Consider the following 55,551-nt stretch of genomic DNA (forward strand, 5'->3'; position numbering starts at 1 on the left):
TCGCGCGAGTAGCGGCGCATCTGGTCGGCGATGTGGACGATGGCGGCGTCGCCGACATCATGGCCGTGGTTGTCATTGATCGATTTGAAGCGATCGATGTCCAGCGCCAGGATCGCGAACGGGATGCCCTGTACCTGCAGGGCATCCAGCGCCTGCTGCAGGCCGCGGCGGTTGAGCAGGCCGGTCAGCGGATCGGTGCGGCTGGCGCGGTTGAGCGTGCCGATGCGGTCCTGCAGCGCATTGAAGCTGTGCAGTACCGCCTGCTTCAGCTGGGCGACCTCGAAGTACCAGGCGCGGATGCCGCTGACGTGGTTGATCGCGTTGCCGGTGTCTTCGCCGCCCTGCACGTTGCGTGCGAGCTGCCACAGCGGCATCGAGATGCGACGGGCGAACCACCAGGTGATCAGCAGCGACAGCAGGCCCAGCGGGATTGCGTTCCAGATGACCGCGGTCATCAACCGCGACAGCGGCTGCAGCGTGGCCTCGGTCGGGCGCTGGGCGATGATGCCCCAGCCGGTGGCTGCCACCGGCGCGTAGCCGGCCAGCATCGACACGCCCAGGTTGTTGCGCACCTGCTGCGCGCCGCGCTCGCCACGTACCACGGCCTTCACTGCGGGGTTGCCGACCACGTAGTCGCCCACCCGCTTGCCATCGGCGTGGTACAGCAGGCGGCCATGACGGTCGACCACGTACAGGTAGGAACCATCACGGTAGTAGTGCTTGCCCAGCAGCGTGTGCAGTGCGCTGCGCTGGCGCAGGTACAGGGTGCCGCTGACGTAACCACGGTAGTGGCCCTGGCGATCGAAGATCGGGTGCGACAGCGAGACCAGCAGCTTGCCGGTGGCCGACTGGTACGGATCGCTGATCATCGGCTGGCGCGCGGCCAGCGCGGCGTTGTTGCCGACGCTGTGCAGCACTTCGCCCTGCAGCTGCAGGGTCTGCGGCGAGGTGGCGATCACCAGGCCGTCGGCGTCCACCACCAGCGAAGAGTTGAAGCTGTTGGTCTGCAGCTGCAGGCGGCTGGCTTCGTCCTGGGCCTGAGCCGGATCGAGGTTGCCCTGGCCGAGCCGGGTGGCGGCGTAGGCCAGTTCCTGCTGGGCAGCCAGCAGGAAGTTCTGGGTCGTCTCGGCCAGCTTGGTGGCGTAGACGCGGTTGGCTTCCAGGGTGTTGCCGACCAGCTGGTCGCGCTGCACCCGGTAGCTGGCCAGCAGGGTGTTGGCCAGCGCGATGATGGCACTGAGCAGGGCCAGGGCGAGGATCAGCTTGCCCAGGTTGAGGCGGGGAGACAGCGTTCGCATGCGTCGACGGATCCGGCAGGAGGCTGGACCCGACCGGTTCTCCGGAAGGGGCGACAGCGGGAATCGGTGGCCCGGCCCTCGGGGCCGGGCAGGGCATCGGGCGGATTATCGCCAAAACCGGACGGCGGTGAAGTGAAGTGGGTCGCCCTGCAGGCAAAAAAAAACCTGCCGCACACGGCGGCAGGTTTCTTCAGGCGCAGCGTCGGGCTCAGCGCTTCATCGAACCGAAGAACTCGTCGTTGGACTTGGTGTTCTTCATCTTGTCCAGCAGGAATTCCATCGCGGCCATTTCATCCATCGGATGCAGCAGCTTGCGCAGGATCCAGATCTTCTGCAGCAGTTCCGGTTCGATCAGCAGGTCTTCGCGGCGGGTGCCCGAACGGTTGATGTCGATGGCCGGGAACACGCGCTTTTCAGCGATACGACGGCTCAGGTGCACTTCGCTGTTGCCGGTGCCCTTGAACTCTTCGTAGATCACCTCGTCCATCTTCGAGCCGGTGTCGACCAGCGCGGTGGCGATGATGGTCAGGCTGCCGCCTTCCTCCACGTTGCGCGCGGCACCGAAGAAGCGCTTCGGGCGGTGCAGTGCATTGGCGTCCACGCCACCGGTCAGCACCTTGCCCGAGCTCGGCACCACGTTGTTGTAGGCACGGGCCAGGCGGGTGATCGAGTCGAGCAGGATCACCACGTCCTTCTTGTGCTCGACCAGGCGCTTGGCGCGTTCGATGACCATTTCGGCCACCTGCACGTGGCGCGCGGCCGGTTCGTCGAAGGTCGAGCTGATGACCTCGCCGCGCACGGTGCGCTGCATTTCGGTCACTTCTTCCGGGCGCTCGTCGATCAGCAGCACGATCAGGTGCACGTCCGGATGGTTGGTGGTGATGGCCGTGGCGACCTGCTGCATCATCATCGTCTTGCCCGCCTTCGGCTGGGACACGATGAGCGAGCGCTGGCCCTTGCCCTGCGGGGCCATCAGGTCGAGGATGCGGCCGGTGATGTCTTCCGACGAACCGTTGCCACGCTCCAGGGTGAAGCGGCGGCGCGGGAACAGCGCGGTCAGGTTCTCGAACAGCACCTTGTTCTTCGATGCTTCGATCGGCTCACCGTTGATGGTGTCGACGATGTTCAGCGCGAAGTAGCGTTCGCCGTCCTTCGGGAAGCGGATGCGGCCGGAGATATGGTCGCCGGTGCGCAGGTTGAAGCGGCGGATCTGGCTGGGCGAGATGTAGGTGTCGTCCGGGCCGGCCAGGTAGCTGGCTTCGGCCGCGCGCAGGAAGCCGAAGCCGTCCGGCAGGATTTCCAGCACGCCGTCGGCGGCGACGCCGTCACCATGGCGGGTCAGCACCTTCAGCAGGGCGAAGATCACATCCTGCTTGCGGGCGCGGGCCACGCCTTCGGAGATCTGCAGCTGCTCGGCGATCTCCAGCAGCTTCTGCGCCGGCATGCGCTTGAGGTCGCTCAGCGAATAGACCGGGAAGCCTTCCGGAACGTTGGCATGCGGGCGCGGCACGAAGGGCTGCTGCTCGCCGCCGTCGTTGGGCATGCCGTCGTCGCGGAAGCGGTTGTTGTTGTTGCGGTCGCGGTCGCGGCGGTTGCGGAAGCGGTCACGGCGGTTGCCCTGGCCTTGCCCCTGGCCCTGCTGGCCGTTCTGGTTGTACGGGTTCTGGCTCTGGTTCTGGCCACCCCCCTGGTGGTTCTGCTGCCGCGGCTGGCCGGATTCGCGACCCTCACCACCTTCGCCACCGCCACTGCTGGCAGGGGCCTCGGCGGCGGGCGCGCTCGGCGCGGGTGCTGCGGCCGGCGCCGGTGCCTCGGGCGCGGCGGCCAGCGGCAGGGTCGGCTGCGCCGGAGCGGCGCTGGTTTCGGCGGCTGCCGGGGCGGCGGCCTTGCTCACGCGGGGCTTGCGCACGCGCTTTTCGGCGGGCGCATCGGCGCTGCCGGTTTCGGAAGTGTTATCGGACAAGAGCGTTATTCCTCGCTTGAAGGTGCGAGCGCCCGGCTGGGGCGGCGAACGTTGGGAATGGGTCTGGAAGAAACTGCGTCCAGAGGGTGCGGCACGCGAACGCGGCCGGATGTGCCGACACTATCATCGGCCTGCGGCGCCGTGCAAGGGCCGCCGGGAACAGCATTCATCATGGACGCGGGGCGCCCGCCGGCAGCCGCGGGCGGCGGCTGCCGGAAAACAGCAGGATCAGGCCAGGGCCTTGTCCAGCAGGCCGGCCAGCTGGGCCTTGCCCACCGCACCGATCTGCTCGCCGACCTTCTCGCCGTCCTTGAACACGACCAGGTACGGGATCGAACGCACGTGGTACTTGGCGGCCAGCGCACGGTTGTGGTCGACGTTGACCTTGGCGATCTTGGCGCGGCCCTGGTAGGCGTCGGCCAGTTCGTCCAGCGCCGGGGCGATCATCTTGCACGGGCCACACCATTCGGCCCAGAAATCGACCAGCACCGGTTCCTTGGAATTCAGCACTGCGCTATCAAAGTCGGCGTCGCCGACATGTACAACCTTGTCGCTCATCTTGGTTTCTCGTCTTGGATTGCACCCGGCCATGCCGGAGGTGGGTGAACTGGGCCATGCCCGGTGGCGCGACCCTCGTCGTTGCCTCGCGGCGCACTGCCGCGGTGCGTTCGGCGGGATGCCTGGACGCTCACGGCCGGCAGTGTACCCCTATCGCAGGGCGGGGACAGGCGCCGGCTGGAACCCAGCGTATCGTGATCGCTTCGAAGCTCGGTATGTGTCGGATTTCACTGTCTTCCCGAAGATGGGGGTGGCAGCGGGCGACACCAGCGGGCCCGGCCGGGTCGTTCAAGGCCCGTGTGGCTGGATGAAGATCGAGCGTCTCTTCGGTTCCTGAGACAGGGCACTCCGGTTTGCTGGCCCGAGTGCGTTAAACTGGGCCATTGTGCGGCGCGCGGACCGGGTGGTCCCAGCCTGCCAACCCGCCGCAGGGGCCGCAGTTTGCGACGGTGCCCCTAGACGATGAAGTGCCAGCCGCCCCACGGGCCGGCGGCCATACCAAGACGGACTCATGAGCGACAAACCGCTGACCGATTTGACCTTTTCCTCCTTCGAGCTGCATCCGGCCCTGCAGGCCGGCCTTGAAGGAGCCGGATTCACCCGCTGCACCCCGATCCAGGCGCTGACCCTGCCGGTCGCGCTGCCTGGCGGTGATGTTGCCGGCCAGGCCCAGACCGGCACCGGCAAGACCCTGGCCTTCCTGGTCGCTGTCGTGAACCGCCTTCTGACGCGTCCGGCGCTGGCCGACCGCAAGCCGGAAGATCCGCGCGCCCTGATCCTCGCCCCGACCCGCGAACTGGCCATCCAGATCCACAAGGATGCGGTGAAGTTCGGTTCCGACCTGGGCCTGCGCTTCGCCCTGGTCTACGGCGGCGTGGATTACGACAAGCAGCGCGAACTGCTGCAGCAGGGCGTGGACGTGATCATCGCCACCCCGGGCCGCCTGATCGACTACGTCAAGCAGCACAAGGTGGTCTCGCTGCACGCCTGCGAGATCTGCGTGCTGGACGAAGCCGACCGCATGTTCGACCTGGGCTTCATCAAGGACATCCGCTTCCTGCTGCGCCGCATGCCCGAGCGCACCACCCGCCAGACCCTGCTGTTCAGTGCCACCCTCAGCCATCGCGTGCTGGAGCTGGCCTACGAGCACATGAACGAACCGCAGAAGCTGGTGGTCGAAGCCGAGACCATCACCGCTGCCCGCGTGCGCCAGCGCATCTACTTCCCGGCCGACGACGAGAAGATCCCGCTGCTGCTGGGCCTGCTGTCGCGCAGCGAAGGCGCGCGCACCATGGTCTTCGTCAACACCAAGGTGTTCGTCGAGCGCGTCGCCCGTTCGCTGGAGAAGGCCGGCTACCGTGTCGGCGTGCTGTCCGGTGATGTGCCGCAGAAGAAGCGCGAGAGCCTGCTCAACCGCTTCCAGAAGGGCCAGCTGGAAATCCTGGTGGCCACCGACGTGGCTGCGCGCGGCCTGCACATCGACGGCATCAAGTACGTCTACAACTACGACCTGCCGTTCGATGCCGAAGACTACGTGCACCGCATCGGTCGCACCGCGCGCCTGGGTGAAGAGGGCGACGCGATCAGCTTCGCCTGCGAGCGCTACGCCATGGGCCTGCCGGACATCGAGGCCTACATCGAGCAGAAGATTCCGTCCGAGCCGGTCACCAAGGAACTGCTGACGCCGCTGCCGCGCCCGGAACGCCCGGCACCGGCTGCAGGCGAGGAAGGCGAGGACAACGAAAGCGTCGGCCAGATCTTCCGCGAAGCGCGCGAAGCCCGTGCCGCCGAGGAAGAGCGTCGGGGCGGTGGCCGTAGTGGCGGCCGTTCCGGCGGTGGTGGTGGCCGTGGTGGCCGTGACGGTGAGCGCAGCGGCGAACGCCGTTCGCGTGGCCCGCGCAAGCCGCGCGTGGAAGGCGAGCAGGGCGCTGCCGCCCCGGCCGCCGGCGCCGAAGGCGCCACCGCCCAGGTTCCGCGCCCGCCGCGCCCGCCGCGTGCCGAAGGCGCACCGGAAGGTGCGGTGGACGGCGAGCACAAGCCGCGCAAGCGCCGTCGTCGTCGCCACGGCCGTCCGGTCGAGGGTGCCGAGGGCGTGCAGGCCAATGCCGGCAATGGCGCCAGCCCGGTCACCCCGGTGCAGGTGGTGGCCAAGCCGGTGCGTACCGCCGCAGATACCGGCGATTCGTTCCTGACCCGCATCGGCCGCAAGATCCGCCGGATGCTGTCGGGCAACTAAGCCGGTGGCACCCGACCGTTGGTCGGGTGGCCTTGAGGTGTGCCGACCAACGGTCGGCACCCACCAGGCCGGACGGTTTTCGCCGGGCATGGCCCGGCGCTACCGATCCGTCGCGCGGCTCCTGCATAATCGGGGCATGAGTGTCCTGCGCTTCGACAATGTCAGCAAACAGTACGCCGGTGGCCACGAAGCACTGATCGATGTCAGCTTCGAGGTCGCGCCGGGCGAGATGCTGTTCGTCACCGGCCATTCCGGTGCGGGCAAAAGCACCCTGCTCAAGTTGATCCACCTCGACGAGCGGCCCAGCCGCGGCGCGGTGGTGTTCGACGAGCGCAACCTGCTGAAGGTGCGCGGCGGCGACGTGCCCCGCCACCGTCGCGCGGTCGGTGCGGTCTACCAGGACCATCGCCTGCTGATGGACCGCTCCATCGCCGAGAACGTGGCGCTGCCGCTGATCCTGCGCGGCACCCGCCGTGGCGACATCGGCAAGCGCGTGCGTTCGGTGCTGGAACGGATGGGCCTGGGCCATCGCGAGAAGGCACTGCCCTCGCAGCTGTCCGCCGGCGAGCAGCAGCGCGTCGGCATCGCCCGCGCCATCGTCGGCGAACCCAAGCTGCTGGTGGCCGACGAGCCGACCGGCAACCTCGACCCGACCCTGGCGGCGGAGATCATGGCCCTGTTTGCCGAGCTGCCCTCGCGCGGCACCAGCGTGCTGGTGGTCAGCCACGACCTGCCGCTGCTGCGCCGCATGCGCAAGCGCGTGCTGATCCTCGACCACGGCCGGCTGGTGGATGACATCTCGCCGCAGGACCTGGCGGAGTAACGCATGGCCAAGAACGAAAACAGCGAAGCCGCCGCCCCCTCGCGCGTGGGCGTCTGGTTCCAGCACCACGCGCACAGCGTGGTGTTCAGCCTCGGCCGTGCCTTCCGCAAGCCGTGGGCGACCCTGCTGACGGTGATGGTCATGGCGCTGGCGCTGGCCCTGCCGCTGGGCCTGTCGATCGCGCTGGACAACCTCAAGCAGTTCGCCGGCAGCGTGCAGCAGTCGCGCGACATCAACGTATTCCTGAAGGGCAATGTCGATGGCCCCGGCGCGCTGCGCCTGGCCGGCCAGCTGCGCGATCGCGATGACGTGGCCGAAGTGAACGTGCGCACGCCCGAACAGGGTCTGCAGGAACTGCGCGATGCCGGCCTTGGCGAGGCGATCGACGCACTCAATGACAACCCGCTGCCCTCGCTGCTGGTGATCACCCCCGGCCAGGGCAAGGACGACGCACGCCTGGCACGCGCGCTGGAGAGCCTGCCCGAGGCCGACCTGGTGCAGCACGATGCACTGTGGCGCCAGCGCCTGGATGCCTGGCTGGCGTTCGGTGCACGGCTGGTGCAGGTGCTGTCGGTACTGCTCGGTGTCGGCGCCGCGCTGGTGGTTGGCAACACCGTGCGCCTGGACATCCAGGCCCGCCGCGAAGAGATCGGCGTGCTGCAGCTGCTCGGCGCCAGTGATGGCTTCATCCGCCGTCCGTTCCTGTACCTGGGCGCGTGGTACGGCCTGGGGGCCGGTGCGGTGGCACTGGCCCTGATCGGTGCCGCCGGTGCCGCGCTGCGCGTGCCGCTGGCCGAACTCTCCCGCAGCTATGGCAGCCCGTTCGTGCTGCACGGCCTGGATCTGCTGCATGGCGGCCTGGTCCTGCTCGGCACGCTGCTGCTCGGCTGGCTGGGCGCGTGGCTGGTGACCGGCCACTTCCTGCGCCAGACCCGCCCGACCGACACCTGAGACCGGCATGCAACCGCAAGCGCTGAAGCACCTTGATGGGCCCGCCACGCGGGTGATGGTGGTCGATGGCTCGAAGCTGGTGCGCAAGCTGATCGCCGACGTGCTGAAGCGCGACCTGCCGGGCGTGGAGGTGATCGGCTGCGACAGCATCGAAGACGCGCAGCAGGCGCTGGCGCAGGGCCCGGTGGACCTGGTGACCACCTCGTTGACCCTGCGCGATGGCGACGGCCTGGCACTGGCACGGATGGTGCGCGAAGCGGCCGGCCAGGCCTATGTGCCGGTCATCGTGGTGTCCGGCGACGCCCAGCAGCACCTGGAGCAGCGTCGCTTCACCGAGTACGTCACCGACTATTTCGACAAATCGCTCGGCCATGAAGCGCTGGCGACCTTCATCCGCGGCTACGTGCAGCCGCAGACCATTCCCGGCGCGACCATCCTCTACATCGAGGACAGCCGCGTGGTGGCCGAAGCCACCAAGCGCATGCTGGAGCGCCAGCAGTTGAACGTGCTGCACGTGGTCAGCGCCGAAGAGGCGTTCACCCTGCTCACCGCCGAGTCGCTGGGCCGCAGCCGCCACCGCATCGACCTGGTGCTGACCGACGTCACCCTGAAGGGCGAGCTGAGCGGCCGCGATGTGGTGCAGCGCGTGCGCGTGGACTTCGGCTACGGCAAGCGCCGCCTGCCGGTGCTGGTGATGACCGGCGACGGCAACCCGCACAACCAGACCGGGCTGCTGCAGTCCGGCGCCAACGACCTGGTGCTCAAGCCGATCGAAGAACGGCTGCTGGTCACCAAGGTGCTGTTCCAGCTGCGTCTGGCCCGGTTGAACGATGGACCCCTGATTCGATGAAGTGGCGCAATGATTGATGAAGTAGCGGACACCCCGACGATCCAGCTGGAACCGAGCTGGAAGCAGCATGTCGGTGATTACCTGTTGCAGCCGCAGATGCGCGAGCTGTCCGGCTTCCTGCGCCAGCGCAAGGCGAGTGGTGCCGCGGTGTTCCCGCCCGGCCCGCAGATCTTCGCGGCGTTCGATGCCACGCCGTTCGAGCAGGTGAAGGTGGTGATCCTCGGCCAGGACCCGTACCACGGGCGGGGCCAGGCGCATGGCCTGAGTTTCTCGGTGGCGCCGGGCGTACCTGTGCCACCGTCGCTGCTGAACATCTACAAGGAGATCGAGAGCGATCTCGGTCTCCCGCGCCCGGACCACGGCTGCCTGATGCCGTGGGCACAACGTGGCGTGCTGCTGCTCAATGCCGTGCTGACCGTGGAAGAGGGCAAGGCCGGTGCGCACCAGGGCCGTGGCTGGGAGGGCTTCACCGACCACGTGGTGGACGTGCTCAACAGCGAACGCGAAGGCCTGGTGTTCATGCTCTGGGGTGCCTATGCGCAGCAGAAGGGCAAGGTCATCGATACCCGTCGCCATCGCGTGCTGAAGTCGCCGCACCCGTCGCCGTTGTCGGCCCACCGTGGCTTCCTTGGGTGCCGCCATTTTTCGATGGCCAACGAGTACCTGCAGCGCCGCGGCCAGGCCCCGATCGACTGGTCGCTGCCGCCGCGTTCGGCGCTCTGAGCGGGCCGGGCAGGGGCCCGGCGCCGCCAGCGATGGATCAGTGGCCCGCTGCTGGTGCGGGATCCGCGCGCCGGTAGTAGGCACGCGCGCCTTCGGCGATCACGCTCAACGCCTGCACGCTGCCATCGCCGCCGCGATGGAACAGCAGTTCCGCCCCCGCACTGCCTGCCAGGAAGCGGACGGGCGTCAGCGCCTGCAGAGCGACCGGTGCATCACGCCCGGGCAGGCGCAACTGCAGTCCAGCATCGATCGCCTGCACGTCCAGGGTCGTGACGTCGAACCAATCGGCCAGGCCGCTGCGCAGATCCATGGGCAGGGTGTCATCGAGTACGAAGCGGCCGCTGAAGCGCGGATAGCCCTCCGCCAGCAATGCAGGATCCAGCGTGCGGATGACCGGCTTGGCGTTGTGGCCGAGCGCATCGGACAGGGCATTGCGGATCTCCCCACGCAGCGCGGGGCCGTTGTCGCCATTGGTCAGGATGACGAATCCATCGCCGCTCTCCGGGTAGCCTTCGATGCCGGCGTGATAGCTGTCATTGCTGCCATTGTGGAAGAAGCGGCGACTGGCACCGGTGCCGGCCAGCTCCGGTCCCAGGCCACGACCGGCCGGCGCCACCTCGCTGACCATCTGCAGGGCCAATGACTGCGGCAGCCATCCATCCTTCGTGCGGATGCTGCGCAGCAGGGCCGCGACGAACAGGCCCATGTCGTTGGCGCTGGTCCACAGCCCGGACGCCGCCTGTTCCGGAAAGCTCTGCCAGCCGCGTGGCAGCGCTTCCGGCAGGCCCTTGTTGTCGTGCGCATGGGCAACGTTGCCGTAGCCGGAAGGCAGGGGGTTCTGGTACGTGCTGCGCGACATGCCCAGTGGCGCGAACACCTCGCGACGTGCGACGTCAGCGAATGTTCTGCCGGTCAGGTCTTCGATCGCCAGCTGCACCACCGTGTAGCCGCCACCGGAATAGTCGACCTGCTGGCCGGGTGCGTGGATCAGGCGTATCGGTTCATTCTTTGCAGGCGCCAGTCCATCCAGTGTCTGCAGCAGGGTCGGCAAGCGCTCGGCGGGCTGGTAGTCCTGGAAGCCATGCACATTGAAGCCGGCGGTGTGCGAGAGCAGCATGCGCAGGGTGATCGGCGGGTGCCGTCCCTGCGCATCGGCAGGCACATGCCAGCGGTGCAGGCGGGGATCGATGTTCTCCTCCAGCGAGACCTTGCCGGCAGCAACCAGCTTCAGGGTGGTCGCCGCAGCGCCCATCTTGCTGACCGAACCCACCGAGAACACGGTATCGGCATCCACCGCGTCGCGCGTGCCTGCCTGGCGCAGGCCGTACCCGGCGGCGTACACCACCTTGCCATCGCGGATCACCGCAACGGCGGCACCCGGCACCTTGTAGTGGGCAAGGCGTTCCTCGATCGACCATCGCGGCAGCGCCGCGCCCAGCGGGGCCGTGCCGGGGCGCAGGCCATGGGCCATTGCCTGGGCAAAGCGCGCAGCGTCTTCAGCGACGGCGTCGGTGGCCATCACGCGGAACGGGCTCAGGCAGGCCAGCAGCGAACACAGCAACAGGCGGTTCATCATCGACATCCTTGCAGGAGTGGAAGAGGGTTGGGATCGGCGCAGGCGTTGCCACGCACGCCTGCCGCGTCCGGTCGTTGCGGGTGGAACGGGGTCAGCGCCGCAGTGCAGGAGGCGATGCGGCGGCGGCGTCAGCGTCGTTCGCGGCGGGCGCCCTGCGCCAGCAGGTAGTCGCGCACGGCCGCGTTGCCGGCCTGGTTCAGCGGTGTCCGCCAGCGCCCCAGCCAGCCGTCGGCTTCCACGCCCAGGTTGATGTCGGCGCCGTGCGCGAGCAGGTACTGCACGGTGACCAGGTGGCCTTCGCGCGAGGCATTGATCAGCGGTGTCTCGTCATAGGTCACGACCCGGTTGACGTCGGCACCGGCCTGCACCAGCTGCTCGACGATGGGTTGCAGGCCCAGCGCGGAGGCGACGATCAACGGATTGCCCTCGCCCAGTGCGGCGCGATCGGGGTCGGCCCCCAGCTGCAGCAGGGCGTTGACCATCGCCGGGTCGCGTGCGCGGACGGCCTGGATCAGCGCCGTGCCATCGCCGAGCACGCGTGCATCGAGATCGACGCCCGCCGCCGCCAACGCGCGGACCTGCACGAGGTCATGCGTGCCGGCGGCCTGGAGCAGGGTGTTGACGCGCGTATAGGAGGCGCTGGCAGCCGGCGATGGGGCGAGCCGTGGTGAGACAGCCACCGCGGTGCCGGCGCAGGCTAGTAGAAGCAGCAGGCCCAGCACCAGCAGGCTGTGGCGCCGGGGGGCGTGGGGCGTGGCGTCCACCAGCTGATCGCTGCGCTGCGCCAGCTGGCTGCGTGCACTGAACATGCCCAGCGCCAGTGTCGGTGCCTCCTCGCGCAGGGCCTGCAGCTGTTCGACGCTGGCCAGCAGCGAACCTGCATAGTCCAGCGGTTCGCGTGCCTGCATCGCAGCGCGTGCGTCACAGGCCATCTCGCGCAGTACCGCCAGGCGTGCCTGGGCAACGTGCAGCAGCGGGTTCCACCAGAACAGTGCTGTTCCCGCCCGCAGCAGCGTGCTTGTCCACAGGTCGCGGCGCTGCAGGTGTGCAACCTCGTGGCGGACGATGTCGCGCAGCACGCTGTTGTCCAGGCGGGCCAGCAGCGGGCGCGGCAGCAGGATCGTCGGGCGCCACAGGCCGACGACCATCGGCCCGTCGACGGCGCAGGTGGCGATCGTCACGTGGTCGGGCACGATGTCGGCCAGGACCGCGCGCAGTCCGGCGGATGCCGGTTGCGCCAACCGCCGCAGCCGGCGTGCGTGCAGCAGCGCGTCCAGCAGGCGCATGCCCAGCCACAGGGTGCCCAGCAGCCACAGCATTGCAAGCAGTGTCGGCACGGTCTTCGGCAGTTCAACGTAATAGATGTCGGGCTGCCGTCCGGCTTCGAAGATGGCTTCTTCCGCCGTTGCCCCTTCGCCGGGCATGGGATGGAACGCGGCCGCAGGCGGTGCCGGTGCGGGCAGGGTGGTCGACCATCCCGGCAGGAAGGCGCTGAGCGGCAGCAGCAGGGCAACGGCCATCGCGGCTGTCAGCAGCCAGGAACGTTGTTCGGCACTGAGGGCTCGCCGACGAGCGAGCCAAAGCGCTGGCAGCAGCACCACTGCGGACAACAGCAACTGTCGAACGCCCAGTGCCATCGCCAGGTCGATGAGGTTCATTCCTTCCTCCCGGCCCTGGCATCGCTGATGCGCTGCTGCAGTGCCTGCAGTTCGTTGCGATCGATTTCGCGTTCGTCCACCAGGTGCTGTGCCAACACGTTCGGCGAGCCGTCGAAGAACTGATGCAGCAGATGGTCCAGCGCTTGCCGGCGGGCCTGCTCGCGGCTGAGCGTGGCGTGATAGATGTAGGCGCGACCTTCCTGGCGATGACTGACAAAGCCTTTCTTCGCCAGCACGTTGAACATGGTCAGCACCGTGGTGTACGCAACCGGCTTGTGTTCGCCGAGCACATCGGCCACTTCGCGCACGGAGGCTTCGCCCTTGTCCCAGAGGATGTCCAGGATGGCCTGCTCGGCCGGGGTGGGAGTCTGGGAGGCGGGGCGGGCCATGCGCATCTACGTATGAATTAGTTGATGCATCGGAGCATGCTGCCGCATGGCTGTCAACGGGTTTTTTAGTAGTAAAACATCGAGCCTGTGGCGCGCGGGCCTGAACATCTGGCAACATCCCCGCCCCTGAATGCGCCTCCAGGCCTACCCGTTCAGCTCCGCTTGACCGGAATCGGCCGGTTTCCGGTAGGTAATTGCTTGAATTCCAAGGGATTGTGAATCCCGAAAAGCGCGCTCGCCACTGTCATCAAATCGCGCTACGGTAGGGCTCTGTTTGGGACCAGTGTTGCATCAATAGGATGCTGGAACTTTTTCCTCCTTTAGCAGTCCAAATCCCGGACTGCTAAGATGGGTGCCTATGAGCCAGAACACCTCTACTGCCCTTGTGGCAAACAATCTCCCGATTCCCAGTGCGCTCGGTTCGCTGGACGCCTACATCGGTGCCGTGCACCAGATCCCGGTGCTGTCGGTCGATGACGAACAGGACCTGGCCCGTCGCTTCCGCGACGGCAACGATCTGGACGCCGCCCGCGAACTGGTGCATTCGCACCTGCGCTTCGTGGTGCACGTGGCCCGCGGCTACAACGGCTACGGCCTCGCCCTGGGCGACCTGATCCAGGAAGGCAACATCGGCCTGATGAAGGCGGTCAAGCGCTTCGACCCCGAAATGGGCGTGCGCCTGGTGTCCTTCGCCGTGCACTGGATCCGTGCCGAGATGCACGAGTTCATCCTGAAGAACTGGCGCATCGTGAAGGTCGCCACCACCAAGGCGCAGCGCAAGCTGTTCTTCAACCTGCGCAAGTCGAAGACGCGCCTGGGCTGGATGAACGCGGCCGAAGTGAGCGCGGTGGCCAAGGACCTGAACGTGTCCGAGCGCGAGGTCATGGAAATGGAGTCGCGCCTGTCCGGTCGCGATATCGGTTTCGATGCGCCGACCGACGAGGACAACGAACACGCGCCGCCGTCTCCGGCTGCGTTCCTGGTCGCCAACGACGAAGACCCGTCGATGGCCTACGAGCGTGCCGACAGCGAAGACAACCAGATGCAGCTGCTGCGCGAAGGCCTGGCCGAGCTGGATGCCCGTTCGCGCGACATCATCCGCCGTCGCTGGCTGGATGCCGACAGCAAGGTGACGCTGCAGGAACTGGCTGACGAGTACGGCGTATCGGCCGAGCGCATCCGCCAGGTTGAAGCGAACGCGCTGAAGAAGATGAAGGCGCTGTTCACCGCGTAAGGCGGGGTGGCGTTGAAGCAATGAAAAGGCCCGGCATTGCCGGGCCTTTCTCGTTTGTGGGCCTATCCACGCATGGCGTGGATCTACCCCGGCGGTACGGCATCTGTGGGTCCACGCCACGCGTGGCGGTACGGCACCCAGTAGAGCCACGCCATGCGTGGCTGCGGCGCCGGACCTCAGCCCTCGCGAGCGATCGCGCGCCAGCCGATGTCGGTGCGGTGGAACTCGTTGGCCCACGTCACCTTGGCCACGCCGGCATAGGCATTGGCCTGTGCGTCGCGCACGCTGTTGCCCAGCGCCGCCACGCACAGCACGCGGCCGCCGGCGCTGAGCACCTGGCCCTGCGCGTCCAGCGCGGTGCCGGCATGGAACACCTTGGCACTGGCCGGCACGTCGTCCAGGCCGGAAATCACGTCGCCGGTGATCGGCGATTCCGGGTATGGCTTGGCGGCCAGCACCACGCCCAGCGACGGGCGCACATCCCACTGTGCCTCGATCTGGTCCAGGCGGCCGTCGATGGCAGCTTCCACCAGCTCCACCAGGTCGGACTGCAGGCGCAGCATCACCGGTTGGGTTTCCGGGTCGCCGAAGCGCACGTTGAATTCGATCACCTTCGGGGCGCCGCTGGTATCGATCATCAGGCCGGCATAGAGGAAGCCGGTGAACGGGATGCCGTCGGCGATCATGCCCTGCACGGTGGGGTTCACCACCTCACGCATCACGCGGGCATGCACTTCCGGCGTCACCACCGGGGCCGGCGAGTACGCGCCCATGCCGCCGGTGTTCGGGCCGGTGTCGCCGTCGCCGACGCGCTTGTGATCCTGCGAGGTGGCCATCGGCAGCGCATGCACGCCGTCCACCATCGAAATGAAGCTGGCTTCCTCGCCGTCGAGGAATTCCTCGATCACCACGCGGGCACCGGCATCGCCGAAGGCGTTGCCCGAGAGCATGTCACGCACGGCATCTTCGGCTTCGGCCAGGGTCATCGCCACGATCACGCCCTTGCCGGCGGCCAGGCCATCGGCCTTGACCACGATCGGAGCACCCTTGTCGCGGATGTAGGCCAGCGCCGCGTCCACCTCGGTGTGCACGGCGTAGAACGCGGTGGGGATGTTGTGGCGGGCCAGGAAGTCCTTGGCGTAGGCCTTGCTGCCTTCCAGCTGCGCGGCGGCGGCGGTCGGCCCGAAGATGCGCAGGCCGGCGGCGCGGAAGCGGTCGACCACGCCGGCCACCAGCGGTACTTCCGGGCCGACCACGGTCAGCGCCACGCCTTCGGCCTGGGCCAGCGCCAGCAGGCCGTCGATGTCGGTGACCTTCACCGCCACGTTGCGGCACTTGTCTTCGCTGGCGGTGCCGGCGTTGCCGGGCGCCACGATCACTTCGGTGACACGGGAGGACTGGGCCAGCTTCCATGCCAGGGCGTGTTCGCGGCCGCCAGAGCCGATGACAAGTACGTTCATCACGAGATTCCAGATTGCGTGGGAAGGGAAGATCGGTGTCCCCGGCGGCGCGCGTGGCTCACTCGCAGCCTTCGCGTCGCAGCGATTCGGGGAAGGAATAGGCCCAGGTCTTCGGGTCCAGGGTAAAGCGGTGTTCCTGCCGGACCTGCTTGCCGCCACAGGTGGTTCCGGTTTCCTCGATCAGCAGCGGCCAGACGCGCGCGCTGCGGTCGCTGTCGTCGAAACGCAGCGCGAAATCGATGCTGAAGCGGCGGGTGCGGCAGTCCTCGACGGTATCCGGGTCGGTGCCGGCGTCCAGGTTGTCGCACTCGTACTGGGCGTCATTGTCGATATGGCTGCGCGCGCTGCCACTGGCCACCAGGCCGTTCGGGCCTGGCAGGATCAGCGACTGCGAGAGCAGCGAGAAACCCTGCCCGAACCAGCCGTCCTCGACACGGAAGCCGTAGAAGTCGCTGCCGGCGCGGATGATGCTGGTAGTGCCGGGCTGGCCGCCGCTGCCGAAGCGCTGGCCGGTCAGTTCGCTGGTCACCTCGAAGCCATCGCCCTTCGGGCGCAGCACGAAGAACTCGATGGTTCCCGGGTCGATGTGCGCGCCATCGACCAGCGCACCGCACACGGCCAGCAGCTGTTGCCAGCTGTCACCGCTCACCACCGGTTGTTCCGCGCAGACCTGCCAGTCCATCGCATGGGTGTCGCCATCGTCGGTCCAGCTGCCGCGCCATTCACCGGAGAGCCTGGCGTTGCTGCCGTAACGCTGGACCAGGAAGGCCTGCAGCCGCGCGGTGCGGCTGACATGCTGTTCTGGTACAGCGGGGGCCGCCGCAGGCGCTTCTGCCTTCGGGCCCGCGCTGGGCTCGGCAGCAGGCTTGCAGCCTGCCAGCACGGCCGCGCCCGCGAGGGCGAGCACGGCCAGCGATTTCATCGAAACTGTGGACATCCGTGTCGCTCCAGGATCAGTGGCGGAAGTGGCGCACGCCGGTGAACACCATGGCCAGGCCATGTTCGTCGGCGGCGGCGATCACTTCGGCATCGCGCATCGAACCGCCTGGCTGGATCACCGCCTTGATGCCGGCGGCAGCAGCGGCGTCGATGCCGTCGCGGAACGGGAAGAACGCGTCGGAGGCCATCACCGAACCCTCGACTACCAGGTTCGCATCGGCCGCCTTGATGCCGGCGATGCGCGCGGAATAGACGCGGCTCATCTGCCCGGCGCCCACGCCAATCGTGCGGTTGTCCTTGGCATACACAATCGCGTTGGACTTCACGAACTTGGCCACCTTCCATGCAAACAGCAGGTCGGTGAACTGCTTGTCGGTCGGTACCAGCTTGCTGACCACCTTCAGTTCGTCGCGGGTCATGCCGCGGTTGTCCGAGGACTGCAGCAGCAGGCCCGAGCCGACGCGCTTGCTGTCGAAGTTGTTCAGGCCATCGCCGTGCGGGATGCGCAGCACGCGCACGTTGGCCTTCTTCTGCGCGTATTCCAGCGCGGCCGGCTCGTAGTCCGGGGCAATCAGCACTTCCACGAACTGGCGGTCCAGGATCACCTTGGCGGTGGCGGCGTCCAGCGGCGTGTTGAAGGCGATGATGCCGCCGAAGGCGCTGGTCGGGTCGGTGGCGTAGGCCAGCTCGTAGGCATCGCCATTGCCGGCACCGACGGCCACGCCGCACGGATTGGCGTGCTTGACGATGACGCAGGCCGGCGCATCGAACTGGCGCACGCATTCCCACGCCGCATCGGCATCGGCCAGGTTGTTGTAGCTCAGTTCCTTGCCCTGCAGCTGCTGGAACGTGGCCAGCGTGCCCGGCACCGGGTACAGGTCGCGGTAGAACGCGCCGCTCTGGTGGGGGTTCTCGCCGTAGCGCAGGTCCATCACCTTCACGAAGGTGGAATTCATCTGCGCCGGGTACTCGGCACGCGCCGGCACCGCGGCGTCGGTGGCGGTGACCGCCGACAGATAGTTGCTGATCGCCGCGTCGTACTGGGCGACGCGGTTGAACGCGGCCACCGAGAACGCGAAGCGGGTGCTGGCCGACAGTTGGCCGTCGTTGGCGTCCAGCGAGGCCAGCAGTTCGGCGTACTGCGACGGGTCGGTGGCCACCGCCACGCGGGCGAAGTTCTTGGCTGCCGAACGCAGCATGGCCGGGCCGCCGATGTCGATGTTCTCGACCGCGTCGGCCAGGGTGCAGTCGGCCTTGGCGGTGACCGATTCGAACGGGTACAGGTTCAGCACCAGCAGGTCGATGGCACCGATGCCGTGCTCGGCCATCACTGCGTCATCCAGGCCGGAGCGGCCCAGCAGGCCGCCGTGCACCATCGGGTGCAGGGTCTTGACCCGGCCGTCCATCATTTCCGGGAAGCCGGTGACGTCGGCCACGTCCTTCACGGCCAGGCCCGCATCGCGGATCGCCTTGGCAGTGCCGCCGGTGGACAGCAGCTCCACGCCGCGTGCCGCCAGCGCAGTGGCCAGCTCGACCAGACCGGTCTTGTCGGAAACGGAGAGAAGGGCCCGGCGGACGGGCAACAGATCAGCAGTCATGGGACAGAATCGGCAGCGGAGCGGGGCCGATATTGTAGGCGGTGGGGGCCGGTGGCGGGTGCCGGAAGGGGTAATTTGCCGCGGCCATCGACGTAAGACCGGGTCGGGCACATCGATCCGGCCCGATCCGGGGGGCTGGGCCGCAGACCGGAGCCGGGTTGTCGGAATCTGCCGACGATGGGGTAGGCTGTGCCCGCACTGCCAAGGATCAGCGGGTACGGATCATGTCGATCTATGCATTGAAAGGACGTTTCCAGGACCTGTTGCGTCCAGCCGTACGCGGTCTGTACCGCATGGGGATCACCGCCAATACGGTGACCGTGGCCGCCGCCGTGGTCTCGCTGCTGGTGGCTGCCGTCGTGTGGTGCTGCGCGCCGGCCCAGCCCCTGCTGTACCTGCTGCTGCCGCTATGGATGCTGCTGCGCATGGCGCTCAACGCCGTGGATGGCATGCTGGCCCGCGAGTTCGGCCAGCAGTCGCGGCTGGGCGCCTATCTGAACGAGCTGTGTGATGTGATCGCCGATGCGGCGCTGTACCTGAGCCTGCTCAGCGTGCCGGGCGTGCGCCCGGAGGCGCTGTGGCTGCTGGCCTGGACTGCGGCGCTGAGCGAATACGCCGGCGTGCTGGGGCTGATGGTCGGGGCCAGCCGTCGCTATGACGGCCCGATGGGGAAGAGCGACCGGGCGTTCGTCATCGGTGCGCTGGGCCTGCTGCTGGCGTTTGGCTGGAGCGGTGCGATGACGGTCAGCGGCGTGGCCGCAGCGATGGCGGTGCTGTGCGTGCTGACGATGATCAACCGCGTCCGTCGCGGGCTGCAGGAAGCGGCGGTTTCGCCGAATTAATCAAGCAGATACAAAAAGACAATCAGGAGATTGCATGCGTCAGGCGCAGGAACGGGAATTCCACAGCTTCGACCAGGTACCGCTGTTCTACCGGTACTGGGCGGGCACCAGCGCAACGCCGGCCAGCAGGGCCATCGTGCTGCTGCACCGCGGCCACGAGCACTCCGGCCGGGTCACCCACCTGGTCGATGAGCTGGACCTGCCCGACACCGCCTTCTTCGCCTGGGATGCGCGCGGCAATGGTCGTTCGCCGGGTGCGCGCGGCGATGCACCGGGCTTCCCGGCGCTGGTGCGTGACCTGGACAGCTTCATCACCCATATCGGAGCCGAGCACGGCATCGCGGTGGAAGACATCGTGGTGATCGCGCAGAGCGTGGGCGCAGTGGTTGCCGCCACCTGGGTGCACGACTACGCGCCGCGCCTGCGCGCGCTGGTGATGGCTTCGCCGGCGTTCAAGGTGAAGCTGTACGTGCCGTTCGCACGCCCGGGCCTGGCATTGATGCAGAAGCTGCGCGGCAACTTCTTCGTCAACAGCTACGTCAAGCCGCAGTGGCTGACCCATGATCCGGCGCGCGTGGAGAGCTACCGCACCGATCCGCTGATCACCCGGCCGATCTCGGTGCGCGTGCTGCTGGGCCTGTACGAAGCGGCTGACCGCATCGTGGCCGATGCGCAGGCAATCAGCGTGCCGGTGCAGCTGCTGGTGTCCGGCTCGGATTTCGTGGTGCACCGTGGCCCGCAGGACCGCTTCTACGAGCGCCTGTCCAGCCCGATCAAGGAGCGTGTGCATCTGCCGGGCTTCTTCCACGACACGCTGGGCGAGCGCGATCGGGCGCCGGCGCTGGCACGTATCCGCAGTTTCATCCAGGCACGTTTCGCCGAGCCGCTGCGTGAGCTGTCACGGCGCGACGCGCACCGTCACGGGCCAACCTTCGAGGAATCGGAGATCCTGGCCTGGCCACCGGAACGCAACAGCCTGGCTGACCTGCGCTGGCGCGTGGTGCGTGGTGGCCTGCGCTTCGGCGGCACGCTGTCCGAAGGCATCGCGCTGGGCCTGCAGACCGGTTTCGATTCCGGCAGTACGCTCGACTACATCTACCGCGACGAAGCGCGCGGCAAGGGGCCGCTCGGCCGCATGGTCGACCGCAATTATCTGGACGCGATCGGCTGGCGCGGCATCCGCATCCGTGGCCAGCACCTGCAGGAACTGCTGCGCGACGCCGCCCAGCGCCTGCGCGGGCAGGGCACGCAGGTGCGTGTGCTGGACGTGGCGGCCGGCCATGGTCGCTATGTGCTGGAAGCGCTGGGCCAGGGCGAACAGCGCGCCGACCGCATCGTGCTGCGTGATTTCAGCGATCTGAACGTGACCCAGGGCCAGGCATTGATCGAGCGCCTCGGTGCCGACGACATCGCCTGCTTCGAGCAGGGCGATGCGTTCGATCCGGCGCAACTGGCCAAAGTCGATCCAGCACCGACACTGGCGGTGGTATCGGGCCTGTACGAACTGTTCCCCGACAACGACGCCGTGCTGCGCTCGCTGCAGGGCATTGCCGCAACCGTGCCGGTGGGGGGCTATCTGGCTTACACCGGCCAGCCCTGGCACCCGCAGCTGGAATTCATCGCACGTGCCTTGACCAGCCACCGCGGTGGCGCAGCATGGGTGATGCGCCGCCGTACCCAGCAGGAGATGGATGAGCTGGTGCGCCTGGCCGGTTTCGAGAAGGTGGCGCAGCGCATCGACGAATTCGGCATCTTCACCGTGTCGCTGGCACGCCGGGCCGCGTGATGGCGACGCTGGCCGCAACGCCGCTGGCCACGGAAGGACGCCCCTGGCGGCGCGCCCTGCTGTGGCTGGCCCTGCTGGGTCCGTTCTTCTTCGCCAGCTACGGCTTCGCCAACTGGATGGCCGGCCGGCATGCCGAACTGCCGGTGATGGCGTTCGCGTGGGAGACGCACATTCCGTTCGTGCCGTGGACGATCGTGCCGTACTGGTCGATCGACCTGTTCTACGCGGTATCCTTCTTCCTGTGCCGGCAACGGCTGGAACTGGACCGGCATGCGCTGCGGCTGTTCAGTGCACAGCTGATCGCGGTGACCTGCTTCCTGTTGTGGCCGCTGCGCTTCAGCTTCGAGCGGCCGGAGATCGGTGGCGTGTTCGGTGGGTTGTTTGATGTGCTGCTGGGCTTCGACAAGCCGTTCAACCAGGCGCCGTCGCTGCACATCGTGCTGCTGATCGTGCTGTGGATGAAGTTCGCGCAGTACCTGCACGGCGTGTGGCGCTGGGTGCTGCACGCGTGGGCATTGCTGATAGGCGTCTCGGTGCTGACCACGTTCCAGCATCATTTCATCGATATTCCGACCGGCCTGCTGGCGGGGTGGCTGTGCGTCTGGCTGTGGCCGGAGCAGGGCGCGCCGCCGCTGCGCGCCTGGCGCATCGCGCGTGATGCCAGACGTTGGCGATTGGCGGCGTTGTACCTGCTGGGGGCGGCGCTGCTGCTGGCGCCGGCGGTGACGCTGCGCGGTGCGGCGTTGTGGCTGCTGTGGCCGGTGGTGTCGTTGCTGCTGGTGGCGTTGGCCTATGCCGGGCTGGGTACGGCGGTGTTCCAGAAACGCGCCGATGGTCGCTTGACGATGGCCGCGCGCTGGCTGCTGGCACCGTACCTGGGCGCTGCCTGGATCAACTCGCGGCTGTGGACGCGGCGTGCGCCGCAGCCGGTGCCGGTGCTGGACGGTGTGTGGCTGGGCCGCATTCCCAACGGCGCGTTGCCACCGCCACTGGTGGGTGTAGTGGATGCCTGCGCCGAGCTGTCCTGTTGCGCGCAGGGCGCAGCGTATGCCAGCGTGCCGATGCTGGACCTGGTGGTGCCTGCTCCGGAACAGCTGCGCGAGGCGGCCGAGGCCATCGAGTGCCTGCGTGCGCAGGGGCCGTTGCTGGTGTGCTGTGCGCTGGGCTACTCGCGCAGTGCTGCCAGCGTGGCGACCTGGCTGCTGCGCAGTGGTCGCGCGGCTGATGTCGATGCGGCGGTGGCGATCGTGCGTTCCGCGCGCCCTGGCATCGTGCTGGGTACGGCCCATCTGCGTGCCATCGCCGACGCGGCAGGAGCGCGCACATGAGTACGGTTCCCGATCTGGCGACCATGCAGCTGCTGCTGCGGCAGGGGCGTTGGCCGGCATGCCTGTCGCTGGGGCTGCTGCTGGTGGCATTGCTGCTGCTCGGCACCGAGCCGGGCCTGGCGATGATCGCTGCAGGGTTGTTGCTGGCCAGCACGTTCGCGGGCGTGGCACAGACGTACCACGCGTGGCGGGTGGCGCTGGACGCCAGCCTGCTGCAGCTGCTGCGCGATGAGAGCCTGGACGGCGATGCTGCCGCGCGCCGCACCGATCAGCTGCTGCAGGACAGTGGCCTGCGCCGCGCGTCACCCGATGCGCAACTGCGGGGCTGGGACGCGCGCTGGGCCGGCATGCGCCGCCTGCTGCTGCGCCAGTACCTGCTGACCGCGGTGCAGTTCGCACTGCTGGTGCTGGCCGTGTTGTGGCCGCAGACGTGAACGGGAGGGGCCAATGTTCGCCGAACTGATTGCCCGCGCCTGCAGTGGCGCGATCCATGTGGTGACAGGCGCACGCGCGCTGTGGATCGGTTGCGCGCCGTCCAGCGAGCGCCGCGTGTACTACGGCAACCACGCCAGCCACGGTGACTTCGTGCTGATCTGGTCGTCGATGCCACCCGCGTTGCGGCGCCAGGTGCGGCCGGTTGCCGCCGCCGAGTACTGGCAGCGCGACGGCCTGCGTCGCTACCTGATCGATGCGGTGTTCAATGGCGTACTGGTCGAACGCGAGGCCGGCCATCGCCAGCAGGATCCGCTGCAGGTGCTGCGTGACGCGGTGGACGAAGACTGCTCGCTGATCCTGTTCCCGGAAGGCACCCGCAACGTGGGCGATGAGCCGTTGCTGCCGTTCAAGAGCGGCATCTATCACCTGGCACGGCAACGCCCGGAGCTGGAATTCGTACCGGTGTGGATCGACAACCTGAAGCGGGTGATGCCCAAGGGCCGCTTCCTGCCGCTGCCCTTGCTGTGCACGGCCACCTTCGGCACGCCGCTGCGGTTGCAGGCCGACGAGGACAAGGCCGCATTCCTGGCCCGCAGCCGGCAGGCGCTGCTGGACCTGGCGCCGAACGGAGGGCGCGCATGAGTTTCCTGATCGATGTGTCCGGCGACCTGGCAACGCAGAGCGTGGGCCAGCAGACCGGCCTGCTGTTCGCTGGCGTCGGTGCGGTGCTGGTACTGGCCACGCTGGTGGCCGAAACGCTGCGATGGCGCCAGCGCGGCCGGCCCAGCGCGGTGATCGCCAACCTGGTGTCGCGCATCCGCGCGTGGTGGGTGATGGCGATCGTGGTCGGATTGGCGCTGTTCTTCGGTCGTGCCGGGGTGATCGTGCTGTTCGCGATCATCTCGCTGTTCGCACTGCGCGAGTTCATCACGCTCGCACCGACCCGCTCGGGCGACTACTACGCGCTGCTGGCGGCGTTCTACATCGTGCTGCCGTGGCAGTACTACCTGGTGTGGATCGACTGGTACGGCATGTACACGTTGCTGATTCCGGTCTATGCGTTCCTGTTCCTGCCGATCCTGTCGACCATCGGCGGCGACACCACGCACTACCTGGAGCGCACGGCGAAGGTGCAGTGGGGACTGATGATCTGCGTGTTCTGCATCTCGCACGTACCGCTGCTGCTGAACCTGCACGTGCCCGGACATGACCCGTCGCGCAACGTGCTGCTGTTTGCCTTCCTGGTGATCGTGGTGCAGTCCTCGGACGTGCTGCAGTACATCTGGGGCAAACTGCTGGGCAAGCATCTGATCGCACCGAAGCTGTCGCCATCTAAGACGGTGGAGGGCTTCGTCGGCGGCGTGCTGAGTGCCAGCGCGCTGGGCGCGGCGCTGTGGTGGATCACCCCGTTCACGCCGCTGCAGGCGTTCGGCCTGTCGCTGCTGATCAACCTGATGGGGTTCTGGGGCGGCCTGGTGATGTCGGCGATCAAGCGCGACCGCGGCATCAAGGACTGGGGCCACATGATCGAGGGCCATGGCGGCATGCTCGACCGGCTGGATTCGGTGTGCTTCGCCGCGCCGGTGTTCTTCCACGTGGTGCGGTATTACTGGAAGGCGGGCGGGGGCGGGTGATCCTGCCGGGCGTCCATCCACGCATGGCGTGGGTCTACCAGGCGGGCGGGAGCGGGTGATCCTGCCGGGCGTCCATCCACGCATGGCGTGGATCTACCRGGCGGGCGGGAGYGGGTGATCCTGCCGGGCGTCCATCCACGCATGGCGTGGATCTACCGGGCGGGCGGGAGCGGGTGATCCTGCCGGGCGTCCATCCACGCATGGCGYGGATCTACCGGGCGGGCGGGGCGGGTGATCCTGCCGGGCCTTCATCCACGCATGGCGTGGATCTACCGGGCGGGCGGCGGCGGTTGATTCCGGGAGGACGCCATCCACGCATGGCGTGGATCCACTGGTAGTGCCGGCCGCKGGCCGGCAACTGCAACATCCTGCCATCGTTCACGAGGTTGCCGGACAGCGGCCGGCACTACCCACGCGCGCTTACGCGCTGATGCCGTATTCCTTCAGCTTCTTGCGCAGGGTGGCGCGGTGGATGCCCAGCATCGCCGCTGCGCGGCTCTGGTTGCCTTCGCAGTGGTTGAGCACTTCCACGAACAGCGGAATCTCCATCTCGCGCAGTACGATCTCGTAGACATCGTCCGCGTCGCAGCCATCGAGGTCACGCAGGTAACGGCGCACGGACTGGGCGACATGTTCACGCAGCGGTGGCCGGGGAGCGCCACGACTGTTGTCAGGACGAGAAAGGACAGCGTTCAAGGGGGTTCCCGATTCGGTTGGCCCGTGCGCGCGGGGCGCGCGGCCGGACGAGGTGGTGGCGGCCAGTCTAGCGCGAGCGTGCCCGGCCTGCCACGGCCGGTCGCCTTTTCACGGTCAGAGGAAGTCGAAGGTGAATGCGACGGTGGATGCGGCGGGCTCCTGCACACGGAAGGCGACGCGCGCGCTCTGGCCCGGTTCCAGCAGGGCCGCGCCGGGGTTCTCTCCAAGGTACTGCGCAGGCGTGAACACACCGCTGCCGATCACCCGGCCATCAGCATCGGACAGTGACAGGCGAAGGTCCGGCCATGCCTGTGCCCAGCGTGCGTCGTTGCGGATGCTGGCCTGGACCTGCAGCACACCGGCCTGCCCGGGCAGCGGCCGGATCTCGCGGCTGGTCATGGTGAAGGCGGTGGGTTCGTGCCAGGCCGGCAGGCTGCAGCGCAGGACGCCGCAGAGCGTGCCCAGCCATGCACGGTTGCCGGCGTCGGCCGCCAGCCGCGCACGGTCGGCAAGCACGCTCTGCAGCAGCAGCAGCAGCGCCAGCCCCGCAACCAGCAGCCAGTGCCAGCGGGGTGCCGGCAGGTTGCGGGGACGCGCACTGCCAAGGAAACTCGGCGCATCAGCGGCAGCCGCCGTTGCCGGCACTGCAACCGCTGCCGGCGCGATGGCCGCAGTTTCATCAACGATGACAGGCTCATCGTCGTGCCGCATCTCTGCCGTCACATGCACCGCTTCGGCAGTCCCGGTTGGCACCTGCATGGCAGGCGGTGCGTGTTCGTCCGGGTCCTGCGTGCGCGCATCGGTCGCAGGCACAGGCTCACCTTCCGGCGCGGTGCGCAGGAAGGTCGCCAGAGGGCGTCGCGGCGGGTTCGGCTCGGACATGCTCAGGGTGCGGGCTCGGATCCAGCAGTCATTCAACCACGATCAGGGGCGACGCACGCCGGTGATGCGCATCCAGTCGCCATCCCGGGTGGCCTGCAGGTCATCGAACCATGCCGCATAGCGCTGCAGCAGTTCACCTTCCTGGCCGTGCAGGATGCCGGACAGGGCAATGCGGCCACCGGCAGCGACGCGCGCGGCCAGCAGCTCGGCCAACGCGTCCAGTGCCGAGGCAAGGATGTTGGCGACCACGATCGGGTAGGTGGCGACGGGTTCGTCCTGCGGCAGGTAGACGTGCATGCGCGCCTGCTCGCCGTTGCGCTCGGCATTGTCGGCGGTGGCGACCAGCGCCTGCGGATCGTTGTCCACGCCGATGGCCTCAGCGGCGCCCAGCTTCAGCGCGGCAAGCGCAAGGATGCCGGAGCCGCAGCCGAAGTCGAGCACGCGCTGGCCCTGCAGCACGCCATCCACGGCCAGCTGGTCCAGCCAGCGCAGGCAGAGCGCGGTGGTCGGGTGGGTACCCGAGCCGAACGCCAGGCCCGGGTCCAGCCGCACCACGGCGGCGTCGGCAGCCTGTGCTGCCTCCGGCAGTTCATGGTTCCACGGCACGATCCAGGTACGGCTGCCGAAATCCATCGGCTGGAACTGGTCCAGCCAGGCGCGTTCCCAGTCTTCGTCCTCGACCGCGCGGAAGCTGCCGCTGCTCCAGTCCAGCTCCGGATCGAAGGACTCCAGTGCGGCCAACAGCAGCAGCGCATTGCTGTCGGCCGGGAACAGCGCGCTCAGCACCAGGGTGTCCCACAGCGGGGTCTCGCCCACGCCCGGCTCGAGGATGGCCTGTTCGTTGCTGGTATCGGCCTCGGCATCAAGCAGCGTGACGGCCAGTGCGCCGACGTCCTCCAGCGCATTCTCATAGCGGGGCTGGGTAGCTTCGGTGCAACGCAGGGTCAGTTCCAGGAACGGCATGGCGGTGGGGGCAATCGCGGGAAAGGGGGCCATGCTAGACCATCGGAGCGTCTCCGTATTGCCTGAGATGCCGCTCGGAGATGAACGGAACCGGTTCAGACAGGGGTGTCGGGCCTTGTTAAACTGGGTGCTTTCCTGTGCGCCGTGAACGCTCACTGCCGCCAATGGCCTTTGCTCCGACCCTGAAAACCTGGTTGCTCGTGCTGCCGGCGGTGGCCGTGCTGGGCGTGGCCGGGTATCGGGCCAGCGGCCATGCCGGATCGGTACCGGTGACTGCAGGCGAACTGCCGGCGGCGCGGGTTGCGGCGGACGATGCGGCGCCCCTGCCGGTCGTGCCGGAAGCGTTGGCGCGTCGCCTGGCGGCGTTCGAGCGCGGCAACGCGCTGCCTTCGGGCCTGCCGCTGGACCTGCGCGCGGACATCGAGGATGCGACCGATCTGTACGCCTACGCGCAGCGCCTGCGCGTGCAGGCCGACGAAGGCAACCACGAAGCGCGCTGGATGCTCAGCCGGGTCTACGACTACTGCGCGCAGTACGCCATCGATCCGGGCGGTTATCGGTTGGACAACAATGTGCTGGCCGGGCTGGGCCTGACCGCTGCGCCGGCGATGGTGCAGGCGCGCGAGCGCGTGGCGCAGCGCTGTGGCGGCTTCGTGCCGGGCGACAAGCTGGGGTCTGCGCTGGTGCTGGCCGAGCGTCGCAAGGCGGCCACGCAGGGCAACCTCGCAGCGGAAGCATCGCTGTTTGCCGAAGGCGAGCCGCTGCATGACAGCCCCGAGTACCGCCGTGACCTGGTCGAGCGGGTGCGCACATCGCGCGATCCGGAGGCCTTCATGGCCATTGCACCGGGCATGGGCGTGCGCGCGGCGGGGGACCAGGCGCTCGCTGGCCTGGTGGCGGGGGAGCAGCTCAGTGAACTGGCATGGCGGGTTGCGGCCTGCGAACTCGGTCTACCGTGTGGTGCCGACAGTGTGCTGGTCAACAGTTTTTGTGCGAATGGAGGGATCTGTTCGCAGGATGGGACGCAGGATTTCCGGGATTTCGTGTATGACGCTGCGGTTTCGCGGCAAGGTGCGGGGAAAATGAAGCAGTGGATCAAGCGATTGGTTGGAAAGAGGGGCGGGCAATGAACTACCGTCGATTCCTGCATGGAGCCAAGTTCTGGTTCTGGGTGGCGCTGTTCGTGGCCTATTCGGCCGGCGCGGTCGGGCTGTTGATGATCGACACCTATGAAGATCGTTACCGGCATCTGTCAAAAGTGGAACTGACCACGGTGAAGGCGCAGGAAGATGTGCGCCGCGTGGGTGCCAGCCAGGTCGCTGCGGTCTATCGCGCGCAGAGCGGCATGCCGTTTGCTTCGTTGCCGGCAGGCAGTACCTTCCAGGTGGTGTGGCCCGATGGGTCCACCGAGACGATGGTGATTGTCGACCCGAGCTCGCCCAATGGTGTTCGCCCGCTGGCGAATTCGCAGATCCCGGCCGAAGCTGCCGACAAGCGCTGATGCACCTGCTGTAGGGCCGAGCCCACGCTCGGCTGCTTTTMCAGCAAGCCGAGCGTGGGCTCGGCGCTACAGCAACAGAAAAGGGCGGGGATATCCCCGCCCTTTTCATGTCCAGAACCTGCTGCCGATCAGGTCAGTGCGATCGGCTTGTTCTTGCGCTCGGCAAGGCGCTTTTCCAGGTAATGGATGTTCTGGCCACCGGCCTGGAAGCCCTTGTCGCGCATGATCCGCTGCTGCAGGGCGATGTTGGTCTTGATGCCGTCCACCACCATCTCGCTCAGCGCCACCCGCATGCGGGCGATGGCGGTTTCGCGGTCCGGGCCGTGCACGATCAGCTTGCCGATCATCGAGTCGTAGTTCGACGGCACGCGGTAGCCACTGTAGATGTGGGTGTCCACGCGCACACCAGGGCCGCCCGGCGGATGGAAGCCGGTGATGGTGCCCGGGCTCGGCACGAAGGTCTCGGCGTCTTCGGCGTTGATGCGGCACTCGATCGCGTGGCCGGTCAGCACCACGTCGCTCTGCTTGATCGACAGCTTCTGGCCGGCGGCGATCTTCAGCTGCTCGGCCACCAGGTCGATGCCGGTGACCATTTCGGTGACCGGGTGCTCCACCTGGATGCGGGTGTTCATCTCGATGAAGTAGAAGCGGCCGTCCTCGTACAGGAACTCGAAGGTGCCGGCGCCGCGGTAGCCGATGCGCACGCAGGCTTCGGTGCAGACCTTGCCGATCTGTTCGCGCTGTTCGGCGGTGATGCCCGGTGCCGGGGCTTCTTCCACCACCTTCTGGTGGCGGCGCTGCATCGAGCAGTCACGTTCGCCGAGGTGGATGGCGTTGCCCTGGCCGTCGGCCAGCACCTGGATTTCCACGTGGCGCGGATTCTCCAGGAACTTCTCCATGTAGACCTCGCCATTGCCGAACGCTGCCTTGGCCTCGCTCTTGGTGGTTTCGATCGAGGTCTTCAACGAGGCTTCGGCATGCACCACGCGCATGCCGCGACCGCCACCGCCACCGGCCGCCTTGATGATGACCGGGTAGCCGATCTCACGGGCGATCTTGGTGTTGGCGACGATGTCATCGCCCAGCGGGCCGCCTGAACCGGGCACGCACGGCACGCCGGCCGACTTCATCGCGCGGATGGCTTCGACCTTGTCGCCCATCATGCGGATGGTGTCGGCCTTGGGGCCGATGAAGATGAAGCCGGACTCTTCCACGCGTTCGGCGAAGTCGGCGTTCTCCGACAGGAAGCCGTAACCCGGATGGATCGCCTGCGCGTCGGTGACTTCAGCCGCGGCGATCAGCGCCGGAATGTTGAGGTAGCTCTGCGGCGACGGCGCCGGGCCGATGCAGACCGACTCGTCGGCCATGGCCACGTGCTTGAGGTTGCGGTCGACCGTGGAATGCACGGCCACCGTGCGGATGCCGAGGGTGTGGCACGCGCGCAGGATGCGCAGCGCGATTTCCCCTCGGTTGGCGATGACGACTTTGTCGAGCATGGCGTGCCCCTCAGCCGATCACGAACAGCGGCTGGTCGAATTCCACCGGCTGGCCGTTCTCGCCGAGGATGGCGACGATGGTGCCGGACTTGTCGGCCTCGATCGGGTTGAACATCTTCATTGCTTCGATGATGGCCAGGGTCTCGCCTTCCTTGACCTGCTGGCCAACGGTGACGAAGGCCGGCTTGTCCGGGGCGGACGAAGCGTAGAAGGTGCCGACCATGGGCGAGCGCAGCACGTGGCCTTCCGGCAGCGCCGGGCCCGGCTTGGCGGTGCCGCCGGTGGAGGCTTCGGTCGGCGACTGCATCGGCATGGCCTGCGGTGCCGGAGCGGCCGGGGCGGCGTACACCGGGGCGGCGACCGGAGCGGCATAGCCGGCCACCGGGGCGCGCGACAGGCGCACCGACTCTTCGCCTTCCTTGATTTCGATTTCAGCCAGGTTCGACTCTTCCAGCAGGTCGATCAGCTTCTTGATTTTGCGGAGATCCATGGTGGCCTCTTTGCTCTTGATGTCAGTGTGGTGGGGAGCGCAGCACGCTCGGGTCAAAGCAGTTCGTAGAATTCGCGCAGCTGCCGCGTACGGTCGCGCGCGAGGGTGATCAGGCAGCGCATCTGTGCGCCGTTGCGTGCCGTGCCATCGGAATTGAGGGCATAGACCGCGTTGCAGTCGTGGTCGCGCAGCTGCACCCAGGCGCGCTGCGCCAGCACCAGCTGCTGCTCGGCATCGCCGCAGTAGCTGCAGCTGCCGCCTTTGGCCGGCGTGCGCAGTTGCTTGCGCGCCAGGGCGTACACGGTATTGAGTTCGGCGTCAGCGGCCGCGGCCACGTCCGAGGCGCACAGGTCGCTCTCCATCGTGGTGGACGGATGCGCGCAGTCGATGCCTTCGTCCTTGCGGTCGAATGCCGCGGCGGCACCGCACATGCCGGCCCACAGCAGGATGCTGGCAAGCACGTGCGGCAGCACCTTCACGCGGCGGCCGCCTGCACGCGCAGCAGCGCTGCATCCATCGCGTAGCGGTAGCTGTCGGCACCGAAGCCGCACACCACGCCCACCGCCTTGTCACTGAAGTAGCTGTGCTGGCGGAACGGCTCGCGGGTATGCGGGTTGGACAGGTGGATCTCGATGAACGGCAACGCCACCGCCGCCAGCGCGTCGCGCAGGGCGACCGAGGTATGGGTGAAGGCGGCGGGGTTGATCAGGATGAAAGCGGTTCCGTCATTGCGCGCAGCCTGCACGCGATCCACCAGCACATGCTCGGCGTTGGACTGCAGGCTCTCCACGGCGTGCCCGGCGGCGGCGGCCTGCGCGGTCAGGGCCTGGTCGATGTCGGCCAGCGTGGTGTGGCCGTAGACCTCCGGCTCGCGGGTGCCGAGCAGGTTGAGGTTGGGGCCGTGCAGGACCAGCAGCTTCGCCATGGGATCCGGAAGACGGGAAAGGGCGGCAGTCTGGCGGAACCGGCGGATGCTGTCCAGTTCGGCGAAGTTTGCTGCGTTTCAATCGTTTGTTTGAAATCTGCCGGAGTGCTTGTGGCCGTACGGCGGGCGCTGGATCAAGGCGCGCTGAACGCGGTGCTGGCCGGGGATGCTGGCACGTAGGCCGACGATGCCGGCAAGGCCGGGCGATGGCCGATGCCGCAACGGGCCGTGATGCGGTAGATCCACGCCATGCGCGGGTGCAGGAAGTTCGGTGCGCAGCAAGCTACGCACCCACCGAGGGGCAGCCCAGGGTGCGCTGCACGCCACCCACCGCCCCCGCCACGCTCCCGTTCAGGTCTCCAGCGGCACCGTCGGCACCACGTTCGGGAACACCTTCTCCAGCGGCTCCGGTTCCCCCGGCTTCGGCACCGGCCAGTTGTAGGCATTCACCGGCTGCGCGCGGTTCACCCACAGCGCGTAGTACAGATGGTCGGCGCGGCCATCGCCGGTGTTGGGGTGGATCAGGATGGTCAGCCCCAGGCTGTTGAGCTGCAGCCAGGGCACCAGCACCGGCAGCAGGTCGTTGGTGAAGCCGAAGTAGAACGACGGCGTTACATGCGGGCCGCGCGGCTCCAGGTTCCAGTTGCCCAGCTCCACCGGGAAGCGCTCTGCGGCCCAGCGCCGCAGCAGGGCGGCCTTCTCGAAGCTGTCTTCATCGAAGTAGATGTGTGCGTGATAGCTCTTGATGTCGGTATAGGCGCGCGGGCTGGTGGGCAGCGTGGCTTCGCCGGGGCGCACGCTGGCTGGCCGCGGGGTGGGTTCGCTGGCCGTGGCCTGGCCCCAGGGACTGCGCCCCTTCGGCGCCGGCGGCACGATGGCACGGAAGCCGGGACGGCCAGGCTCGGTGGTGTTCGCTGCAACGTCGCCAAGGGGCGATGCCGAGGCTGTCGAGGCACTGGCCAGGCCTCCGGCGGCCAGCCCGGCCGAGGCGATCAGGCGCCGCCGTGCCGGCGAGAGCAGGTCGGCCCAGTGGGCGTCATCGTCGCCGTCATCGATGAGGAGATGTGGATCAGGCTGCATGAAGGGCTCCGTGGCGGCATTGGTGTGGGCAAGCAGGCACGCTCGGGCAGTGTGGCCGATGGCGTCCAATAAGCAGGCAGCATCACCTCATGCATGGCCGGCCTCGACGCCATTGAGCGTGGCCGCACGGCGGGCTACGGTGCAGGTCTGCCGCCCCGGAGCCCTGCTATGACCTCGCCCGATGCCGACACACAGAACAAGCGTGCGTCCTTTCGCCAGCTGCACGCGCAGGGGTGCTTCGTGCTGCCCAATCCGTGGGACGTGGGCAGTGCGCGCTACCTGCAGCGGCAGGGCTTCCTGGCCTTGGCCACCACCAGCGCCGGCTGCGCCTGGAGCGAAGGGCGACCGGATGGCGCGGTGTCGCTGCAGGCCACCCTGGAGCACCTGCGCCTGATGGCGACGGCGACAGCACTTCCACTGAATGCCGATTTCGGTGATGGCTTCGGCGCCACGCCGCAGGCGGTGGGGGAGGCGGTGGCCGCAGCGATCGATACCGGCATCGCGGCGTTGTCGATCGAGGACGCCAGTGGCGTGGCCGATGCACCACTGCGTCCGATCGACCAGGCGGTCGAACGCCTGCGTGCGGCACGTGCGGCCATCGACCGCGCGGGCGGCGAGGTGCTGCTGGTCGGGCGTGCGGAGAACTTCTTCGTGGGCGTGCCCGACCTGCAGGACACGCTGCAGCGCCTGCGCGCCTATGCCGAGGCCGGTGCCGATGTGCTGTACGCGCCCGGCATCACGACCGCCGAGCAGATCCGTGCGGTGGTTGCAGCAGCAGGAACGAAGCCGGTGAACCTGCTGGTCGGTGGGCCGACGCCGCTGAGCCTGCAGGACATCGCCGCACTCGGCGTGCGCCGGGTCAGCCTGGGCGGTGCGCTGGCGCGCGCCGCGTGGGGAGGTTTGATGCAGGCGACACAGCCGATCGTGCACGACGGTCGTTTCGACGGCCTGCAGCAGGCGGCTTCCGGGGCTGCCTTGAACGCGTTGTTCCGTTGAGGGAAACCCCGGTGCGGACTCTGGCCAGCAGGGACAGTAGATCCACGCCATGCGTGGATGGATGCGCCTGCGCCTACAGCGCTTCCGTCTCACTCTCCGGCAGGACCACGTCCGGTTCCAGGTCGGGCAGCAGCAACTGCAACAGCCCGGGGTTGTCCGGCAGCGCGGCGCCATCCAGATAGCGCCATTGCGTGGTACCGACGCGGCGCACAGCAACCATGAACGACGTGCTGCGCATCGGCGCTTCGCGCACGCGCAGCAGTGACTGGCGCGGTACGAAGCAGACTTCCTCGTCACCGGCCGCATAGGTGCGACCCGGCACGCCCGCCTCGTCGCTGATGATGGTGACACCGGCCTTGCGCAGCGCCTTCACCGTGTCACGGGTCGCCCGCGCATAGGCCTCGTCGCCGCCGGCCAGCTGCTTCAGGCTGGGATGGGTGCGCGCGATGATCAGCTCGGTATCGCCCCGGGCGAAGGCGTCCATCATCGCCTGCACCTCCTTGCGCAATGCGGCCGAGTCTTCCGCACTGAGTTCACCGGCCAGCGCGGGCGCAACGGCCATTGCCATGGGCAGGGCCAGCAGAAGGGCAAGCAGATATCGGTGCATCGTCGGGTATCTCAGCGGGAACCGCCGCACTATACGGTGGATGCGGAAACAGCGTCCCACGCATGGTGCTGGTATCCCGGGCGTCACTACTTACCATTGGTAGTTAGTGAATTCCGGACATCCCCCATGCAAACCCTCATCGTTACCGCCCATCCTGAATCCGCCTCGTTGACCCATGCCATCGCCCAGCGCATCGGTGAGGCCATCGCTGAGAGCGATGCCGGCACCACCGTGGCCCACGCCGACCTGATGGCCGAAGGCTTCGATCCACGCTTCAACCCACAGGACCAGGCGTTGTTCCGGGGCACCGGCACAACGCCGGCCGACGTCGCCGCCGAGCAGGCGCGGCTGGACGCCACCGACACGCTGGTGCTGGTCTATCCGCTGTACTGGTGGTCGTTCCCCGCGCTGCTGAAGGGCTGGATCGATCGCGTGTTCACCCAGGGCTGGGCCTACCAGGATGGCGCCGATGGCAAGGTGCAGAAGAAGCTGCAACGCCTGCGCGTGCACCTGGTCGGCGTCGGAGGTGCGGGCGCGGAGATGATCGAACGGCGTGGCTATGGTGCGGCGATGAAGACGCAGATCGACATGGGTATCTTCGACTACTGCGGTGCTCGCGTACTTTCATCGCACCTGCTGCTCGACGCCGACAGTGGCGCTGCGCAGGCACACCTGCAGACCGCGGTGGAAATCGGCCGTAAAATCGGCACTCCAATGAACTGATCGCCGTGTTCCGCCGATGCCTGCCAACGTCGCTCCCACGCGCCGCCGCCTGACCCGAGAGCAACGCGCCCGCCAGCTGCTGGAGGTGGCGTGGACGCTGGTCGGCGAGGAGGGCACCGATGCGTTGACGCTGGGGCGGCTGGCCGAAGCGGCGGGGGTCACCAAGCCGGTGGCCTACGACCACTTCGTGACCCGCAACGGCCTGCTGGCCGCGCTCTACGATGACTACGACGGACGGCAGACGGTGGTCTTCAACGAGCGCATCGGCCGTGCCCGGGCGCAGTTGGCCGATCGTGCGGCGGCCATCGCCTCCGGCTACATCGACTGCATCCTCAGCCAGGGCAGTGAAGTGCAGGGCATCCTTGCCGCGTTGGTCGGTGCACCTGAACTGCACGAGGTGCGGCGGCGCTACCAGCAGGACTTCATCGACAACTGCCAGGTCTGGCTGGGCCCGTTCGCCGCCGACGGCACGGTATCGCTGGCGGGACGCTGGGCGATTCTCGGTGCGGCCGAGGCCCTGTCCGAAGCCGTGGCGGCAGGCGCGCTGGACAAGGCAGACGCCGAGGCCGAGCTGCAGCGCTTGATCGTGGCGACGGTCAAGCGGCGCTGAGCCGCTCAGGCGTCGGCGGTGTTGTCGGCCAGCGCCGCGAACCCGGCGGCCAGCCGTTCGCGCACAAGGGCATCGCGTGCGTCGCGGCTTTCAGAACCCAGCACCACGATGATCAGGCGTACCGGCTGGTCCCGCCCGGGCACTGACCGGCATGCGGTGGCGGCCAGGCAGAAGCCTGCGGCCTGGGTGTAGCCGGTCTTCAAGCCATCCACGCCGTTTTCGCCAAGCAGGGCGTTCTGGTTGTTTCGACTGAAGCTGCCATGCGCGAACGCGCGCTGCGCGGTGATTGCCAGTATCTGCGGATGGTCATTCAGCAGGCAGGCGGCGAGTACTGCCATGTCGCGCGCGCTGGAGGCATGGTGCGGCGTGGTGATGCCGGAGACGCTGGCGAACCAGCTGCTGCGCAGGCCAAGCTGGCGCGCGTGCCGGTTCATGCGCTCCAGGAACGCAGGCTGCGATCCGCCCAGATGACGTGCCATGGCCAGTGCTGCATCATTGCCGGAGACGATCATCAGGCCCTCCAGCAGACGCCCCAGGGTGACGGTCTCGCCGGGGACAAGCCCCATGCGCGTTTCATCATCGGCTACCGCATGCACATCTTCGGCGGCGATGGTGACCGCCTCGTCCCACGCACGACCGTTCTCTTCGACGCATTCGTAAGCGGCGTAGGCAGTCATCAACTTGGTCAGCGAGGCCGGTTGCCGCGCGATGTCCGCGTTGTGCTGGTGGACCACCGCGAAGGTTGCCGCATCGAGGGTGATCGAGGACAACGGCGCGCGCGCAGGAGCAGGAGACGGCATGGAGGGGCCGATGGAGGAGGGCCTGCAGGATAGCCTGCGGCGGCTGCATGAAGCTGCAATATTGAAACGATATAACGTACCGTCATTGTGGGCCGCTGCTGGCCCGATTGGATCTCCAATGACTGCACGCACGCCACGCCGCTGGCTCCATTCCTCGTTGCTGCTTGCGCTGGCCGGGCTTGGCGGCTGCCAGCCCGCCCTGCGCGCCGAGGCTGTTGCTTCCGGCCAAGCGCGCCCGCACAACGTGATCGTGATGATCAATGACGGCGCCGGCTGGGGTACCTGGGATGCCGCTGCCTACTGGCAGTACGGCAGCCGCGAAGGCGCCCCTTATGCGGATTTCCCGCAGCGTCTGGCGGTCACCACCTTCCCGTTGAACGCCAGCAGCCAGCCGACTGGCGACAACGCGCAGACCCTCGGCTACGACGCGGGCAAGGCCTGGGATGCCGAGCCGGTGCCGGCGCAGGACCTGCCGTTCGCCGGCTACCAGTACCTGGCGGCAGTCGCGACCGATAGTGCGGCCGCGGGCACGGCGTTGTCCTCTGGCATCAAGACCTACAACAACGCCATCAACTACAACAACGACGGCAATCCGGTCGAGTTCAATACGCTGCGCGCCAAGCGCCTGGGCATGGCCACCGGTGTGGTGACCTCGGTACCGTTCGCGCATGCCACGCCGGCTGCGTTCGCGGCGCAGAACGCATCGCGCAACAACTACCACGCCATTGCGCACCAGATGCTGGCGCAGGGTCACATGGACCTGGTGATGGGCACCGGCGGTCCCGGCTACAGCGTTGATGGCCGCGCCTGCGACGAGGGCGTGGCTGCCGCGAAGGCCGAGGGCTGCGCGAACCCGTGGGAATGGGTGTCGCAGCAGGATTGGCGGCAGCTGGAAGCAGGCAGCACGATCGGTGCAAACCCGGCCGGTCCGTGGCGCCTGATCCGCAGCAAGGAAGAGTTCGCCGCACTGGCGCAGGGCAGGCTGCCGGCTGATCGCCCGCTGATCGGCGTGCCGCGCGTGGCCAATACGCTGCAGCAGGCACGACAGCTGCAGGTGCTGGGCAAGGACGCGAGCACACCTTCCGGCGTGCGGAAGATCGACAGCGTGCCGGATCTTGCGACCATGACCCGCGGTGCATTGCGGTTCCTGCAGCAGCGTTCCCCCCGCGGCCTGTTCCTGATGGTGGAAGGCGGTGCCACCGACTGGGCCGCGCATACCAGCGCCTGCGGCACGGAATGGCACTACGGCCAGTGCACGGACCAGCCGCAGTACGGCCGCCTGATCGAGGAAACCGTGGAATTCAACGACGCGGTGGCGGCGGTGGTCGAATGGATCGAGCGCAACGGTGGCTGGGAACACAACCTGCTGATCGTCACCACCGACCACGACAACAGCATGCCAATGGGCCCGGACGCGCAGAACGTGGCCTTCGAACCGGTAAGGAACCTTGGACGCGGCCGCATGCCGGGGATGAGCTTCCGTCCCACCGGCAACCACTCCAACGCGCTGGTGCCGCTGTGGGCCAAGGGCGCGGGCGCGGAGCTGCTCGGCCAGCGTGTGCGTGGCGTCGATACGGGTTACCGGAAGCACGTGGGCTGGAATGACGGCCGCTACATCGACAACACCGATGTAGCGGCGGCCGTGCAGGAAGCGCTGCAGCGCTAGGGTAGTGCCGGCCGCTGGCCGGCAGTCGTGGGATGCCTGGTCGGCGAGGTTGCCGGCCAGCGGCCGGCACTACCAGGGGAGCCGCTTGGCGGCGGAGTCTGGGAAGGGCTGGCCAGCTGCCGCGCCAGTTCGGCGCTGGCCACGTGGCCGTGCAGGAACAACAGGCTGCTGTAGATGTTCATGAGCGTGCCTCCACTTGAGTGGATTGCACGATACGGGCAGCATGGGATGGCAAAAAGCGACATTTCCGCAAGGTGGCCTTGAGAAGGATTCAAGTCTGATGTCCCGTCCGCCCCTCCACGCCCTGCAGGGCTTCGTGGCCGCTGCCCGCCTCGGCAACCTGTCACGCGCAGCGGCGTCGATGAACCTCACCGTCAGTGCGCTGAGCCATCAGATGCGCCAGCTGGAAGAGCGCCTCGGGCAGCCGCTGCTGATCCGGCAGGCGCGTGGTGTCACCCTCACTCTGGAGGGGCAGCGCCTGCTCGACCAGGTCGGCCCGCACCTGGATGCGATCAACGAGGCGTTCCAGCCCTATGCGGCGCGCGCCGAGCACGTACTGACGATCAGCGCGGTGCCGTCGATGGCCTCGGCCTGGCTGGTGCCGCGCTTGGGGCATTTCGTCGCCGCGTACCCGCAGATCGAGATCAACCTGCAATCCAGTGAACGCCTGGTCGACTTCGAGCGCCAGCGGCAGTTCGACGCGGCGCTGCGGCTGGGCACCGGGAACTGGCCGGGGCTGGTGGTGGAGCCGTTGTTCGACGAGTGGCTGCTGCCAATGGCCAGCCCGGCATTGATCGAGCGCATGGGCGGCATCGACCGCGTACCGCTGGACCAATGGCCGCTGCTGGGTGACCCGGACGGGGCGTGGGGGGCTTGGTTTGCGTTGAGTGGGCAGAGGCCGCCGTCGCGCTTCGTGGCGGTGCTGGATGATTCGGAGGCGCACCACAGGGCCGCGCTGGACGGGGTGGGCGTGGCGCTCGGGCGGGTCACCCGTGCGCGCCTGCTGCTGGACTCCGGCCAGCTGGTCGCGCTGTCCAGCCAGCGCCTGAAGACCGACTGGCCGCATTGGCTGGTGTACCCGCAGCGCTCGGCCCGCCATCGCGGCTTCCTCGCCTTCCGCGACTGGCTGCATGCGCAGGCCGCCGAGCATGTGCGGCACATGGAAGGCGCGCATCTGTAGAGTCGAGCCATGCTCGACTGGTCTTTCGAAGAAGCAGTCGAGCATGGCTCGACGCTACAGTCACCGCACCAGCGTGACCGCCTGCCCGGCACGGGCGAACGCTTCGCCCAGCAACGGTCCGGCCTTGATCGCATCCACTTCCTCGAACAGCGCCCGCAGCGCATCGGCGGGTCGCGAGGCCGGTGCCGCCACCGCCTGCTGGATGGCGGTGAAGCGATCGGCAAGCACCCGATGGCCGGGATGCGCCTGCGCCCAAGCCGCCAGCGGCTGGCGCACGCCGGCGGCGGCATCCAGGCGCTGCTGGTCGAACAGGGTGATGGCCGCTGCCGAGGTGTCCGCCCGCTCGATCGTGGCATGGCGCAGCTCCCGGCTGAGGAACAGGTCGTAGGCCGCGCCACGACCGACCGCGATGCGCAGGCCTTCGCGGTCCAGATCGGCTACCTGCTGCGCCGGGCTGTCCTCGCGCACCAGATAAGTGCCTTCGATTTCCACATAGGGCGCGCTGAAGGCGATGCGGTCGGCGCGCGCGGGATCGATCGCCAGGAAGGCCAGGTCCCAGGCATCTTCGGCGGCCGCAGTAACCACCGAGGCCGCTGCGTCGTGGCAGGTGAAGCGGGCCTGCACGCCCAAGCGCTGCGCCAATGCGGTGGCCAGTTCCAGCGACGGCCCGCGCGGTGAGTGTGCATCGCCCTGTGCCAGCACGGGATTACCGAGGTTGATCGCCACGCGCAGGAAGCCCTGTGGTGCCAGCGCACTTCGATGGTCGGCCAGGGACATGCAGGGCTCCGCAGGAAGGGGAGCCCCAGCATGCCAGCGCCGGTGTCCGCACGGCGTGGACTCAACCGCGTGTGGCGAACGTGCCGTGGAAGCCCAGCGGCACCGCGTAGGGCAGCCATGCTTGTGCCAGCGGACCGTCGTCCAGGTGGCGCGCATCGAGTACGGCCAGGCCGCTGCGCTTGTTCACCGGGTCGAGCAGGGTGCCGATCAGCCAGCCGTCATCGGCGTTGCGGCTGCCCGGCCGCGGCACGAACACATGTTCCTCGGCCATGATATCCGGCCCGTAGCGCCACAGCTGGCGACGCCCGCGCTCGATATCGAATGCAGCCACTGCGTTGAAGTACGGCGCCGTGGCCGGGCCATCGATGGTCGGCGCGTACAGGCGCGCCCCCCGGGTGTTGGCCGAACGCGGATCGAACAGCGGGAACTCCACCGCGCTGATGCCCAGGGTTTCCCAGCGAGCCTGTCCGCGACGCAGGTCCAGGTGCAGCTCGACCAGGCTGGCGCCACTGTTCGCAGCGTGCGCGCCGTCCCCGGCCATCGCTTCCTTCATTGGCGAGCGCGCTTCGTTGATGTCGTCGTGGCGCACCGCGCGCAGCACGATGCTGCCGGCGCGGGTGAAGGCATCGCCGAAGTGATAGATCGCCGCGAATGGTGCCTGGAACCATTGCGCCTTGTCCGGCGCATCCTTGGCGACCACCGCGATGCGCGCGGGACGCTGCGGTGCGAACTGCATGCGCTCGAAGAAGCTGCCGCCGGTGCCGGTGAAGTCGAACGGCATCAGCACGAACACCAGGTGCTGCTCGGTCATCGCAAAGGCATGCAGGTAGCCATGTTCCGGCGTTTCAATCACATTGGCACTGCGCAGCTGGCCGTCCTTGCCGATGTGCCAGACCAGCAGGCCGTGGCCTCCCATCAGGCTGATCGAACCGAAGTTCCACACGCTGCCATCGCGGTCCGGCAGCGGATGCGCGGAGAACGGCAGCGCGGCCAGATCCGGGCGCCAGGTGACCGGCCCAAGGGTCTGCAGCGAATCGGGGTCCACTTCGAACGCCGAGCCGGATTCGCACAGCGCGAACAGCCGGCCATTGATCATCGTCACCGAGGTGTTGGCCACGTTGGCGTCATCGTTGTTGCGTACCGCCAGGGCACCGGGGACGCTGGTGCCGGCCGCCGGGTACTGGAAGCGGCCGGCCTTCTGTTCACGGCTGAACTTCGGCGTGGCCACCATGCGGCCGTGGTGGGTCAGGCTGCCATCGCCGTTGAAGCGCCAGCCATGCACCATGCCGTCGCCGTCGAACCAGTGGTCGTAGCGGAAGCCATCGCGCTCGGTCCAGGCCGGGCCATTGCGGTACAGCGTTCCGGCGAGGCCGGCCGGCAGCCGGCCCTGCAGCTGCACGGTGGCAGGGCCGAGGCTCTCGCCGGTGACGCTGCGCCAGCCCAGCAGCCACGGGTGCTCCTGCAGGCCCTGCGCGAAACGGGCCGGCTCACCGGCGAAGGCGGGCGCGCTGCGCAGTGCGGTGGCGCCCAGGGCCAGGCAGGCGCTGCTGCTGAGCAGGGTACGGAGGAAGCGGCGACGGTCCATGATGGCCTCGGGTCTGGATGCAGGAATCAGCGCAGGGTGATGTCGATGGCAGCGCCGGCAGCCGGCACAGTGACGCGCGCTTCGTCGAAGGTCGGCTTGCGCATCACCTGCGGGTTGTTGCTGAAGCCATAGCCTTCCACCGGCATGCCGACCAGGTTGGTGTCGAGCTTGCCGTTGTCGTTCTCGTCGTGGGTGAGCAGCACGGCATAGCTGCCGGCCGGCAGGCCCTTGAATGTGAAGTGGGCGCTGTCGCCGCTGGGCGTCGCCTGCTGCGCCTGCACCGGCTTGGCCTTGCCGTCCCAGGCGGCAGCACTGTCGACCAGTGCAACGCGTAGCGTGCCGGTCTGCACGCGGACATCGTGTACGGTCACCGCCAGGTCGGCAGCGTGGGCGCCACTGGCCAGGGCCAGGGCAGTCAGGGCGGTGCTGAGCAGGGCGGTGCGGATCATGGCGGTGGCTCCGGAGGTGGGTGGTGTGCGGCGGTGTGGAGCCAGTCTGCGCGGGGCGCGCTGGTGGGTTCAGGGCCAGTGGTCATCGATCCGACGTGCCAGAAGTCACTTTCTGCGTTGGACCCATTGCCGGTTGCTGCCGCGGCCGTCAGCATCAGGTCATGCACAGCCTGTTCCGCCACCTGCTGCGTCCCCTCAGCCTCGCCGGTCTGGTCACCGTGCTGGTGGTGGGCCTGTCATTCGGCGTGCAGGGCGCCGGTGCCGGCCTCAGCCAGGCGTTGCTGGGCGCGTTCCTGCTGCTGTTCGTGGTGCACGGATGGGCGGCAATGCCGACCCGCGTGCGTGCACTGGCTGCGGTGCTGCAGGCCGTGCTGGCTGTCGCGCTGGTTGCCCTGCAGCCGCGCACCGGAACCGCACCGGTACTGCTGGTGGTGCTGGTGGCGCAGCTGGCCGAGCATTGGTCGCCGCGCTTCGTGCTGGGTGTTGCACTGCTGGCCAACCTCGCCATCTATCTCGTGCTGCGCCACAGTGGCTTCACCCAGCCGTTGCTGGTGGTGCTGCTGTATGGCGGCTTCCAGGCATTTGCCGCACTGACCGCACACTACGCGCGCAGCACAGCGTTGGCCCGCGATGACCTGGCCCGCGTCAATGCCGATCTCCTGGCGACACGTGCACTGCTGGCCGACAGTGCACGCGATGCCGAGCGCCTGCGCCTGGCCCGCGAACTGCACGATGTGGCAGGGCACAAGCTCACCGCGATGCGCTTGAACCTGCGCGCCCTTGCGGCCGACCCTGTGCTGGCCGGGCGCGAAGGATTGGTGCTGGCCGAGCAGCTGTCCGGCGAGTTGCTGGCCGACATCCGCCGGGTGGTGCAATCGATGCGCGATGATCGCGGCCTCGATCTGGCGACCGCGCTGCACGCGCTGGCCGCGCCGTTCCCGCGCCCGAAACTGCAGCTGCAGATCGGCGAGAGCGTGCGCGTGGCCGACCCGCTGATGGCAGAGACCGTGCTGCGCCTGGTACAGGAAGCGCTGACCAATGCCGCCCGGCATGGCAACGCAGACACCGTATGGCTGACGATCAACGAAGAGGATTCCCGGTTGCGTATCGACATCCGTGATGACGGCCAGCGCGCCGAGCGCATCCGCGAGGGCAACGGCATCGCCGGCATGCGTGAGCGCCTGGCCGCAGTGCGCGGCCAGTTGGAGGTGGCCCGTACCGCTCAGGGCGGCATGCACCTGACCGCCTGGGTGCCGGCATGAACGGCGGCGCGATCCGTGTTGCCCTGGCCGACGACCAGGCGCTGGTCCGCGCCGGGCTGCGTGCGTTGCTGCAGGGGCTGGGCGTGGAGGTGGTGCTGGAGGCCGAGGACGGCCAGGCGTTGCTGGATGCGCTGACCACCCAGCGCGTGGACGTCGTGCTCAGTGACATCCGCATGCCCGGGATGGACGGCATCGAGGCGCTGGAACAGCTGCGCGCACGCGGTGACGCCACGCCGTGGCTGCTGCTGACCACCTTCGATGAGAGTGATCTGCTGCTGCGCGCCAGCGAGGCAGGCGCGCAGGGATTCCTGCTCAAGGATGCAGCACCGGCCGACCTGCGCGAGGCGATCGAGCGCGTTGCCGCCGGCGAGACCCTGCTGCTGCCAGTCAGCACCGAGCCGGTACGCGCCCGCTACCGCTTCCATGATGAAACGCCGCCCACCGATACCTTCGGTGAGCGCGAAGTAGCGATCCTGCGCCTGCTGGCCGGTGGCTACAGCAACAAGGAGATCGCGCGCAGCCTGTTCCTGGCCGAGGGCACGGTGAAGAACTATGTCTCGGCCATCCTCGACAAGCTCGGCACCCGCGACCGCACCCGCGCGGTGCTGAAGGCGATTACCCTGCGCATCATCTGAGTTGCCGGCACCAGGAAAATGCATGAACCCGATCCTGCACGTTGAAGTCCCCGCCAGTGACCTGGCCCGTGCCATCGCGTTCTACCAGCAATGGCTGCGGGTGGACGTGGATGAGCCGATCCTGCTGCACGACTGCCAGATGGCGTACCTGCCGTTTTCGGATGACGCAGAGGGTGCCAGCATGGCGCTGGTGCAAGGCGCGGACTACCGGCCCTCCGAGCAGGGCGCGCGCATCTACATCGGCGTCGAAGACCTGGATGCCAGCCTCGCTCGCGCGCTGCAGGCAGGTGCCGAACTGCGCTTCGGCCCCGCCGATGCCGGCGACTGGCGCGTGGCCGAGATCCGCGACAGTGAAGGCAACCGCATCGCATTGCAGGCGCGCAGGATTCTGTAGAGCCGAGCCCATGCTCGGCTGCTGTTGATTGCGCCGCCAATGCGTCAGCCGAGCATGGGCTCGGCTCTACAAGGTCGCGGCGCGGGAGCGCTGCAGCCAGTCGTTGATCGCCGGGTCCAGCCGTGGGTCGTCGGGCAATTGCATGCCGAAACGCTGCTGCAGCACCTCGCGCACATCGCCGACATCGTGCAGCGGGCGCTTGTCCGGTGCCTGCCCGGGGCGGTACTCGGTGTAGTTGCCGCTGCCGATGGTGCGGCGCCAGTCCGGCCCGGTCAGCGACGCGCGCAGCTGGCCCGGAAAGCTGGAATCGGGGTGGGTGCATACGTACCAATTGCCCACCACGTTGTCGATCGGTGCAGGCGCCTGCAGATCGAAGCGGTACATCGCCCGCCAGCCGTCGCTGGATTCGGCTGACAGCACGAAGTCGTCCTCCTCGGGCAGGCGCTGCAGCAGATAGCGCTCATGCGGCGTGGCCTGTGGCTGTGCATCGTGCAGGCGCAGCGGCACGGTCGGGGTCAGGCTGCCAAATCCGGCATCCACCAGCCAGTCGTCCCCATCCACGTGCACCCGCAGGAGCAGATGGGTCCGTGCGGTCAGCTCGCCGTCCTGCGCGGCCAGCAGTACACGCGCACTCAGCGGCTGCGCATCGAAGCCCAGTGCCTGCAGCAGGGCCAGCAGGCCGCCATTGAGTTCGAAGCAGTAGCCGCCGCGACGGTCGTCGAGCAGCTTGCGCTGCACGCTGTCCAGGTCGATCGGCACCGCATCGCGCAACAGGCAGCTGAGGGTCTCGAACGGCAACAGGGCGTTGTGACGCTGCTGCAGTGCGGTCAGGCCAGCCAAGGTCAAGGGTGGCGGCGCATCCAGCTGCAGGCGTTGCAGGTAGCGGGGGACATCGAGCGTCGTCATGGCGGCACCGGGCGGGGGAGGGAGGTCCACTGTGCTCCCCCAACCGGGGTTGAGGTCAAGCGCGGCGCCGGTGTCATGCCCCCGTCGCCTGCACCCGGTACAAAGGCCGCGTCCACCAGTGACGGGGGGCGCGGACGAAGAAAGCTCTAAAGTTGTCCTGAATCCAGCCGATACAGGTGCGTCCTTCCGCCTGGAGTCTGTCATGTCGGCCGTTGTCCCCCACCTCAGGTCCCTGCGCGCGCGCCTTGGCACGTTGCGCTCGGCATCCCCCGGCCTGCTGCGCTGGCTGCAGCCGCATCGGCTCAGCGTGGCCAACAAGCTCAAGGCGACCCTGTGGGTCTGTGGGCTTGGCCTGGTCGCGATCGCCGCCGTCTACGCCTGGACCGGCCACGCCAATGCCCAGGCCGCACGCAGCCAGGCCAGCTACCAGCGCGGCAGCGATCTGGCTGCGAGCCTGGCCACACGGGTGGCCGAAGCGCGCCGCCTGCAGACCCAGTATGCACGCAGTTTCGATGATGCCGACCGCAACCAATTGCTGGTTGCCCAGAAAGGCCTGCAGGCCGATCTGCAGGCGCTGCGTGCGATGCCGATGGATGCCGGTCGCCGCAAGGCGCTGCAGGCGTTGACCGAGGCCGCCGACACGTTCTCGCAGGGGGTGGTGGCACTGTTCGAACGTGTCGATGAAATGGGGCGCGGTGACGCTGGCCTTGCCGCGCAGCTGCAGCAGACGGCCGATGCCCTGCAGACCCAGGTGGACGCCCAGCAGCGGCCGTCGCTGGCACTGTCCCTGCAGAAGATGCGCCGTCAGGAGGCGCTGCTGCTGCTCGATGGTGATTCCACCCATGCCGATCGTGCGAGCGAGGAAAAACTGCCATTCGATCTGGCGCTGGCGGGTCTGCCCACCGATGTGCAGGATGCCCTGCGCAGCGGAATGGAGGGCTACCAGATCGCGTTGCTGGGCTACACCGCCGCCCGCGTCGGGCTGGATGTGGAGGCACAGTCACTGCTGGAAACCGCCGCTGGCGTGGCACCGGCGCTGGCCGCGTTCCAGCACGCGCAGGTGGCGGCGCTGGCCAGTGCACAGGCGCGCCAGCAAGCCGGCGCGCGCACCATGAGCGTGCTGTTCGCACTGACGCTGCTGCTGGTTGCCGGTGTATTGATCACCAGCCTGGTACTGGTCCTGCGCGCGGTGCGCCAGCCGATCCGGGACACCCTGCGTTTCGCCAGCGACATCGCCGACGATCGGCTGGACACCACCCTGCGCGTCTACAACGCCAACGATGAGATCGGCCAGCTGGCCCAGCGGCTGGTCGACATGCAGCAGCGCCTGCGCGCGCGCATCGAGACCGAGCGCGCGGTGGCGCGCGGCAACACCCGCGTGCGCCAGGCATTGGACAGCGCGCAGACCGGCCTGATGGTGATCGATGCGGAAGGGCAGGTCGCCTACGCCAACCCGGCACTGCTGCTGCAGCTCGAACGCCAGATCGAAGACCTGGTGGGCATCGATGCGGTGCAGCTGCACCCCGCACTGGGCAGCCTGGCCAGCGTGCGCCAGCGCGAGGAGCGCGAGATCGGCCATGCCGGCGTACGCTACCAGCTGATCGCCAACGCCATCATCGACGAAGGTCAGTTCCTTGGCGTGGCGGTGGAATGGCGTAGCCGTGCGTTGGAAACCCTGTTGGAAACCGAAGTGGCCGCGCTGGTCGACGCCGCCGCCCACGGTGACCTGCACGGGCGCATCGCGCTGGAGGGCAAGCAGGGTTTCGTGCGTACGTTGTCGACCAGCATCAACCGCCTGCTGGCCACGTTTGAAACCAATCTTGGCGACCTGCAGGCGCTGCTGGCTGCGCTGGCCCGCGGTGACCTCAGCGTGCGCATGGAGGGAGAACTGCAGGGGGTGTTCGCGCGCATGCGCGACGATGCCAACGCCACCGTCGCGCAGCTCGGCCGCATCGTCACCCGCATCCAGCACGCCACTTCCAGCCTCGATACCGGTGTTGGCGAGATCGTTGCCGGCCATCACGACCTCTCGCAGCGTACCGAACAACAGGCGGCCAACCTGGAAGAGACTGCCGCATCGATGCATGAGCTGACCGACACCGTGGGTCGCAACGCGGATGCCGCCGGGCGTGCCGACGCGCTGGTCAAGGGGGCCGCAGCGGTGGCGCAGCGCGGCGGAGAGGCGGTCGGCCAGGTGGTGGCGACCATGCATGGCATCAGCGAGGCATCACGCCGTATCGGCGATATCACCCAGCTGATTGATGGCATCGCTTTCCAGACCAACATCCTTGCGCTCAACGCGGCCGTGGAGGCGGCACGCGCGGGCGAGCAGGGCCGCAGCTTTGCCGTGGTGGCGGCAGAAGTACGCCTGCTGGCCCAGCGCAGTGCCGAGGCGGCGAAGCAGATCAAGGGATTGATCGCGGATTCGGTGGTGCGTGTCGGCCAAGGCAACCAGCAGGCCGAGCAGGCGGGCACCACCATGGGCGAGATCGTTGGCAGCGTGCAGCAGCTGGCCGAGCTGCTGGCCGGTATCCGCAGTGCATCGCAGGACCAGCATGCCGGCATCGCGCAGGTGAACCAGACCATCGTGCAGATGGAAGCCAGTACCCAGCGCAACGCCAGCCTGGTGGAAGAAGCCGGTGCCTCCACCGCGCAGATGCAGGCGCAGGTGCATGCCTTGGCAGAAGCCGTGGGCGCGTTCCGTTTGCAGCCAATGCCACGGGCGCGCGCTGCGGCCTGATTCTGTTCCGGTAGTGCCGGCCGCTGGTCGGCACCGTCCATGATCATGCCGGCCAGCGGCCGGCACTACCCTTGTGGCTCAATACACGTCGCGCCGGTAGCGCCCGCTTTCCAACAGCGTCTCCACTGCCTGATCGCCCAGCGCTTCGCGCAGCACCTGGTCCACGCCTTCGGCCATGCCCAGCAGCGAACCGCAGACGTGGATGACTGCACCGCGCTGCATCCAGCCGCGCAGGGCATCGGCCGCCGCACGCAGGCGATCCTGTACATAGCCACCGTCGCCATCGCGCGAGAACGCCAGGTCCACCCGCGCAAGATGACCGTTGGCCTGCCAGGCCTCGATCTCGTCGGCAAACAGGAAATCGTGCGCACGCTGGCGTTCACCAAACAGCAGCCAGTGCCCGTGCTCTCCCGCACGGGCGGCTTCGCGCAGCAGGCTGCGCAGGCCGGCGATGCCGGTGCCGTTGCCGATCAATACCATGGGTGCACCGGTCACTCGATGGAAACCGGGATTGCGGTGCACGCGGGAGGCGATGCTGGCGCCTATCGGTGCATGCACTGACAGCCAGCCCGAGCCCAGGCCGGTGCGTCCGGCTTCGTCATGGACCAGCCGCACCACCAGTTCGACCGCACCGTCATCCGTACAGGAGGCGATGGAGTACTCGCGCCCCGGCAGCAGCGGCAGCCCTGCCAGCCAGAGGCACGCATCCTGCACCGCCAGCGCAGCATCGGCATCGGGCAGCTCGCGCTCGCTGGCCAGCGCCAACAGCGTGCGCGGCTGGCCGTCGATCAGCAGCGGCTGCAGGGGATCCAGCCCATGTGCCTTCAGCACCGCACCAGCGTGCCGCGCGTTGTGGCGGGGCGCGATATGCAGGATGTCGCCTGCCTGCCACTGCACCTCGGCCGGTGCAGCAAGACGGATGCGCCAGATCGCACCGCCGATGCTGCCTGGATTGAGGCGGTCGCGGCCGAGCAGGCGCCACTCGTGCATCTGCGTGGCGGCCGGCAGCGCGCTGTCATCGGTGGCGATTCCGGTCAGCGCGCCCAGCTGTTGCTGCCACTGGCGCAGCGCCGGTACCGCGGCGGCATCGACATCGATGCGCTCGAACAGCGCACGCGCACCGTTGCCCAGCAACCAGCCATCGAACTGGCGGCCAAAGCCGCAGTAGTGGGGGTACTGGCGGTCACCCAGGGCGAGCAGGCCGAACTGCAGGCCCGACAGATCGGGCGCGTGTGCCAGCAGCCGTCGCGCAGCGCCCCGCGCCGCATCCGGAGGTTCGCCATCGCCAAAGGTGCTCAGCACGAACAAAGCCTGCGCAGTGCGCGCGAGCTGCGTGGCCTCGACCCGGGCCAATGGCAGTACCTGCACGGCATGGCCAGCGGCCTGCAGCTGCGCGGCGGCACGCCAGGCAAGCTGTTCACCCAGCCCGCTCTGGCTGGCATGCACGACCAGCCAAGGTACGCGGCCATCATCGGCGGCGGCAACCGGTAGCGACTGGCGCAGCCCGCGCGCGGCGCGCTGGCTGCGGCGACGGTCCAGGTACAGCATCCAGCCGGTGATGAAGAACAGGCCCATGCCCAGGCTGCTGAGCATCACCACCACGCGCCCGGGTATGCCGAAGTAGCTGCCCGAGTGCAACGCGAACACGCTGGTGGCCAGCTGCGCGCCAGTGCCCTGGCGCGCGTAGGGGCGCGAATCGAGGATTGCCCCGCTGGCCGGATCCAGCTGCAGCAGATCGTGTGCACGGTCATGCTGGCCGCCGCGCTGTGACGGATCACCGGCCATCACCCGCACGTTGAGTGCCTGGCCGGGCTTTTCCGGCAGGCGCAGGTCGATGAAACCGGTGCGCACGCCGGGCAGCGCATACAAGGTGGTTTCGATGCGGCGCAGGTCCAGCGCCGCATCGGTGGCGACCTTGTGCTTGGCCGCCGGCGCGACGCCCAGCAGGGTGTTGGCGGCGCTGCGGTACCAGTCGAATGACCACCACAGGCCGGTCAGTGCACTCATCAGGTAGATCAACAGCACCCAGGTGCCGACCACCGAGTGCAGGCTCCACAGGAAACCGCGGCCGCTGCGCTTCCATTCCACCGCCAACCAGCTGCGCCAGTGCCACCAGCGCCGCGGCCAGCGCAGGTACAGGCCCGAGAGGGTGAAGAACAGCAGGGCGATCGCACAGCTGCCGGTGATCCATTTGCCGCGCTCGCCCGCGGCGAGGTGGCGATGCAGGTCTTCGACGAAATCGAAGAAGGCCTGCCCGCGCAGCGCGCTGAAGCGTTCACCGCTGTACGGGTCGAAGTACACCCAGTGCTCTTTGCCGCCGGCGAACCGTGCCACTGACGGTCGCTGTCCGGTGGCATCAATGCGCAGGCGTTGCAGTGGTCGCTCGCTTCCGGCCTGCAGCAGCGGCACCAGTTCAGTGAGCGCCAGCGGGTGCTGGCCTTCGGAATGGTGTTCGGCGATCTCCGCGAAGCCGGGGTTGGCGGCACGCAGCAGTTCGTCCTCGAAGGACAGCACGGCGCCGCTGAGGCCCATCACGGCCAGTACGGCACCGGCAGTGATGCCCAGCAGCCAGTGCAGTTGGAACAGGACGTTCTTGAACATCGGAGGAGGAGGGCCCGGAAGGCTGCCGCCCGCATCCTGCGCAACAGCAAATGAGAATTAGTCGCGGAATTCTCCGTGGCGGACGGGCTACGGTCAAGAAGGGTTTTGTTGCAGGGCTTTGCAGCCCTGCACCCGCTACAAGCCGGAGCAACGTCAACGTCAAAAGCTGGCTTTCCGTGGGTTGGCGGGGTGGGTCCGGTTGAGGGGGACGCTGCAAGTACGTCCATGTAAGCTCGGTCGCCGCATCCATGCGGCTCACGCCCCCTCAACCGGACCCACCCCGCCTTCGACAGTTTTCCGCGATCTGTCGGAACGGCGTTCTGCTTTGGTGGGTGCCGACCGTTGGTCGGCACGGGGTCTGATTCCGTTCTGAATATCGATATCTGACAGATGTGCCGACCAACGGTCGGCACCCACCAACAGCCGCCGCGGGGATCTGTCGGGGGTGGGGCGGTGTGGGTGGTCAGGACCGTTGGCGCCATGGATGGCGCCATCGAGCCCCCATGGATGGGTTTACGGCGTGTCCTGACCACCCACAGTGCCCCGCCATCCCACGGAATGCCCGCTTTGGCTTTGGCTTTGGCTGTTGCCGTTGCATTGAGCAAGGTGCAGGGCTGCAAGACCTGCAAAAAACACCCTCACTTCACCCAGCGTTCGATCTCGCCGTGGGCGAACGGCCCCAGCTTCGCTTTGACCATCCGCCCCTGCGCATCGAACAGCACGCTGTAGGGCAGCAGGCCCTGTGCGTTGCCCAGCTGCACGCTCGCGTCGCGTGGCCCCGGGGTTTCGATCACGATCGGGTAATCCACCGGCACCTGTTGCAGGAAACGGCGCACGTCTTCCGGGCTATCCAGTGCCAGGCCCAGCACCTGCACACCGTTGTCGCCCTGCGCATGGGCGAAGCGGGCAAGCTCCGGCATCTCTTCCACGCACGGGGCGCACCAGCTGGCCCAGACATTGACCAGCAGCGGGCGGCCGGCGAAGCGCTGGCGCAGGTCCAGCGGTTGGCCTTCAAGATCGGGCAGCGACAACGCGGGCAGGCCGTCGCCAACCTGCAGGACCGGCGCCGCAGCCGCAACGGCAGGCGCCGCCGGCATGGCCTCAGGCGCCATTGGCGCCGGTGCCAATCGATGGCCGGCCCACAGGCCAAGGCCGGCGGCCAGCACCGCTGTCCACAGCAGCGCTGGCCGTTGCCACTTCATCGTGCGGTGCGCAGCAGCGCTTCCTCGACCACCGCCTGGGTCAACAGGGTCGGCAGCACCGTCGGCGGCGCGCCGGGGCCGTACACCACGTACAGCGGCACGCCGACGGCCTTGTGTTCTTCCAGGAACGTGGTGATCTGCGGATCGACGTTGGTGTAGTCACCGCGCATGTACACCGCGTTGGTGCGCTTGAGCAGATCCTTGAACTCCGGGCGCGACAGCACGGCGCGCTCGTTGGCCTTGCAGCTCACGCACCAGTCGGCGGTCATGTTGACGAACACCACGCGGTTGTCGGCGCGCAGGCGGTCCAGCAGCTGCGGCGAGTACTCCACCACGTTGTCGCTGGCCGCCTGTGCGGCGCGAGCCGGCGGTGCCAGCTGGGTCACGCCCCAGGCCGGTACCAATGCACCGATCGCCAGCAGTACGCCGAGCAGGGTCACCGCGCGCGAGCCGGTCCAGCGGTTGCGCTCGAACAGCCACAGGCCGAAGGCGAACAGCAGCAGGCCACCCAGCACCAGCGCCATGCCGTCCACGCCACGCTGCTTGCCCAGCACCCACAGCAGCCACAGTGCGGTGGCGTACATCGGGAAGGCCAGCACGTGCTTGAGCGTTTCCATCCACGGGCCCGGCTTGGGCAGGCGGCGCGCCAGCGCCGGCACGAAGCCGATCAGCAGGAACGGCAGCGCCAGGCCCAGGCCGAGGAACAGGAACACGGTCATCGCCTTCAGCGGCGGGGCAATGAACGCGTAGGCGATCGCGCCACCCATGAACGGGCCGACGCAGGCACTGCCGACCACGCAGGCCAGCGCACCGGTGAAGAAGTCACCGGCCGGGCCGCTGCGGCTGGCCAGCGACTGGCCGAGGTTGCCGATGCCACCGCCGAGGGTGAACACACCGGACAGGCTCAGGCCCACCGCGAACATGATGTAGGCCAGTGCCGCCACCACGCCCGGATGCTGCAGCTGGAAGCCGATGCCGACGGCGTTGCCGATCGCGCGCAGGCCGACCATCAACGCACCGATCACCGCGAACGCGACCAGCACGCCCAGCGTGTACCAGAGCGCGTGGCTGCGTGCGCGCTGCGGGCTTTCGCCACTCTGCGCCAGGCTAAGTACCTTCAGCGACAGGATCGGCAGCACGCACGGCATCAGGTTCAGCACCAGGCCGCCGGCCAGGGCCAGCAGCAGCACCCACACGAATGACCTGTCCGGATTCGGCGTGGTCGCCGGCGGACGCGTGCGGAGCGCGTTGTCACCGCGCGCATCGGCGGCGGATTCATTGCCGTTTCCGGCACCTGCGACGACCGGGGTGGCGGCGTCCGTGTTGGGCACCGTTGGCAGCAGGCGCAGCGGCGCACCATTGGCGGCTTCGCGCGACGCACCGGCGGTACCGGGCAGCGGGCTGATCACCTCGCTGCGCGGCGGTGCCTGGTCGGCGCTGGCGCTGACCTTGCCGGCCGGGATCGACAGCTTCACCCGGCGCGTCATCGGCGGGTAGCAGATGCCATCGGTCTGGCAGCCCTGGAAGGTCACCACCAGGGTGCTGTCGACCGCGTCGGCAATGGAGCGGCGCAGCGGCAGCGGTACTTCCACCTGGTTGAAGTAGACCGATACATCACCGAAGTGCTCATCACGATGCGACTGCGCAGCCGGCCAGCGCGGCGTGCCGGCCTGCGCGCCGGTGCTGCCTTCCAGCTTCAGCGAGGTGCGGTCGCGATACAGGTAGTAGCCCGGCGCCGGGCTGAAGCGCAGCAGCAGGGTGTTGCCGTCGCTGGCGATGGCATCGAAGCCGAATGCCTGCTCGGACGGAAGTGGCAGTGCCTGGCTGTTGCTGGCCGCACCCGGCAGGCGCAGGCCACCGCTGTTGCCGGCACCGGCCAGTGGATTGTTGAACGGACTGGCCGCACCGGCGCGCGCGGCCGGGGCCGCCGCCTGTGCACCGCCGCCGGGCAGGGTGACCTGCACCACGCGCTTCTGCGGTGGGTAGCAGACACCGGCGTCGGCGCAGCCCTGGTAACGCACTTCCAGGCTGATGGTGCCGGCGGCCTCGGTCGGCGTGCCAGGCAGGGTGGCCTGCAGACGCTCGCGATAGGTTTCGACTTCGCCGAAGAAATCGTCGTGGTGCTTGTCGCCCCTGGGCATCTGCAACGCGCCGGCATTGAAGGCCGGGTCGGCCTTGACGCTGGTGCGGTGGCGATACAGGTAATAGCCCGGTGCGATCTTGAACTGCAGCTGCACCTGGCCACGTTCGGGAGCGGTGGCGGTCAGCGCGAACGCCTGGTCCACCGGCAGCAGGTCCTTCTCATCCAGTGCCAAGGCTGGCAGCGAGAGCCACAACAGGGCGCACAGGGCGGCGCCACGCGCAAACAGAGTCTTCAATCAGTGTCCTCCCGGGTCTGTGCCCGGATCCAATCCAGATACGCCGGCAGGCCGGCCCGGGTTTCGACCGCAATGCACTCCGGGAGTTCATACGGATGCAGTTCGACGATCCGGGCAATCGCGACATCGACGCGACTCGCGGTGGTTTTCACCAGCAGCTGCAGCTCGGCGTCGGTGGTCACCTCGCCCTGCCAGCGGTAGGTCGACTGCGCGCCATCGAGGCGGGTCACGCACGCGGCCAGGCGCTCGCCGACCAGCGCGTGCGCGATGCGCTCGGCACTGGCCCGGTCCGGGCAGGTGGTCAACAGCAGCAGGACGGGATCGACGGTCGACATGGCCGTCGAGTATAGGGCCGCCGCCGGGTCWGGGCCCGGCGGCGGCAGTGGACCGCTGCGTTGCGCGGTCAGTTGGCCAGCTGGCAGGTAGCCGGCTTGGCCGAGGTGAACAGGCCCGGGGTCGCCCACTCGGGGTGGTCGATGAACGGATTGCGGTTGCCCTGGAAGCTGTAGATCACGTCGTTGCGCGCACGCTCGGCATCATCCGGCGGGTCGGACAGGTGCCAGTCGATCAGCGTGGACAGCAGGCCCATGTAGGCCGGCGAACTGCTGGTCTTGACGATCCTGCTGCGGTCGTCGGTCAGCTCCAGGTCCGGCTCGGACTGGCCGGTGGCCGCATCCTTGCCGCCCTCGTAGCGGATAGCCATGTACATCACCGCACGCGCCATGTCGCCCTTGCGCTTGCCCCACACCTCGAACGTGCCGGTGTTGCCGTCCGGCGTGCGCACCCAGTTGGAGTTGCCCGGATAGCCACCGCTGCCCCCGCCCTGGCCGTTGTTGGCCTCGGTGGCGCGCTCGCCGCAGTTGGCATCGCACTTGGCGAACGGCTTGTTGCCACGGTCGGCGTTCCACTGTGCATCGGTCAGGTACAGCATGTGGGTGTCGGTGTACGGCGCGTACGGCAGGCCCTTGTCACCGGTGGTGCTGGCGAAGCCCAGCGAGTTCGGCCAGGTGTGTTCGCGGTTGTACTTCAAGCCACTGCCGCTGCCGGCGCGATCGGTCACCTTGGCGTAGCTGCGGTTGCGATACGCGTCGAGGATGCGGTTCGGGTTGTTCGGGTCCTCGTCGGCAATCTCCAGGATGGTCCAGGTGCTGGTGCCCGAGCCGCTGTACGGATAGGCGGTGTGGCCCTTGATGGTGGCGTGCAGCGAGCAGCGCAGCTGGCTCGGGCTGGAGGTGTTCACCTTGGAGTAGTAGCCGGCCGGCACGCCCGGGTTGCCCGGGTCCGGATTGCCGCCGGTGCTGGCCACGGTGAACGCGATGCGGCTGTCGGCCGCCGGATGCGCGCCCTGCAGGTCGGTGATGCGCGCGGCGCGGATGTCGAAGCGACAGGCCTCACCGGCCACCAGCGCGGTGTTGGTGGACAGCTTCACGCTGCGGCCGCTGGCGGGGAACGTGAGCGGCACGCTGCCGGAGGTGCCGCAGCTCAGTGCGAAGGCGCCACTGGCCAGGTTCACCGTCTCGCTGAACACCACTTCCAGATCGGCCGCGGCCGGGAAGGTGCTGCTGCCCTGCGCCGGGGTGGTGGTGGACACCGACGGCGGCGTGTTCGGGCCCGGGGTGCCGCCCCCGCTGAAGGTCTGGCCGTTGTTGCAGCTGCCGAAGGTCTGCCTGGCCGACTCGGCCCAGGTGAAGTGGGCGTACTGGCTGCCGCTGCCGGTCAGCTGCAG

The 55,551-nt window shown here is 68.0% G+C and carries 52 protein-coding genes (2 of these 52 running past the window's edge); 23 read left to right on the forward strand and 29 right to left on the reverse strand.

Features of this window, described 5'->3' with window-relative positions; translation table 11 throughout:
- From D7T59_RS02560 to trxA, 3 genes are all read right to left on the reverse strand, one after another.
- Positions 1–1,298, reverse strand: partial view of a sensor domain-containing diguanylate cyclase gene (locus D7T59_RS02560; protein WP_106551111.1) — the 5' portion only. The gene continues 277 nt to the left of window position 1, outside the view; 1,298 of the gene's 1,575 nt are visible here — the first part of the coding sequence; its start codon is at positions 1,296–1,298; its stop codon lies beyond the left edge, outside the window.
- A 208-nt stretch (positions 1,299–1,506) separates the two neighbouring features.
- Entirely contained in the window at positions 1,507–3,261 is a 1,755-nt protein-coding gene (gene rho / locus D7T59_RS02565) for a transcription termination factor Rho (protein WP_180882680.1), read from the reverse strand.
- A gap of 228 nt (positions 3,262–3,489) precedes the next feature.
- Positions 3,490–3,819 carry a thioredoxin gene (gene trxA / locus D7T59_RS02570; protein ID WP_005411275.1) on the reverse strand — a complete coding sequence of 110 codons (330 nt, stop codon included), beginning with the start codon at positions 3,817–3,819 and terminating at the stop codon, positions 3,490–3,492.
- Between the two features lie 511 nt (positions 3,820–4,330).
- Here trxA and rhlB point away from each other — a divergent pair.
- From rhlB to ung, 5 genes are all read left to right on the forward strand, one after another.
- Positions 4,331–6,055, forward strand: a complete 1,725-nt coding sequence (gene rhlB, locus D7T59_RS02575; RefSeq protein WP_180850971.1) for an ATP-dependent RNA helicase RhlB — start codon at positions 4,331–4,333, stop codon at positions 6,053–6,055.
- A 136-nt stretch (positions 6,056–6,191) separates the two neighbouring features.
- The gene (gene ftsE / locus D7T59_RS02580) at positions 6,192–6,878 is read left to right on the forward strand and encodes a cell division ATP-binding protein FtsE (RefSeq protein ID WP_049428993.1); all 687 of its coding nucleotides are present in this window, start codon (positions 6,192–6,194) and stop codon (positions 6,876–6,878) included.
- A gap of 3 nt (positions 6,879–6,881) precedes the next feature.
- A complete protein-coding gene (gene ftsX, locus D7T59_RS02585; protein ID WP_099555248.1) occupies positions 6,882–7,829 on the forward strand; it encodes a permease-like cell division protein FtsX in 948 nt (315 codons plus the stop codon).
- Between the two features lie 7 nt (positions 7,830–7,836).
- Positions 7,837–8,679: a response regulator gene (locus D7T59_RS02590; RefSeq protein WP_111112974.1), complete on the forward strand. Its 843-nt coding sequence runs from the start codon at positions 7,837–7,839 to the stop codon at positions 8,677–8,679.
- A gap of 9 nt (positions 8,680–8,688) precedes the next feature.
- The gene (gene ung / locus D7T59_RS02595) at positions 8,689–9,402 is read left to right on the forward strand and encodes a uracil-DNA glycosylase (protein ID WP_180850972.1); all 714 of its coding nucleotides are present in this window, start codon (positions 8,689–8,691) and stop codon (positions 9,400–9,402) included.
- A 37-nt stretch (positions 9,403–9,439) separates the two neighbouring features.
- Here the strand turns inward: ung and D7T59_RS02600 are convergent, their stop codons facing one another.
- The 3 genes from D7T59_RS02600 to D7T59_RS02610 all read right to left on the reverse strand — a co-directional run bounded on the left by D7T59_RS02600 (position 9,440) and on the right by D7T59_RS02610 (position 13,025).
- Positions 9,440–10,975, reverse strand: coding sequence for a serine hydrolase domain-containing protein (locus tag D7T59_RS02600; RefSeq protein WP_258012908.1), 1,536 nt, complete (start codon positions 10,973–10,975; stop codon positions 9,440–9,442).
- A gap of 131 nt (positions 10,976–11,106) precedes the next feature.
- Positions 11,107–12,636: a M56 family metallopeptidase gene (locus D7T59_RS02605; protein WP_180850974.1), complete on the reverse strand. Its 1,530-nt coding sequence runs from the start codon at positions 12,634–12,636 to the stop codon at positions 11,107–11,109.
- On the reverse strand, positions 12,633–13,025 hold the full coding sequence (locus tag D7T59_RS02610) for a BlaI/MecI/CopY family transcriptional regulator (protein WP_049463302.1): 393 nt from the start codon (positions 13,023–13,025) through the stop codon (positions 12,633–12,635). Before D7T59_RS02610 ends, D7T59_RS02605 begins: the two co-directional genes overlap by 4 nt.
- Positions 13,026–13,383: 358 nt before the next feature.
- Between D7T59_RS02610 and rpoH the strand changes: the two genes are divergently transcribed.
- A complete protein-coding gene (gene rpoH / locus D7T59_RS02615; protein ID WP_049428989.1) occupies positions 13,384–14,259 on the forward strand; it encodes an RNA polymerase sigma factor RpoH in 876 nt (291 codons plus the stop codon).
- 176 nt (positions 14,260–14,435) lie between these two features.
- Here rpoH and purD read toward each other — a convergent pair whose 3' ends face one another.
- Genes purD through purH form a run of 3 tightly spaced genes read right to left on the reverse strand, consistent with a single transcriptional unit; the run spans position 14,436 to position 18,256 of the window.
- The gene (gene purD, locus D7T59_RS02620; protein WP_180850975.1) at positions 14,436–15,719 is read right to left on the reverse strand and encodes a phosphoribosylamine--glycine ligase; all 1,284 of its coding nucleotides are present in this window, start codon (positions 15,717–15,719) and stop codon (positions 14,436–14,438) included.
- A 58-nt stretch (positions 15,720–15,777) separates the two neighbouring features.
- The gene (locus tag D7T59_RS02625; protein WP_258012909.1) at positions 15,778–16,656 is read right to left on the reverse strand and encodes a hypothetical protein; all 879 of its coding nucleotides are present in this window, start codon (positions 16,654–16,656) and stop codon (positions 15,778–15,780) included.
- Between the two features lie 16 nt (positions 16,657–16,672).
- A complete protein-coding gene (gene purH / locus D7T59_RS02630; RefSeq protein ID WP_180850976.1) occupies positions 16,673–18,256 on the reverse strand; it encodes a bifunctional phosphoribosylaminoimidazolecarboxamide formyltransferase/IMP cyclohydrolase in 1,584 nt (527 codons plus the stop codon).
- 224 nt (positions 18,257–18,480) lie between these two features.
- Between purH and D7T59_RS02635 the strand changes: the two genes are divergently transcribed.
- From D7T59_RS02635 to D7T59_RS02660, 6 genes are read left to right on the forward strand one after another with little or no spacing between them, the layout of a single operon-like run.
- Entirely contained in the window at positions 18,481–19,098 is a 618-nt protein-coding gene (locus D7T59_RS02635; RefSeq protein WP_180850977.1) for a CDP-alcohol phosphatidyltransferase family protein, read from the forward strand.
- A 34-nt stretch (positions 19,099–19,132) separates the two neighbouring features.
- On the forward strand, positions 19,133–20,884 hold the full coding sequence (locus tag D7T59_RS02640) for a bifunctional alpha/beta hydrolase/class I SAM-dependent methyltransferase (RefSeq protein ID WP_180850978.1): 1,752 nt from the start codon (positions 19,133–19,135) through the stop codon (positions 20,882–20,884).
- Positions 20,884–22,212, forward strand: coding sequence for a phosphatase PAP2/dual specificity phosphatase family protein (locus D7T59_RS02645; protein WP_180850979.1), 1,329 nt, complete (start codon positions 20,884–20,886; stop codon positions 22,210–22,212). The genes D7T59_RS02640 and D7T59_RS02645 overlap by 1 nt, the downstream gene beginning before the upstream one ends.
- Positions 22,209–22,646 (forward strand): hypothetical protein, encoded by a 438-nt coding sequence (locus D7T59_RS02650; protein WP_180850980.1) that lies wholly within the window; start codon positions 22,209–22,211, stop codon positions 22,644–22,646. Before D7T59_RS02645 ends, D7T59_RS02650 begins: the two co-directional genes overlap by 4 nt.
- Positions 22,647–22,659: 13 nt before the next feature.
- Complete coding sequence (locus tag D7T59_RS02655) at positions 22,660–23,289, forward strand: lysophospholipid acyltransferase family protein (protein WP_014038692.1); 630 nt, start codon at positions 22,660–22,662, stop codon at positions 23,287–23,289.
- On the forward strand, positions 23,286–24,281 hold the full coding sequence (locus tag D7T59_RS02660; RefSeq protein WP_099474013.1) for a phosphatidate cytidylyltransferase: 996 nt from the start codon (positions 23,286–23,288) through the stop codon (positions 24,279–24,281). Before D7T59_RS02655 ends, D7T59_RS02660 begins: the two co-directional genes overlap by 4 nt.
- 420 nt (positions 24,282–24,701) lie before the next feature.
- Here the strand turns inward: D7T59_RS02660 and fis are convergent, their stop codons facing one another.
- The 3 genes from fis to prmA all read right to left on the reverse strand — a co-directional run bounded on the left by fis (position 24,702) and on the right by prmA (position 26,822).
- Positions 24,702–24,977 carry a DNA-binding transcriptional regulator Fis gene (gene fis, locus D7T59_RS02665; RefSeq protein ID WP_005419706.1) on the reverse strand — a complete coding sequence of 92 codons (276 nt, stop codon included), beginning with the start codon at positions 24,975–24,977 and terminating at the stop codon, positions 24,702–24,704.
- Positions 24,978–25,091: 114 nt separating this feature from the next.
- Positions 25,092–25,859 carry a DUF3426 domain-containing protein gene (locus D7T59_RS02670; RefSeq protein ID WP_180850982.1) on the reverse strand — a complete coding sequence of 256 codons (768 nt, stop codon included), beginning with the start codon at positions 25,857–25,859 and terminating at the stop codon, positions 25,092–25,094.
- 42 nt (positions 25,860–25,901) lie between these two features.
- The gene (gene prmA, locus D7T59_RS02675; RefSeq protein ID WP_180851023.1) at positions 25,902–26,822 is read right to left on the reverse strand and encodes a 50S ribosomal protein L11 methyltransferase; all 921 of its coding nucleotides are present in this window, start codon (positions 26,820–26,822) and stop codon (positions 25,902–25,904) included.
- A 164-nt stretch (positions 26,823–26,986) separates the two neighbouring features.
- Between prmA and D7T59_RS02680 the strand changes: the two genes are divergently transcribed.
- Together D7T59_RS02680 and D7T59_RS02685 are read left to right on the forward strand one after the other, a co-directional pair.
- Entirely contained in the window at positions 26,987–27,952 is a 966-nt protein-coding gene (locus D7T59_RS02680) for a hypothetical protein (RefSeq protein WP_164136214.1), read from the forward strand.
- Positions 27,949–28,323, forward strand: coding sequence for a hypothetical protein (locus D7T59_RS02685; protein WP_005411254.1), 375 nt, complete (start codon positions 27,949–27,951; stop codon positions 28,321–28,323). Before D7T59_RS02680 ends, D7T59_RS02685 begins: the two co-directional genes overlap by 4 nt.
- Positions 28,324–28,451: 128 nt before the next feature.
- Here the strand turns inward: D7T59_RS02685 and accC are convergent, their stop codons facing one another.
- From accC to D7T59_RS02710, 5 genes are all read right to left on the reverse strand, one after another.
- Positions 28,452–29,819 (reverse strand): acetyl-CoA carboxylase biotin carboxylase subunit, encoded by a 1,368-nt coding sequence (gene accC / locus D7T59_RS02690; protein WP_005411253.1) that lies wholly within the window; start codon positions 29,817–29,819, stop codon positions 28,452–28,454.
- Positions 29,820–29,829: 10 nt separating this feature from the next.
- Positions 29,830–30,309 (reverse strand): acetyl-CoA carboxylase biotin carboxyl carrier protein, encoded by a 480-nt coding sequence (gene accB / locus D7T59_RS02695; RefSeq protein ID WP_010481080.1) that lies wholly within the window; start codon positions 30,307–30,309, stop codon positions 29,830–29,832.
- A gap of 53 nt (positions 30,310–30,362) precedes the next feature.
- Positions 30,363–30,788, reverse strand: coding sequence for a lysozyme inhibitor LprI family protein (locus tag D7T59_RS02700; RefSeq protein WP_343203069.1), 426 nt, complete (start codon positions 30,786–30,788; stop codon positions 30,363–30,365).
- A complete protein-coding gene (gene aroQ, locus D7T59_RS02705; RefSeq protein ID WP_180850983.1) occupies positions 30,785–31,234 on the reverse strand; it encodes a type II 3-dehydroquinate dehydratase in 450 nt (149 codons plus the stop codon). Before aroQ ends, D7T59_RS02700 begins: the two co-directional genes overlap by 4 nt.
- Before the next feature lie 351 nt (positions 31,235–31,585).
- Entirely contained in the window at positions 31,586–32,314 is a 729-nt protein-coding gene (locus tag D7T59_RS02710; RefSeq protein ID WP_180850984.1) for a DOPA 4,5-dioxygenase family protein, read from the reverse strand.
- A 168-nt stretch (positions 32,315–32,482) separates the two neighbouring features.
- Here D7T59_RS02710 and D7T59_RS02715 point away from each other — a divergent pair, with 168 nt between their 5' ends.
- A complete protein-coding gene (locus D7T59_RS02715) occupies positions 32,483–33,310 on the forward strand; it encodes an isocitrate lyase/PEP mutase family protein (protein ID WP_180850985.1) in 828 nt (275 codons plus the stop codon).
- A gap of 73 nt (positions 33,311–33,383) precedes the next feature.
- Here the strand turns inward: D7T59_RS02715 and D7T59_RS02720 are convergent, their stop codons facing one another.
- The gene (locus tag D7T59_RS02720; protein WP_180850986.1) at positions 33,384–33,917 is read right to left on the reverse strand and encodes a hypothetical protein; all 534 of its coding nucleotides are present in this window, start codon (positions 33,915–33,917) and stop codon (positions 33,384–33,386) included.
- Positions 33,918–34,043: 126 nt separating this feature from the next.
- Here D7T59_RS02720 and D7T59_RS02725 point away from each other — a divergent pair, with 126 nt between their 5' ends.
- Positions 34,044–34,640, forward strand: a complete 597-nt coding sequence (locus D7T59_RS02725) for an NAD(P)H-dependent oxidoreductase (RefSeq protein ID WP_180850987.1) — start codon at positions 34,044–34,046, stop codon at positions 34,638–34,640.
- 16 nt (positions 34,641–34,656) lie between these two features.
- Positions 34,657–35,250 carry a TetR/AcrR family transcriptional regulator gene (locus D7T59_RS02730; RefSeq protein WP_180850988.1) on the forward strand — a complete coding sequence of 198 codons (594 nt, stop codon included), beginning with the start codon at positions 34,657–34,659 and terminating at the stop codon, positions 35,248–35,250.
- 5 nt (positions 35,251–35,255) lie between these two features.
- Here D7T59_RS02730 and D7T59_RS02735 read toward each other — a convergent pair whose 3' ends face one another.
- Complete coding sequence (locus D7T59_RS02735) at positions 35,256–36,050, reverse strand: D-alanyl-D-alanine carboxypeptidase family protein (RefSeq protein ID WP_164136143.1); 795 nt, start codon at positions 36,048–36,050, stop codon at positions 35,256–35,258.
- A gap of 118 nt (positions 36,051–36,168) precedes the next feature.
- On the opposite strand from D7T59_RS02735, the gene D7T59_RS02740 reads away from it, so the two are divergent.
- A complete protein-coding gene (locus tag D7T59_RS02740) occupies positions 36,169–37,716 on the forward strand; it encodes an alkaline phosphatase (protein ID WP_180850989.1) in 1,548 nt (515 codons plus the stop codon).
- Here the strand turns inward: D7T59_RS02740 and D7T59_RS02745 are convergent.
- On the reverse strand, positions 37,713–37,898 hold the full coding sequence (locus D7T59_RS02745; RefSeq protein ID WP_180880362.1) for a hypothetical protein: 186 nt from the start codon (positions 37,896–37,898) through the stop codon (positions 37,713–37,715). The two genes, D7T59_RS02740 and D7T59_RS02745, sit on opposite strands and share 4 nt — an antisense overlap.
- A 98-nt stretch (positions 37,899–37,996) precedes the next feature.
- Here D7T59_RS02745 and D7T59_RS02750 point away from each other — a divergent pair, with 98 nt between their 5' ends.
- Positions 37,997–38,896 carry a LysR substrate-binding domain-containing protein gene (locus tag D7T59_RS02750; protein ID WP_180850990.1) on the forward strand — a complete coding sequence of 300 codons (900 nt, stop codon included), beginning with the start codon at positions 37,997–37,999 and terminating at the stop codon, positions 38,894–38,896.
- Between the two features lie 60 nt (positions 38,897–38,956).
- Here D7T59_RS02750 and D7T59_RS02755 read toward each other — a convergent pair whose 3' ends face one another.
- From D7T59_RS02755 to D7T59_RS02765, 3 genes are all read right to left on the reverse strand, one after another.
- A complete protein-coding gene (locus tag D7T59_RS02755; protein WP_180850991.1) occupies positions 38,957–39,673 on the reverse strand; it encodes a transporter substrate-binding domain-containing protein in 717 nt (238 codons plus the stop codon).
- A 61-nt stretch (positions 39,674–39,734) separates the two neighbouring features.
- Positions 39,735–41,258, reverse strand: coding sequence for a carotenoid oxygenase family protein (locus D7T59_RS02760; protein WP_180850992.1), 1,524 nt, complete (start codon positions 41,256–41,258; stop codon positions 39,735–39,737).
- A 26-nt stretch (positions 41,259–41,284) separates the two neighbouring features.
- Positions 41,285–41,707 carry a DUF2141 domain-containing protein gene (locus D7T59_RS02765; RefSeq protein ID WP_180850993.1) on the reverse strand — a complete coding sequence of 141 codons (423 nt, stop codon included), beginning with the start codon at positions 41,705–41,707 and terminating at the stop codon, positions 41,285–41,287.
- Between the two features lie 161 nt (positions 41,708–41,868).
- Between D7T59_RS02765 and D7T59_RS02770 the strand changes: the two genes are divergently transcribed.
- Genes D7T59_RS02770 through D7T59_RS02780 form a run of 3 tightly spaced genes read left to right on the forward strand, consistent with a single transcriptional unit; the run spans position 41,869 to position 43,998 of the window.
- Positions 41,869–42,969, forward strand: coding sequence for a sensor histidine kinase (locus tag D7T59_RS02770; protein WP_180850994.1), 1,101 nt, complete (start codon positions 41,869–41,871; stop codon positions 42,967–42,969).
- Positions 42,966–43,604, forward strand: a complete 639-nt coding sequence (locus D7T59_RS02775) for a response regulator transcription factor (protein ID WP_164136131.1) — start codon at positions 42,966–42,968, stop codon at positions 43,602–43,604. Before D7T59_RS02770 ends, D7T59_RS02775 begins: the two co-directional genes overlap by 4 nt.
- Before the next feature lie 22 nt (positions 43,605–43,626).
- A complete protein-coding gene (locus D7T59_RS02780; protein ID WP_164136130.1) occupies positions 43,627–43,998 on the forward strand; it encodes a VOC family protein in 372 nt (123 codons plus the stop codon).
- Between the two features lie 66 nt (positions 43,999–44,064).
- Here the strand turns inward: D7T59_RS02780 and D7T59_RS02785 are convergent, their stop codons facing one another.
- Entirely contained in the window at positions 44,065–44,904 is an 840-nt protein-coding gene (locus D7T59_RS02785) for an arylamine N-acetyltransferase family protein (protein ID WP_164136129.1), read from the reverse strand.
- Positions 44,905–45,106: 202 nt separating this feature from the next.
- Here D7T59_RS02785 and D7T59_RS02790 point away from each other — a divergent pair, with 202 nt between their 5' ends.
- Entirely contained in the window at positions 45,107–47,644 is a 2,538-nt protein-coding gene (locus D7T59_RS02790) for a methyl-accepting chemotaxis protein (protein WP_180850995.1), read from the forward strand.
- A gap of 78 nt (positions 47,645–47,722) precedes the next feature.
- On the opposite strand, the gene D7T59_RS02795 is transcribed toward D7T59_RS02790, so the two are convergent.
- The 5 genes from D7T59_RS02795 to D7T59_RS02815 form a co-directional block, all read right to left on the reverse strand.
- Entirely contained in the window at positions 47,723–50,245 is a 2,523-nt protein-coding gene (locus tag D7T59_RS02795) for a PepSY domain-containing protein (RefSeq protein ID WP_180850996.1), read from the reverse strand.
- A 638-nt stretch (positions 50,246–50,883) separates the two neighbouring features.
- Positions 50,884–51,447, reverse strand: a complete 564-nt coding sequence (locus D7T59_RS02800) for a TlpA family protein disulfide reductase (protein WP_180850997.1) — start codon at positions 51,445–51,447, stop codon at positions 50,884–50,886.
- Positions 51,444–53,825 carry a protein-disulfide reductase DsbD family protein gene (locus D7T59_RS02805; protein ID WP_180850998.1) on the reverse strand — a complete coding sequence of 794 codons (2,382 nt, stop codon included), beginning with the start codon at positions 53,823–53,825 and terminating at the stop codon, positions 51,444–51,446. The genes D7T59_RS02800 and D7T59_RS02805 overlap by 4 nt, the downstream gene beginning before the upstream one ends.
- Entirely contained in the window at positions 53,822–54,160 is a 339-nt protein-coding gene (cutA, locus tag D7T59_RS02810; protein WP_180850999.1) for a divalent-cation tolerance protein CutA, read from the reverse strand. The genes D7T59_RS02805 and cutA overlap by 4 nt, the downstream gene beginning before the upstream one ends.
- 68 nt (positions 54,161–54,228) lie before the next feature.
- Positions 54,229–55,551 carry the 3' portion of an endonuclease gene (locus tag D7T59_RS02815; RefSeq protein ID WP_180851000.1) on the reverse strand. 468 nt of this gene lie beyond the right edge of the window, so 1,323 of the gene's 1,791 nt are visible here — the last part of the coding sequence; its start codon lies beyond the right edge, outside the window; its stop codon occupies positions 54,229–54,231.

Source organism: Stenotrophomonas maltophilia (assembly GCF_013464915.1).
Lineage (GTDB): Bacteria > Pseudomonadota > Gammaproteobacteria > Xanthomonadales > Xanthomonadaceae > Stenotrophomonas > Stenotrophomonas maltophilia_AT.

Coding starts and splice junctions, on each gene's coding strand:
- trxA (WP_005411275.1), bottom strand. CDS start 3,819: ATGAGCGACAAGGTTGTACATGTCGGCGACGCCGACTTTGATAGCGCA.
- rhlB (WP_180850971.1), top strand. CDS start 4,331: ATGAGCGACAAACCGCTGACCGATTTGACCTTTTCCTCCTTCGAGCTG.
- ftsE (WP_049428993.1), top strand. CDS start 6,192: ATGAGTGTCCTGCGCTTCGACAATGTCAGCAAACAGTACGCCGGTGGC.
- ftsX (WP_099555248.1), top strand. CDS start 6,882: ATGGCCAAGAACGAAAACAGCGAAGCCGCCGCCCCCTCGCGCGTGGGC.
- D7T59_RS02590 (WP_111112974.1), top strand. CDS start 7,837: ATGCAACCGCAAGCGCTGAAGCACCTTGATGGGCCCGCCACGCGGGTG.
- ung (WP_180850972.1), top strand. CDS start 8,689: ATGATTGATGAAGTAGCGGACACCCCGACGATCCAGCTGGAACCGAGC.
- D7T59_RS02600 (WP_258012908.1), bottom strand. CDS start 10,975: ATGAACCGCCTGTTGCTGTGTTCGCTGCTGGCCTGCCTGAGCCCGTTC.
- D7T59_RS02605 (WP_180850974.1), bottom strand. CDS start 12,636: ATGAACCTCATCGACCTGGCGATGGCACTGGGCGTTCGACAGTTGCTG.
- D7T59_RS02610 (WP_049463302.1), bottom strand. CDS start 13,025: ATGGCCCGCCCCGCCTCCCAGACTCCCACCCCGGCCGAGCAGGCCATC.
- rpoH (WP_049428989.1), top strand. CDS start 13,384: ATGAGCCAGAACACCTCTACTGCCCTTGTGGCAAACAATCTCCCGATT.
- purD (WP_180850975.1), bottom strand. CDS start 15,719: ATGAACGTACTTGTCATCGGCTCTGGCGGCCGCGAACACGCCCTGGCA.
- D7T59_RS02625 (WP_258012909.1), bottom strand. CDS start 16,656: ATGTCCACAGTTTCGATGAAATCGCTGGCCGTGCTCGCCCTCGCGGGC.
- purH (WP_180850976.1), bottom strand. CDS start 18,256: ATGACTGCTGATCTGTTGCCCGTCCGCCGGGCCCTTCTCTCCGTTTCC.
- D7T59_RS02635 (WP_180850977.1), top strand. CDS start 18,481: ATGTCGATCTATGCATTGAAAGGACGTTTCCAGGACCTGTTGCGTCCA.
- D7T59_RS02640 (WP_180850978.1), top strand. CDS start 19,133: ATGCGTCAGGCGCAGGAACGGGAATTCCACAGCTTCGACCAGGTACCG.
- D7T59_RS02645 (WP_180850979.1), top strand. CDS start 20,884: ATGGCGACGCTGGCCGCAACGCCGCTGGCCACGGAAGGACGCCCCTGG.
- D7T59_RS02650 (WP_180850980.1), top strand. CDS start 22,209: ATGAGTACGGTTCCCGATCTGGCGACCATGCAGCTGCTGCTGCGGCAG.
- D7T59_RS02655 (WP_014038692.1), top strand. CDS start 22,660: ATGTTCGCCGAACTGATTGCCCGCGCCTGCAGTGGCGCGATCCATGTG.
- D7T59_RS02660 (WP_099474013.1), top strand. CDS start 23,286: ATGAGTTTCCTGATCGATGTGTCCGGCGACCTGGCAACGCAGAGCGTG.
- D7T59_RS02670 (WP_180850982.1), bottom strand. CDS start 25,859: ATGTCCGAGCCGAACCCGCCGCGACGCCCTCTGGCGACCTTCCTGCGC.
- prmA (WP_180851023.1), bottom strand. CDS start 26,822: ATGCCGTTCCTGGAACTGACCCTGCGTTGCACCGAAGCTACCCAGCCC.
- D7T59_RS02680 (WP_164136214.1), top strand. CDS start 26,987: ATGGCCTTTGCTCCGACCCTGAAAACCTGGTTGCTCGTGCTGCCGGCG.
- D7T59_RS02685 (WP_005411254.1), top strand. CDS start 27,949: ATGAACTACCGTCGATTCCTGCATGGAGCCAAGTTCTGGTTCTGGGTG.
- accC (WP_005411253.1), bottom strand. CDS start 29,819: ATGCTCGACAAAGTCGTCATCGCCAACCGAGGGGAAATCGCGCTGCGC.
- accB (WP_010481080.1), bottom strand. CDS start 30,309: ATGGATCTCCGCAAAATCAAGAAGCTGATCGACCTGCTGGAAGAGTCG.
- aroQ (WP_180850983.1), bottom strand. CDS start 31,234: ATGGCGAAGCTGCTGGTCCTGCACGGCCCCAACCTCAACCTGCTCGGC.
- D7T59_RS02710 (WP_180850984.1), bottom strand. CDS start 32,314: ATGCAGCCTGATCCACATCTCCTCATCGATGACGGCGACGATGACGCC.
- D7T59_RS02715 (WP_180850985.1), top strand. CDS start 32,483: ATGACCTCGCCCGATGCCGACACACAGAACAAGCGTGCGTCCTTTCGC.
- D7T59_RS02720 (WP_180850986.1), bottom strand. CDS start 33,917: ATGCACCGATATCTGCTTGCCCTTCTGCTGGCCCTGCCCATGGCAATG.
- D7T59_RS02725 (WP_180850987.1), top strand. CDS start 34,044: ATGCAAACCCTCATCGTTACCGCCCATCCTGAATCCGCCTCGTTGACC.
- D7T59_RS02730 (WP_180850988.1), top strand. CDS start 34,657: ATGCCTGCCAACGTCGCTCCCACGCGCCGCCGCCTGACCCGAGAGCAA.
- D7T59_RS02735 (WP_164136143.1), bottom strand. CDS start 36,050: ATGCCGTCTCCTGCTCCTGCGCGCGCGCCGTTGTCCTCGATCACCCTC.
- D7T59_RS02740 (WP_180850989.1), top strand. CDS start 36,169: ATGACTGCACGCACGCCACGCCGCTGGCTCCATTCCTCGTTGCTGCTT.
- D7T59_RS02745 (WP_180880362.1), bottom strand. CDS start 37,898: ATGAACATCTACAGCAGCCTGTTGTTCCTGCACGGCCACGTGGCCAGC.
- D7T59_RS02750 (WP_180850990.1), top strand. CDS start 37,997: ATGTCCCGTCCGCCCCTCCACGCCCTGCAGGGCTTCGTGGCCGCTGCC.
- D7T59_RS02755 (WP_180850991.1), bottom strand. CDS start 39,673: ATGTCCCTGGCCGACCATCGAAGTGCGCTGGCACCACAGGGCTTCCTG.
- D7T59_RS02760 (WP_180850992.1), bottom strand. CDS start 41,258: ATGGACCGTCGCCGCTTCCTCCGTACCCTGCTCAGCAGCAGCGCCTGC.
- D7T59_RS02765 (WP_180850993.1), bottom strand. CDS start 41,707: ATGATCCGCACCGCCCTGCTCAGCACCGCCCTGACTGCCCTGGCCCTG.
- D7T59_RS02770 (WP_180850994.1), top strand. CDS start 41,869: ATGCACAGCCTGTTCCGCCACCTGCTGCGTCCCCTCAGCCTCGCCGGT.
- D7T59_RS02775 (WP_164136131.1), top strand. CDS start 42,966: ATGAACGGCGGCGCGATCCGTGTTGCCCTGGCCGACGACCAGGCGCTG.
- D7T59_RS02780 (WP_164136130.1), top strand. CDS start 43,627: ATGAACCCGATCCTGCACGTTGAAGTCCCCGCCAGTGACCTGGCCCGT.
- D7T59_RS02785 (WP_164136129.1), bottom strand. CDS start 44,904: ATGACGACGCTCGATGTCCCCCGCTACCTGCAACGCCTGCAGCTGGAT.
- D7T59_RS02790 (WP_180850995.1), top strand. CDS start 45,107: ATGTCGGCCGTTGTCCCCCACCTCAGGTCCCTGCGCGCGCGCCTTGGC.
- D7T59_RS02795 (WP_180850996.1), bottom strand. CDS start 50,245: ATGTTCAAGAACGTCCTGTTCCAACTGCACTGGCTGCTGGGCATCACT.
- D7T59_RS02800 (WP_180850997.1), bottom strand. CDS start 51,447: ATGAAGTGGCAACGGCCAGCGCTGCTGTGGACAGCGGTGCTGGCCGCC.
- cutA (WP_180850999.1), bottom strand. CDS start 54,160: ATGTCGACCGTCGATCCCGTCCTGCTGCTGTTGACCACCTGCCCGGAC.